Consider the following 57,671-nt stretch of genomic DNA (forward strand, 5'->3'; position numbering starts at 1 on the left):
GCCATCGCTTTATCCACCGCTTCGGCGATGCCCTCGCGCAGCCGTTGGTCGAGGACGAAATCGATCCGGCCCTGTAATTGCTGCAGCACGCGTTCGGTGAGACGGCGTTCCATGACGCTCCATTGTTCGCCGCTCCAGCGTTCGGCTGCCAGCCGTTCCAGGGCTTGCGCGCTGTCGGCAGCGTCGCCGCCTTCCCCAGGCGCCGCGGCGGCCGGCGCCACCGGCGCAACCGAAACAGCAGGCGCCACCGATGCAGCCGATACAGCAGGCGCCACCGATGCAGCCGACACAGCAGGCGCCACCGGTGCGCTCGGCGCCGCCGGCGCCGCCGAGCCGGCGACGACTTCGGTCAACACAGGAATGCTGGGATCGAAAGCGGGATCTTGGCTCATGACTGTCCTGCGACGAAGTGGGTCAATGGATAGGATTGCTTTTTATAGGCGACATAGCGTTTGCGTCCTTCTGCGGCATCGGCTTCGTCAAGCGAAATGATTTCGAACACGCGCGCGAATTGCGCGAAATTGTTCGGCGTGCGGCGCGTGAGGTTCACCAGCATATCGTGGTGCGGCAGCGTCGCGTCTTCATTATCGGTAATCACGATCGGCGTTTGCGGCGCCAGCGGATCGCTGGCCATCACGTGCGGAATAAAATCGGTATCGCCCACGTTCCACAGCGCCGCATTCAATGCCTCGGCCTGTTCAAGGCTTTCTGCGAGCACGACGATCTTGGCGCGCGCGCCATATGCCTTGCGCGCCAGTCGGCAGGCATAGGAAAGCTTATCGGGAATATTGGTATGGAAGTCGATCCGGGTCATGGCATTACTAAAAAAGAGGGAGGGCCGCGGCCCTCCCGATACATCGTCAGGCATTCATGCCGCTATGGCGCAGCAGGGCGTCGATCGACGGTTCGCGGCCGCGGAAGGCCTTGAACGATTCGAGCGCCGGACGCGAACCGCCCACGGCCAGGATCTCGCGCTGGAAACGGCGGCCGGTTTCGAACAGGTCGGCGCCACCTTCGACCGCTTCCTCGAATGCCGCATAAGCGTCGGCGGACAGCACCTCGGCCCATTTATAGCTGTAGTAGCCGGCCGCATAGCCGCCCGCGAAGATATGGCTGAACGAATGCTGGAAACGGTTGAACGACGGCGGCGTGATGACGGCGAAGTTGCGGCGGATGTCGTCGACCAGTTCCTGTACTTGCTGGCCATGCGGGTCGAAGTCGTAGTGCAGGTGCATGTCGATCAGCGAGAACTCGACCTGGCGCAGCGTCTGCATCCCCGACTGGAAGTTCTTCGCCGCCAGCATCTTGTCGTACAGCGCGCGCGGCAGCGGTTCGCCGGTCTTGTAGTGCGCCGTCATCTGCTGCAGCTTGTCCCACTCCCAGCAGAAGTTTTCCATGAACTGCGACGGCAACTCCACCGCATCCCATTCGACGCCCGAGATGCCGGCCACCGACAGTTCCTCGACTTCGGTCAGCATGTGGTGCAGGCCGTGGCCGAATTCATGGAACAGGGTGGTCACTTCGTCGTGCGTGAACAGCGAAGGCTGCAGCACGCCATCGACCATCGCCGGCGGCGTGAAATTGCAGACCAGGTAGGCGACCGGGGTCTGCACGGCGCCGTCGCTGAGCAGGCGGCGCCCGCGCGCATCGTTCATCCAGGCGCCTTGCGCCTTGCCGGCGCGCGCATACGGGTCGAGGTAGAACTGGCCGACCAGTTGGCCGTTGCGCTCGATGCGGTAGAAACGCACGTCCGGGTGCCACACGGGCGCTTCCTCGGGGATGACATCGGCCTCGAACAACTGGCGGATCACCCCGAACAGGCCTTCGATCACCTTATGTTCGGGGAAGTATTCCTTCACTTCCTGCGCCGAGAAGGCATAACGCTTCTCGCGCAGCTTTTCCGAGGCGTAGGTGACGTCCCAGGATTGCAGGTCGGTGATGCCCAGTTCCGTGTGCGCGAATTCGCGCAGCTCCTGGAGGTCTTTCTCGGCATAGGGGCGCGCGCGGCGCGCCAGGTCTTCGAGGAATTCGATGACGTGCTGCGGGCTCTGCGCCATCTTGGCCACCAGCGAGACGTCGGCGAAGCTGCCGTAGTCGAGCAGGCGCGCTTCTTCGTTGCGCAGCTTGAGCAGGTTGACGATGTTCGACGAGTTGTCCCACTTCTCGACCTCGGTGAACATGACGCCGGCGTCCGACGCCTTGGTGGCGCTGGCGCGGTAGATCTGTTCGCGCAGCGCGCGGTTGTCGGCGAATTGCAGCACCGGGAAGTAGGACGGGAAATGCAGCGTAAACAGCCAGCCGGTCTTGCCATCGCGCTCGGCGGCGGCCCTGGCGGCGGCCTTCACGTCGTCGGGCAGGCCGGCGAGTTCCGATTCGTCTTCGACCACCAGTTTATAGTCGTTGGTCGCGTCCAGCACGTTTTCAGAAAAGCGCGTCGACAGTTGCGACTGCTGCTCCTGGATTTCGGCGAAGCGCGGTTTTTTATCGTCAGGCAGTTCGGCGCCGCCGAGGCGGAAGTCGCGCAACGCGTTCTCGACGATGCGCTGGCGGACAGGATTGAGGCTGTCCCAGTGGGGGCCGTTGCGCAGCTGCTTGTACTTGGCGAACAGCGCTTCGTTCTGGCCGATGGCGGTGGAGAATTCCACGACTTTCGGCTGGTTCTCGTTATAGGTGGCGCGCAGTTCGGGCGTGTCCACCACGTGGTTCAGGTGGCCGACCACGCCCCACGCGCGGCCCAGGCGTTCGCTGGCGTCGTCGAGCGGGGCCAGCGTGTCCCAGGTCACGTCGTCGACCGGGGCTTCGAGTTGGGCCACCACGGCGTTCGCTTGCGCGATCAGTTGCTCGATGGCGGGCGTGACGTGCTCGGGCTTGATCGCGTCGAAGCGCGGCAGGCCCGAAAAGTCGAGGAGGGGATTGCTTGCATCTAGCGTCATCATAGTCCTTCCAGATTCGTTAATCGGTATTCGCCGAACGCCCGTTCCCCGACAGGGCAGGCATCAGCGCTGCTTCGCCAGTTCGCGCTCGGCCGACTCCACCGTGTTCTGCAACAGCATCGTAATCGTCATCGGACCCACGCCACCCGGCACCGGCGTGATGTGAGCGGCCACTTCGTTCACCCCCTCGAAGTCGACGTCGCCACACAGTTTGCCGGCGTCGTCGCGGTTCATGCCGACGTCGATCACGACCGCGCCCGGCTTGACCATGTCGGCGGTCAGGGTATTGCGGCGGCCGACGGCGGCCACGATCACGTCGGCCTGGCGGGTGTGGTAGCCCAGGTCCGCGGTTGCGCTATGGCATATGGTCACGGTGGCGTTGGCTTGCAAGAGCAACATGCCCATTGGTTTGCCGACGGTGTTGCTGCGGCCGATCACGACGGCGTGCTTGCCGCGCAGGTCGATGCCGGTGGTTTCGATCAGTTTCATGCAGCCATAGGGAGTGCAGGGACGGAAGCCTTCCAGGCCGGTCATCAGTTCGCCGGCCGACAGCACCGAGTAGCCGTCCACGTCCTTGGCGGTCGAGATGGCCTCGATCACCTTCGACGGGTCGATGTGCTTCGGCAGCGGCATCTGCACCAGGATGCCATGGATGGCCGGGTCGACGTTCAATGCCGCGATGCGATCGAGCAGGGCGGACTCTGGCAGGTCGGCGTCGTACTTCTCGAGCACCGAATGGAAGCCGACGTCACCGCAGGCCTTCACCTTGTTGCGCACGTAGACCTGGCTGGCCGGGTCTTCGCCGACCAGGATCACGGCCAGGCCGGGCTGCTTGCCGGCGGCGGTGAGTTTGGCGGCGCGCGCGGCGATGTCTTCGCGCAGTTGTTTGGAAAGGAGAACTCCGTCGATCAGTTGTGCAGGCATGGTGAAGGCTCGTCGCTGGGCAAAACACGAATTATACGGCGGGCCCGTCCAATCTCCTTCCTTCAGCATATAAATCCGCCGTTTTTCGCCGTCTGGCGGACGCTTCAGTATAGGATGATCGTTGATCGAAAGTTGATAGTTGCCCTATAAAAAATGTGCACTTGCAGCATGTCGTTTCATATTATGAAATAGCATACCGTAATTTGAAAATGCCAAAATCCACTGGTAGAATCCATTGGTTTATCTAAAAGATAGTCTGAAATTTCACCAAACGCCGCCAGCCTGCGCAGGGATCGGGACGGGGCGCACCACTCTAGGAGACGCATGACATGTCAGCTCAACTCGACCAGTTGACCGCGCAAGCCGCCAATGATCCGGACGCGATCGAGACCCGCGAATGGCTCGATGCGCTGGAAGCGGTGATCGAACATGAAGGGACCGAACGCGCCCATTACCTGATGGAGCGCCTGGTCGACCTGGCGCGCCGTCGCGGCGCCCATGTTCCGTTCTCGAGCAACACCGCCTACGTGAACACCATCCCGGCCCACCTGAACCAGAATTCGCCGGGCAACCTCGAATACGAAGAGCGCCTGCGCTCGTGGATGCGCTGGAACGCGATGGCGATGGTCGTCAAGGCCAATCGCGCCGACGGCGACCTGGGCGGCCACATCTCGTCCTTCGCCTCGCTGGCGAACATGCTGGGCACCGGCTTCAACCACTTCTGGCACGCCCCGACCGAAGACCATGGCGGCGACCTGCTGTACATCCAGGGCCACTCCTCGCCGGGCATCTACGCACGCGCCTTCCTCGAAGGCCGCCTTTCCGAAGACCAGCTGCTGAACTTCCGCCGCGAAGTCGACGGCAATGGCCTGTCGTCGTACCCGCACCCGAAACTGATGCCGGATTTCTGGCAGTTCCCGACCGTGTCGATGGGCCTGGGCCCGCTGATGGCGATCTACCAGGCGCGCTTCCTGAAGTACCTGCACGCGCGCGGCATCGCCAAGACCGACAACCGCAAGGTCTGGGTCTTCTGCGGCGACGGCGAGATGGACGAGCCGGAATCGATGGGCGCGATCGGCATGGCCGCGCGCGAGCGGCTCGACAACCTGGTCATGGTCGTCAACTGCAACCTGCAGCGCCTGGACGGTCCGGTGCGCGGCAACGGCAAGATCATCCAGGAACTTGAAGCCGATTTCCGCGGCGCCGGCTGGAATGTCGTCAAGGTCATCTGGGGCTCGCAGTGGGATCCGCTGCTGGCCCAGGACAAGGATGGCATCCTGCAGCGCGTCATGATGGAAACCGTCGACGGCGAATACCAGAACTACAAGGCCAAGGACGGCGCCTACGTGCGCAAGCACTTCTTCGGCAAGCATCCCAAGCTGCTCGAGATGGTCTCGAAGATGAGCGACGACGACATCTGGCGCCTGACCCGCGGCGGCCACGACCCGCACAAGATCTACGCTGCGTTCAAGAACGCGCAAGAAAACAAAGGCACCCCGACCGTGCTGCTGGTGAAGACCGTCAAGGGTTTCGGCATGGGCAAGTCGGGCGAGGCGCGCAACACCGCCCACCAGACCAAGAAGCTCGATGACCAGGCGATCCGCGACATGCGCGACCGCTTCAACATCGCCATCCCGGACGACAAGCTGGCCGACATCCCGTTCTTCAAGCCGGCCGACGACGCGCCCGAGATGGTGTACCTGCACGAGCGCCGCAAGGCACTGGGCGGCTACCTGCCGCAGCGTCGCGAGAAGGCTGACGAGCAGCTGGTGGTGCCGAAGCTGGAAACCTTCAAGGGCGTGCTGGATGCGACCCCGGAAGGCCGCGAGATCTCGACCACCCAGTCCTATGTGCGCGTGATCACCAGCCTGCTGAAGGACGAAAGCATCGGCCAGCGCATCGTGCCGATCCTGGTCGACGAATCGCGTACCTTCGGCATGGAAGGCCTGTTCCGCCAGATCGGCATCTTCAACCAGCAAGGCCAGTTGTACGAGCCGGTCGATCGCGACCAGGTGATGTACTACCGTGAAGACAAGGCAGGCCAGATCCTGCAGGAAGGCATCAATGAAGCGGGCGGCATGAGTTCGTGGATCGCCGCGGCGACCTCGTACTCGTCGAACAACCGCACGATGATCCCGTTCTACACCTTCTACTCGATGTTCGGCATGCAGCGCGTGGGCGACCTGGTCTGGCTGGCCGGCGACATCCGTGCGCGCGGCTTCCTGATGGGCGGCACCGCCGGCCGCACGACGCTGAACGGCGAAGGCCTGCAGCACGAGGATGGCCACAGCCACGTGATCGCCGCGACCGTGCCGAACTGCCTGCCGTATGACCCGACCTTCGGCCACGAAGTCGCCGTCATCATCCAGGACGGCCTGCGCCGGATGGTGGAAGAACAGGAAGACGTGTTCTACTACATCACCATCATGAACGAGAACTACTCCCATCCTGGCCTGAAGCCGGGCCAGGAAGAGGGCATCCTGAAGGGCATGTACCTGCTGCAGGAAGGTGCCGGCATCGACAGCGCCACGCCGGCGCCGCGCGTGCAGCTGATCGGCTGCGGCACCATCCTGCGCGAGTCGATCTTCGCCGCCGAACTGCTGAAGAACGACTGGGGCGTCGATGCCGACGTGTGGTCGGCGCCGTCGCTGACCCTGCTGGCGCGTGACGGCCAGGATGCCGAGCGCTGGAACATGGTCAACCCGGAACTGCCGCAGCGCGTGCCGTACGTGACTTCGCTGCTGCAGAACACCAGCGGTCCGATCGTCGCGACCACCGACTACATGCGCATGTTCGCCGAGCAGATCCGCGCCTTCATGCCGAAGGACCGCAGCTATAAAGTGCTGGGCACCGACGGCTTCGGCCGCTCGGATTCGCGCGTCAAGCTGCGCGAGTTCTTCGAGGTGAACCGCTACTACGTCACGGTCGCCGCGCTGCGCGCCCTGGCCGACGAAGGCAAGATCGACCGCGCCATCGTTTCGCAGGCGATCGCCAAGTACGGCATCGACCAGAACAAGCCGAATCCGGTGACCCAGTAATGCTCTGGTGACCCGTCGCCCCGGGCCGGCGGGGATCCAGGTTCTTGTGCGCTACCATTACAGAACATGTATCGGCTGCGCCGGCAACTCGGGTCCTCGCCTGCGCGGGGGGCGGCGGTTTCCAAGCCAACGAAAAATAACGGAGCTAACACTATGAGCGTTGTGGAAGTCAAAGTCCCCGATATCGGCGACTTCAAGGAAGTGGAAGTCATCGAGCTGATGGTCAAGCCGGGCGACACCATCAAGGTCGACCAGTCGCTGGTGACCGTCGAATCCGACAAGGCGAGCATGGAAATCCCATCGAGCCATGCCGGTGTCGTCAAGGAAATCAAGATCAAGGTCGGCGACAAGGTTGCCGAAGGTTCGCTGGTGCTGCTGCTCGAGGAAGCCGGCGGCGCCGCCGCTGCGCCCGCCGCTGCGCCTGCGGCCGCCCCGGCCGCCGCCGACAAGCCGGCCGAAAAACCGGCCGAGGCGCCAGCGGCTGCCGCGCCTGCAGCGTCGGGTGGCCCGGTCGACGTGACCGTGCCGGATATCGGCGACTTCAAGGAAGTCGAAGTCATCGAACTGATGGTCAAGGTCGGCGACACGATCAAGGTCGACCAGTCCCTGATCACGGTCGAATCGGACAAGGCCAGCATGGAGATCCCGTCGAGCCATGCCGGCGTGGTCAAGGAATTGAAAGTGAAGGTCGGCGACAAGGTCGCCAAGGGTTCGCTGGTGCTGGTCGTGGAAGCGGCTGCTGGCGCACCTGCCGCTGCTGCTGCGGCAACCGCTGCACCTGCACCTGCCGCAGCTGCTCCAGCACCTGCCGCCGCACCGGCGCAGGCATCGGCGCCGGCACCTGCCGCCGCTCCTGCGCCAGCCGCGGCGCCAGGCGTCACCGGCTCGAAAGCCCACGCCTCGCCATCGATCCGCAAGTTCGCACGCGAACTGGGCGTCGACCTGGGCCGCGTGCCCGGTTCGGGTCCGAAGGGCCGCATCACCCAGCAGGACGTGCAGAACTTCGTCAAGGGCGTGATGGCTGCGCCGGCCGCGGCGCCTGCAGCTGCGGGCGGCGCTGGCGCCGGCATCGGCGGCATCAACCTGCTGCCATGGCCGTCGCTCGATTTCTCGAAATTCGGTCCGACCGAAACCGTGCCGCTGTCGCGCATCAAGAAGATCTCGGGCCCGAACCTGCATCGCAACTGGGTCATGATCCCGCACGTGACGCACTTCGACGAAGCCGACGTGACCGACCTGGAACAGTTCCGCGTCGATTCGAACGCCGCGCTGGCCAAGCAGAAATCGACTGTCAAGCTGACCATGCTGGCCTTCGTGATCAAGGCGAGCGTCGCCGCACTGAAGAAGTTCCCGCAATTTAATGCGTCGCTGTCGGAAGACGGCGCGGCCCTGATCACCAAGCAGTACTACAACATCGGCTTCGCGGCCGACACCCCGAACGGCCTGGTGGTCCCGGTCGTGAAGGATGCCGACAAGAAGACCATCTCGCAGATCGCGACCGAAATGGGCGAATTGTCGGGCCTGGCGCGTGACGGCAAGCTGCCGCCGACCGCGATGCAGGGTGCGACCTTCACCATCTCGTCGCTGGGCGGCATCGGCGGCACCAACTTCACGCCGATCATCAATGCTCCCGAGCTGGCGATCCTGGGCCTGTCCAAGTCGGCGATGAAACCGGTGTGGGACGGTTCGGCTTTCCAGCCGCGCCTGATGCTGCCGATGTCGCTGTCGTACGACCACCGCGTGATCGATGGCGCCGGCGCCGCGCGCTTCGCCGCGTACCTGGGCGAAGTGCTGGCCGACCTGCGCAAGACCCTTCTGTGATTGGAGCGCACTGATGAGCACTGTTGAAGTGAAAGTCCCGAACATCGGCGACTTCAAGGACGTCGAAGTGATCGAGCTGATGGTCAAGGCCGGCGACACGATCAAGGTCGACCAGTCCCTGATCACCGTCGAATCGGACAAGGCCAGCATGGAAATCCCGTCGACCCACGCCGGCGTCGTCAAGGACATCGCGGTCAAGGTTGGCGACAAGATCAACGAAGGCACGCTGCTCTTGAACCTCGAGGAATCGGGCGCCGGCGCTGCCGCGCCGGCTGCCGAGAAGCCTGCCGACAAGCCAGCCGAGAAGCCAGCCGCCCAGATCGGCGCGCAGGCCGTGGCGCCGACCGCCGCCGCCGGCCCAACCGATTCGTACGCGCCGGCCCATCCGGCGCCGGCCGCGCAGAAGGACGCCGCGCCGGCGCCGAGCGCATCGAGCTACAGCGGCCAGGTCGATATCGAATGCGAGATGATGGTGCTGGGCGCCGGCCCCGGCGGCTATTCGGCCGCTTTCCGCGCCGCCGACCTGGGCATGAACACCGTGCTGGTCGAGAAGTACGCGGCCCTGGGCGGCGTGTGCCTGAACGTGGGTTGCATCCCATCGAAGGCGCTGCTGCATGTGGCGCATATCATGGATGAAACCGCGCACATGGCCGACCTGGGCGTGGCGTTCGAGAAGCCGCAAGTCGACATCGACAAGCTGCGCGCGCACAAGGACGGCGTGATCAAGAAGATGACCGGCGGCCTGGCCTTCATGGCCAAGGCGCGCAAGGTCAATGTGGTGCAGGGCGTGGGCCAGTTCCTGAGCCCGAACCACATCGAGGTCACCGGCCCCGACGGCGCCAGGAAGGTCGTCGCCTTCAAGAAGGCGATCATCGCCGCCGGTTCGTCGGTCGTCAAGTTGCCGTTCGTGCCGGAAGATCCACGCATCGTCGATTCGACCGGCGCGCTTGAGCTGCGCCAGGTGCCGAAGAAGATGCTGGTCATCGGCGGCGGCATCATCGGCCTGGAAATGGCGACCGTGTACTCGTCGCTGGGTGCGCGCATCGACGTGGTCGAGATGATGGATGGCCTGATGCAGGGCGCCGATCGCGAGGCGGTCAAGGTCTGGCAGAAGTTCAACGCCCACCGCTTCGACAACATCATGACCAAGACGAAGACCGTCGGCGTGGAAGCGCTGCCGGAAGGGATCAAGGTCACGTTCGAGGCGGCCGAAGCGGGCGCCGCTTCGCCGGAACCGCAGCTGTACGACCTGGTGCTGGTGGCCGTGGGCCGCAGCCCGAACGGCAAGAAGATCGCCGCCGACAAGGCCGGCGTGGCGGTGACCGATCGCGGTTTCATCGGCGTGGACAGCCAGATGCGCACCAATGTGCCGCACATCTTCGCCATCGGCGACCTGGTGGGCCAGCCGATGCTGGCGCACAAGGCGGTGCACGAAGCGCATGTCGCGGCCGAGGCGGCGCTGGACAAGAAGACCCACTTCGACGCCAAGGTGATCCCGTCGGTGGCGTACACCGATCCTGAAGTGGCATGGGTCGGCCTCACCGAGGAAGAAGCCAAGCAGAAAGGCATCAAGGTCGAGAAGGGCCACTTCCCGTGGAACGCCTCCGGTCGCGCGGTCGCCAACGGCCGCGACGAGGGCTTCACCAAGCTGCTGTTCGATGCCGAGACCCATCGCATTGTCGGCGGCACCATCGTCGGCACCAATGCCGGCGACATGATCGGCGAGATCGCGCTGGCGATCGAGATGGGCGCGGACGGCGTGGACATCGGCAAGACCATCCACCCGCACCCGACCCTGGGCGAGTCGATCGGCATGGCGGCGGAGGCCTACGAAGGCGTCTGCACCGACTTGCCACCGCCGCGCAAGCGTTGATCGGCAAGTATGGCTGGGCGCTGAGCGTCAGCCAATAGCTGTCGCACGTCGTCCCCGCGCAGGCGGGGACCCAAGTCTTGTGCAGACCACTGTCGAATGACCAAGTGGCCGGGCAAATCAACTTGGGTCCCTGCTTTCGCGGGGACGACGTTTTGGGGCTGCCGAGAGAACAGGCCGACGTGGTCGATCACGCGACCGGTCACATCTGCCTGAACACATCCATGAAGTTGCGGCTGACGACCAGCTGCTCCGCCCGCCCCTTGAGCTTCACATGCAGCCGCCCGCGGAAATCGGTGCGCGTGCCGGCCACGTGGCGCGCCGCCACGATCACCCCGCGGTGGATCTGCCAGAACTGCTGCGGATCGAGCTGCTCCTTCAACTGCCGCAGCGGCGTGCGGATCAGGCTCTCGCCATCCGGCAGGAACACGCTGGTGTACTTGTCGTTGCTCTGGAAGTAGATCACTTCTTCCACCGCGATCAGGCGCGTCTCCTGGCCCGCCGCCGCGCGGATCCATTGCAGCGGCGCCGGCGCGACTGGCGCCGCTGGAACGCCAGCCCCCAGCTGGCGCAGCAGCGCCTGCAGCGCATCGGCCGGCACCGCGGGCGCCGGGGAGGGCGCCTGCAGGGCCGCGCGTAATCGCTCCACCGTACGCGCCAGCCGTTCCTGGCGAACCGGCTTGAGCAGGTAATCGAACGCCTCGTGCTCGAAAGCCTGGGCCGCGTAGTGCTCGTGCGCGGTGGTGAACACGACGTGCGGCGCGTTGCCGCCGGCGCACAGCCGCGCCGCCAGGTCGATGCCGGTCAAGCCAGGCATCTGGATATCCAAAAACACCACCCGCGGCGCCAGCTCGTCGATCAGGCGCAGTGCTTCGATGCCGTTCGGTGCGCGGGCGATCTCGAGCCCGGGCCAGGCGTCGCGCAGCTGGGCCGCCAGGTAGTCGAGCAAATGGGGTTCGTCGTCGGCGATCAGGGCAAGGCAGCGGTCGATGATGTCACCTCGGTCTGTGAAAGGGGAAGCAGCAGGCGCGCGACCACGCCGCCGCCAGGGTTGTCGAGCAGTTCCAGGCGCGCGCCTGGCCCGTGCAGCTGGCGCACGCGCTCGCGCAGGTTGGACAGGCCGACGCCGCCGCCGGGCCGCGGCGGCGCGGCCACGAGCCCGCGCCCGCTGTCGCGCACTTCGATGCGCAGCATGCCGTCGTCGATATCGGCGCGCAGCACGATCCCGCCGCCGTCCACCTTCGGCTCCAGCCCATGCATCACGGCGTTTTCCAGGAGCGGCTGGATCAGCATCGGTGCAACGGGCAAGGCGCGGCAGGCGTTATCCGCCTCGATCTTCCAGCGCAGGCGTTGGCCCATGCGCACGCCCAGCACGTCGAGGTAGCTCGCCGCCAGGTCCAGCTCCGCGCCGAGCGTGGCGCTGCCGGCGCGGCTGGCGGCCAGGCTGGCGCGCAGGTAATCGATGAAACTTTCCAGCATGCGCCGTGCCTGGGCCGGCTGGGTATCGATCAGGCTGACCACGTTGGCCAGCGTGTTGTACAGGAAGTGCGGCTCGATCTGGGCCTGCAGCGCGCGCAGCCGGGCTTCGGCCAGCAGCCGTGCGGTGGTCGCCATCTGTTCCTGCCGGCGCGCCTCCAGGGTCTGGCGTTCGATGCGGCGCTCGCCGGCGACCAGCACCGCCAGGATGGCCACGCCGATCACCAGGCCGAAGGCCAGTTGTTCGCCGATCGCGCCGGTATCCAGGGTGGGCAAGGTGCCGCGCAGGATGGCGCCCGAGACGGCGATGCCGAAGGCGGCGCACAGCACGATCGCGGCCAGGTCTAGGAGGCGCGCATTGAGCCGGCTGGTGGACGGCGGCACCACTTGCTCCAGCACACGCAGCGCGCCATGGATCGGAAAGCCGACGCATTGCGACGCCAGCAGGCTGTAGCCGAACAGGGTGAGGAACGAGGCGCGCCAGTTGCCGAAGGTGCTCAAGGCCACCGAGATCCCCAGCGCGATCAGGGTATTCCACAGCGTGGTATACAGCAGGTCGCGCAGGGTCGAGCGCGGCCAGCGCCGGAAGACCGGGAACAGTTCCAGTGGATGGCCGCGCCTGCGCGCCAGGGGCGGGGTCGCGATCGTCATATCAGGTTACTCATGCTATTAAGAAATTACCATGAAAGCAGTGCGGCGCGCGATAGGCAAGTCGCGCGAGCGCCACCGGCCCGTCCTTGACGCCCGCGGCGTCGAACACCGTCATGACTGTCTGCCTGCGGCGCAGGTCCTGGGCCACGCCGACCAGGTAGCCATCGGTTTCCGAACGCGCGTTGCGGCGCGGGACCAGCACGTGTTCCTCGGCCTGCCAGCCGGCGCCGAAGGCGTAGCCATCGACCTTGCCGCTATCGGTATCGACCAGGTTCACGCTGTCGAGCCTGAGGTCGGGCGACGCGCCGCTGCTGCCCAGCAGGGCCAGGCGGCGGTGGCGCGCCATCGCCACCTGCGGCATCACGCGCGGGAATTCGCTGGTGCCGAACAGGCGATTCGCGCGCGCCTGGCCGCTGGCATAGTCGAGCGTGACCTGCACCGTGCTGCTGCGCGGCGGCGTGTGCCGGCCGGCCATCACCGTGCCCACTGCGGCCAGTGCATCGCCCTCGTGCAGCACCATGTCGAAGCGGGTACAGTCGCCGTCTTCCCAGGCGTTTCCGAAGTGGTACACCATCTGCGGCGGCAGTTCGAACACCTGGCGCAAGGCCAGCGTGTCCTTCGCCACCACGATCACCCGCGCCGGACGCGCGTCATTCCAGGCGTGGCGCTCGGCCAAGCTCAGGGAAAAATCCTGCTTCAGGTCGTAGGGCGGCACGACGAAGACCAGGTGTTTGCCGCTGACCACGAAGTCATGCACCATCGCCAGCCGCGGCACCGGCAGCAGGGCGGTGCGCAGCACCTGGCCCCGGGCGCCGATCTGGTACAGCGCCAGCCGGTTGGCGCCGGGCAGCGTGCCGAAGTTCCACATGCCGCCCTGCGGATCGAGCTTGGGATGCGCCGAGAACGGCATCGCGCGCAACTCGTCGCTCCAGGTTTTTACGCCACGCGTCGCCAGCGTGGCCGGGTCCAGTTCGGTGGCCGAACCGCCTTCCCACAGCGCATACAAGCGCCCGTCATGGGGCAGCAGATTCGTGTTGGCGGCGTTCATGGTGTCGTTGTCGCGCACGCCCCGGCGCGTGACGAGGGTGCCGAAGGCGGGATACAGGAACTGGCCGGCCGCGCTTTCGTCGCGGTAGCGCAGGGTCTCGACGAAGCGGCCCCGGTGGCGCACCTGGCCGTCGGCGACGGTCCAGGCCTGGGCGAAGCCGTCGCCGTCGAACCAGTGGTGATAGCGTTCGCCGCCAAGCTCGAAGCGGCCCGGACCATTGCGGTAGAAGGTGCCGCGCAGGTCGCGCGGCAGGCGGCCCTTGATCACGGCGTCGCCTTCCTGGCTGCCCGCCTGGTTGGCGTACACCGCCAGCGACGGGTCGCGCGCCATGGCGGCGTGGAAGCTGCGGTAGGTGGCCTCGTCGGCGCGCGCGGCGGGCGCGAGGGCGAGGGCGCCGAGGGCGGCGCCGGTTTTCAGGAAAGTGCGGCGCTCCATGGTGGGCCTCAGCGCAGCGTGACCTGGATGGCGCTGCCGCCAGCCGCCAGCGCGAAGCGGGCGGCCTCGAAGGATGGCGGCCCCATATTGCCCGGCGCATCGTTGCTGAAACCGGTCGCCTCGACCGGAATGCCCATCATGTTCTGGTCGAGCTTGCCGTTGTCGTTGGCGTCATGGTAGACGGCGATGGCGTAGTCGCCGGCCGCCAGGTCGCGCAGGGCGAGCGCGGTGGCGCCCTCGACGGCCGGCGCGCTGGCGGTCTGCAGCGGGCGCTTGAGGAAGCGGTCGGCGGCGTCGAACAGCGCGACGCGCACGGCGCCCCGGGCCGTGCGCACGCCGTCGACCTTGATCGACAGCTCGGCGGCGTGGCCCATGCCGGCGCTGGACAGGAGGGCAAGCAGGAGGGTGAGGGAAAGGCGCTTCATGAGGGTCTCCGGTCAGTGTATCGTGGAGCCATTCTGGAAGCGCGCAATCTGTCCGGCCGGGGTTTGCGACGAAGCGGCGCCTGGCGGCGCGACCTGCAGCGAGACGGCGCGAGTTGCAATGGACGGCAATGCGCGCGTACGCCGCTTGCCAGCGCCTGCCAATAGCCTATGATGAGACAATGCGGCGGCAAGCCGACTTGCGCGCCCGCGTTCAGCTCAGGAGGGCAAGATGGACGAACACAGCAACGAGTACATCGGGACCGTCTACGTGTTGCCGGAAACCCGCTGTTTCGAACTCCACACCACGGTCCACGGGGCGCCGGCGACCATTTGTGGCTCGGTCTCGCAACTACTGGCCTCGCAGTTGAGCCAGTACGTGCCGGGCGCCATCGGCACCGTCGACCCACAGCAGGTGGCGGTGCGGCCGCGCCGGGTCGAGGTGCTGACCCGCGAACTGCATGAACGCCACCGGGCGCCGCGCAAGGTGCACCTGCTCACGCGCGTGTACGACGTGGAAGAGCAGGCCAGGCCGGTGCCGGTGCCGGCCATCTAGTAAGCGGCCTCGGCATCGCTGGTCGACGGCGCGCCCGGCGCCGGCACCGGCCCCGGGCCAGGTGGCAAGCGCGGCGATCCAGGCGCGCAACCTCACCGCGTCGTTATGCAAGTGCAGGGAAGTCAGCCAAATATTCCTTCGGCGACCACGTCTTGCATCATTGCCACCTGATGAGTCCACTCGACAGTGGCCGCGACCGGCGCGGAAGGAAGAGTGCGCATAACCAGGGCGGACAGCGCCAATAAAAATGCCGCCAGGCTTGCGCTAGGCGGCATTGGTTTGGATGCGCAGTCTGTTTCAGCCGAAACTGACGAAACGCTCCGGGATATCGATCGTGCCGGCCTTGGCGGCTGCGGCATAGGTTCGCATTTCAGCGATGACTGCTTCCATCTGGTCATTGCCAGGGTTTTCGATGAAGTTTTTCATGCGTTCTTGCAGGGACGCCTGCTGGTCACGCCATTCATATCTGGACGACTTGCTCATGCTTTCTCCTCGCGGTCACACCGCTCTTATTGATATTCACGACATCCTATGTGAAGGCTTACAGCGTGCCACAAAAACGCCTGTTGTGTCCGTGCGATGCCGCACTTAATCCTGGCGATTTAACATTCTTTCAGTACGCTACGATAAAACAGTTCCAGCCGCGCTGCCAGTTCGCGCCGCGCTTCCTCACGCGTCGGCTCGGCGTCCGGAAACAGGAAGCGGCCGATCGGGTCGCCGCAGATGCAGCCGATCAAGTGCGTTGGCAACAAGTCCAGCGGCACGTCGTCGCGCAGCTGGCTGCGGATATCCGGCCGCGAAAAAAAACGGTGCAGGGTATCGCGCGTCAGGCGCGGGCCCCCGTCGTAGAAAGCTTCCGCCAGCTCTGGACTACTGCTGGCCTCGGCAATCACCACGCGCTGCATCGCCATCGCATCGGGCTCGACCAGCATATCGTAGAAGTCGCGCGCGAAGTCGTCGACGATCGCGCGCAGCGGGCGCAGGTCGGCGTCCATGCTGCATCCGGCAAACAGGCGCTCGCGCCGTGAGGCGAGCACGGCCCTGAGCAGGCCGGCCTTGCCGCCGAATTTCACATAAATGGTACGCACCGCCACACGCGCTTCGCGGGCGATCGTTTCCAGGCTCACCCTGGTATAGCCGTGATGCAGGATGAGGCGGCCGGCGGCCTCGATCAATTCCTGGGTACGGGCTTCGACCTCGGAAGCCTTCGGGCGCCCGGCTGACTTGGCGCCGGCTGGGGTGTCGCTGTGTTCTCTACTCATGCCGACGACTCTAGTGGAATTTAAAATGAAACGCAACCGTTTCATTTCTTGACTTCCGCGAATTGCTGGCAAATAATGCGATGAACCCATTTCATTTCATTTCATTTCGGAGCAGCACCATGGCAGAGATGCACAACACGGCAGGGCAGGTGCCCGCGGCGCAAGCACAGGCGGGCGGCGCCCCGGCCAGTGCGCCTGGCAAGAGCGCACCCAACAAGCGCGTGCTGGCCGTGGTCGGCCTGATCGCGCTGGTAGCGCTCGGCGCCGGCGGGCAGATGTGGTACCGCAGCCATCACTACGTCGAGACCGAGAACGCCTACGTCACCGGGCGCGTGCACCAGGTGTCGTCGCGCGTGGCCGGCGTGGTCACCAAAGTGCTGGTCGACGACAACCAGCTGGTCAAGGCGGGCGACACGATCGCCGAGCTGGACCCGGCCGACCACGCCGTGCGCATCGAGCAGATCGAGGCCCAGATCGCCAGCGTCCAGCAACAGGTCGGCCAGGCCGACGCCCAGATCCAGCAGGTGCGTGCGCAAGCCTCGGCCGCCGGCGCCCAGGTCAAGCAATCCGAAGCCCAGCTGCTGCGCGCGCGCCAGGACGCGGAGCGTTTCGGCCAGCTGTACAACGAGACCATGAAGGCGGTCTCCAAGGCCGAGGTGGACGCCTCGAGCGCGGCGCGCGCCGCCGCCGTGGCCGACCTGGCCGCGCGCCGCGACAACGCCGCCGCCGCGCAAGCCCAGATCGGCGCCGCCGAAGCAGGCCGCGACGTGCTCAAGGCGCAGGTCAAGGTGCTGCAGGCGCAGTTGAAGGACGCGCGGCAGCAGCTGGCCTATAACCGCATCGTGGCGCCCGTGGCCGGCCGCGTCGGCCGCCGCAGCGTCGAAGTCGGCGCCCGCGTGCAGCCGGGCCAGGCCCTGCTGGCCGTGGTCGAAGACAATGTATGGGTGGTGGCCAACTTCAAGGAAACCCAGCTCGCCGGCCTGGCGCCGGGGCAGCTGGTGAGCCTCGAAGTCGACGCGCTGCCCGACCACCACCTGGTGGGCCGCGTGGACAGCTTCGCGCCGGCCTCGGGCAACCAGTTCGCGCTGCTGCCGGCCGATAACGCGACCGGTAACTTCACCAAGATCGTGCAGCGCGTGCCGGTCAAGATCACGCTCGACCCGCAAGACGTCAGGAAGTATGCCGGGCGCCTGGTGCCGGGCATGTCGGTGGTGGCCGAGGTCAAGCTGGGCCAGGACGTCAAGCCGACCCAGACCGCGGCCATCCACTAAGCCGGCGTCATGACTACCCTGAGCAAACCTGACGCTGCCGGTCCGGCCCCGGGGACGGTGCCGGGCGCGCCGGCCAATGGCGCCACGGTCGACCTGCGCACCTGGATCGCCGTCGCCGCCGGCATGCTGGGCGCCTTCATGGCGGTGCTCGACATCCAGATCACGAATTCCTCGCTGCGCGACATCCTGGGCACCCTGTCGGCCACCCAGGAAGAAGGCTCGTGGATCTCGACCGCCTACCTGTGCGCCGAGATCGTCGTCATTCCGCTGACGGCGCTGTTCACCCGCGCCTTCGGCGTGCGCAACTACATGATCGGCACCACCGCGCTGTTCCTGGTGTTCTCGACCCTGTGCGGCGCGGCCTGGAGCCTGGACAGCATGATCGTGTTCCGCATGCTGCAGGGCTTCACCGGCGGCGCGCTGATCCCGATGGCGCTGACCCTGGTGATGACGCTGCTGCCGCCATCGAAACGCGCCGCCGGCATGGCCATCTTCGGCCTGACCGCGACCCTGGCGCCGGCCATGGGCCCGACCCTGGGCGGCTACCTGTCGGAGCTGTATGGCTGGCCCTCGATTTTCTACATCAACTGGGTGCCGGGCGTGCTGCTGATCGCGGGCATGGCCTGGGGCCTCAAGCCCGAGAAAGCCAATCTCAAGACGCTGGTGAAAGCCGACTGGCTCGGCATCGCGCTGATGGCGATGGGCCTGGCCTGCCTGACGATCTTCCTGGAGGAAGGCAATTCGAAGGACTGGTTCGATTCGAGCTTCATCGTGACCTTTGCCGCGCTCTCGCTCACGGGCCTGCTGGGCTGGGTGGCGCTGAGCTTCTCGAAGCCCGAGCCGTTCGTCAACCTGCGCCTCTACGGCCAGCGCAACTTCCTGGTGGCGACCACGCTGTCGGCGGTGATCGGCATGGGGCTGTACGGTTCCTCATACCTGCTGCCGCTGTACCTGGGGCAGATCGCCGGCTATACGCCGATGCAGATCGGCGAAGTGATCGCCTGGGTCGGCCTGCCGCAATTGCTGGTGATGCCGTTCGCGGCCAAGCTGTCGTCGAAAGTCGACAACCGCATCCTGTGCAGCTTCGGCCTGGCCATGTTCGGCATCTCGTGCATCATGAACTCGTTCATGGACGCCACCACCGGCTACGACCAGCTGATGTGGACCCAGGTCGTGCGCGCCATCGGCCAGCCTTTCGTGATGCTGACCCTGTCGAACTTCGCGATGTCGGGCCTGCCGCCGCAAGAGATGGGTTCGGCCTCGAGCCTGTTCAACATGACCCGCAACCTGGGCGGTTCGATCGGCATCGCGCTCCTGGCGACGTCGCTGACCAACCGCGAACACTTCCACTCGGCGCGTCTGGGCGAAGCCGTGTCGGCTTATGCGCCGGCGACCCAGGAACGCCTGGACACGCTGACGCAGGGCTTCATCGCCGGCGGCGTTGATCCGGCCCAGGCGGCCAGCCAGGCGCTGGCCGTGGTCGACCGCCTGGTACGGCGCGAAGCCTATGTAATGGCCTACAACGATGGCTTCTGGATCATCGGCATGATCCTGCTCGGCTGCATCGCGGCGATCTGGATGGCCGACAAGGTCAAGTCGCCGGGTGGCGCCTCCGGCGCCCATTGAGCCGCCACTGATACTGAATTCGAATGAAGAGACCAACCATGTTCAAACCTCTCGCCTGCGTCATCGCGATCAGTGCACTGGTCGCCGGCTGCACCACGCTCGGCCCGGATTTCAAGGCGCCGGACACGCCCGCACAAACGGCGTTCCGCCGTCTCGACGCGGGCAGCGACAGCGTGCGCCTGCCGGCCGCCTGGTGGTCCGTGTTCCACGACGCCACCCTCGACAGCCTCGAGACCCGCGCGCTGCGCGACAACCCGGGCGTGCAGGCCGCCGCCCAGCGCCTGTTGCAGGCGCAGGCGCAACTGGGCGTGGTGCGCGCCGGCCAGCTGCCGAGCGTCTCGGTCGGCGCCGGTGTGTCGAATGCCCGTACGTCAAGCGAAACATCGCAGGGCCTGGCCCTGGGCGGCCGCTCGATCGAGGGCAATAACTACACCGTCGGCGCCTCGCTGTCGTATGAGCTCGACCTGTGGGGCCGCGTGCGCAGGGTGGTCGAAGCGAGTGACGCGCAGGCGCTGGCGGCGCAGGATGACCGCGACGGCGTGATCCTGCTGCTCTCAAGCCAGGTTGCCTCGAACTACTGGCAGTTGCGCGGCCTGGATGCCGAGCTGGCGATCCTGCGCGACGCCCTGGCCACGCGCCGCGAATCGCAGGCGCTGGTCGAGGCCCGTTTCAATGGCGGCCTGTCGAACGAGCTGGACGTATCGCGCGCCCGCATCGAGCGCGCCAACGCCGAGGCCGACCTGCACGAGGTGCAGCGCCAGCGCAACCTGGTCGAGCACGCGCTGGCCACGCTGGTGGGCGGCACGCCGAGTGCGCCGCTGCTGCCTGAAGCGCCCACCGTGCAACTGCCGCAACCGCCGGCGATCCCCGTCGGCCTGCCGGCCAGCCTGGTGGGCCAGCGGCCCGACCTGGCCGCCAGCGTCGCCCAATTGAAGGCGGCCAATGCGCAGATCGGCGTGGCCGAAGGCGCCTTCTATCCGGCGTTGTCGCTGACCGGGAATTTCGGCTATGCCTCGCAAAGCCTGAACGACCTGACGAGCGGCGGCGCGCGCCAGTTCTCGGCCGGGCCGCTGGCGCTGTCGCTGCCGATCTTCGACGGCGGCCGCAACCGCGCCAACCTGGCGCTGGCCAAGGCGCGCTACGACGAAGCGGTCGCCAACCACCAGACGAAGCTCCTGACCGCGCTGCGCGAGGTGGAAGACGCCTTGTCCGACCTGCAGCAGCGCCAGAAGCAGGGCGAGGTGCAAGCGCAGTCGCAAGAGGCCGCGGCGCGCGCGCTGCTGGTGGCGCAGGCGCGCTATGAACGCGGCGTGTCGACCTATCTCGACGTGACCGATGCCCAGCGCAGCACGCTGGGCGCGGATCGCGCGGCGGCGCAGATTCGTACCCAGCGCCTGCTGGCGACGGTGGCGGTGGCGCGTGCCCTGGGTGGCGGCTGGGAGCAGGGCGAGGCGCTGGCGACCGTGCGCTGAACGCGTGGAAGGCGGAGCCTTCCACCCCACGTATCGCGTAATGCATGGTGCGATAATGGTCTGGTTGTCATCCACGACCCGAGAGACCATGAAAAACATCCTCGCACCACTCGTCCTGTGCGCCGCGATCGGCGCTGCTTTCGCCCCGGCCGCGCACGCGCAAACGGCGCCAACGGTCGCCAGCGCCGGCCAGCTCCAGGCCATGGCGAAACGCTTCGAGCCGGTCGAGCTGCGCGCCGACGTGTCGCACTTGTCGAAGGGCGACCGCGCCGCCATCGTCAAGCTGATCGAAGCGGCGCAGATCATCGACACGCTGCAGATGCGCCAGCGCTGGGCCCACAACGAAGCCCTCTGGAACGCGCTCAAGAAAGACGCCACGCCGCTGGGTCGCGCGCGCCTCGATGCCTTCTGGCTCAACAAGGGGCCGTGGTCGAACCTCGACAACAACGCCTCGTTCATGCCGGCCGAGTATGCCGGCATCAAGATCCCGCCAAAGAAGCCCGAAGGCGCCAACTTTTATCCGGAAGGCGCCGCCAAAGCCTCGCTGGAGAGCTGGATGAACGGCCTGGCGCCCGAACAGAAGAAGGACGCGCAATGGTTCTTCACCGTGATCCGCACCGGACCGGACGGCAAGCTGCGCAGCGTCGAGTATGCGGACGAATACCGCCCCGAACTGGAGCAACTGGCCAGGCTGCTGCGCGAGGCCGCGGCCTCCACCGACAATGCCTCGCTCAAGAAATTCCTGGGCCTGCGCGCCGACGCTTTCCTGAGTAGCGACTATCTGGCCTCGGACTTCGCCTGGATGGATCTCGACTCGCCGGTCGACGTGACAATCGGGCCGTATGAGACGTATAACGACGAACTGTTCGGCTACAAGGCGGCCTTCGAGGCCTATGTGAGCATCCTCGATCCGCAAGAGACGGCCAAGCTGGACTTCTTCGGCAAGCACCTGCAGGAGCTCGAAGACAATCTGCCGCTCGAGAAGCAGTACCGCAACCCGAAAGTCGGCGCAATCGCGCCGATGGTGGTGGTCAACGAAGTCTACGGCGCCGGCGACGGCAATATGGGCGTGCAGACCGCGGCCTACAACCTGCCGAACGACGAGCGCGTGATCCGCGAGCGCGGCTCCAAGCGCGTGATGCTCAAGAACGTACAGCAGGCCAAGTTCGCGTCTACGCTGACCCCGATCAGCAAGCAGGTGCTCAGGCCGGCCGACCAGAAGGACCTGGACTTCGATTCCTTCTTCACCCACATCCTGGCGCACGAGATCATGCACGGCCTCGGACCGCACCACACGAAAAAGGACGGCAAGGATTCGACCCCGCGCCAGGACCTTAAAGAAGCCTATTCGACCATCGAAGAAGCGAAGGCCGACATCACCGGCCTGTGGGCGCTGCAGTACATGATGGACAAGGGCCTGCTGAAAGACACGCTGGGGCAGGGCGCCGCGGCCGAGCGCAAGCTGTACAATACCTTCCTGGCCTCGAGCTTTCGCACCCTGCATTTCGGCCTGAGTTCCTCGCATGCGCGAGGCATGGCGATCCAGGTCAACTACCTGCTCGACAAGGGCGGCTTCGTCGTCCACGACGACGGGACGTTCTCGGTTGACTTCAAGAAGATCAAGGGCGCCGTGATCGATCTGGACCGCGAATTCCTGACCATCGAAGCAACCGGCGACCATGCGCGCGCCAAGGCGATGATGGACAGATACGTGGTCATTCGCCCTCAGGTGCGCAAGGCGCTCGACAAGCTCAAGGCGGTGCCGAACGATATCCGACCGTCCTTCGTCACGGCGGACAAGCTGCTCAAATAGGATGCATGGGCGCGTCGGCGACGGCCCTTGTTTTTTGAACATACAGAAATATTTTCCTGAAAGTGGTGCTTGATTCGGGGCTAGAATTTCCAACAGGAATTTCGTTACCCGGAGCAGCACCATGTCCAAGCCCCTCTTGTTCGCGGCAATCTGCGCCGCGGCATCCTTCGCCCTTCCACTCCAGGCCGCCCAACTGACGGCGCAGGAATCGCGCTGGCTGCGCGCCGCCGCGCCGGTACTGGATTACTCGACATCGATCGACCTGCCGGTGGACGTCATCGTCCAGCCGAAGGCGCCGGCCGGCGCGGTGCCGCTGGCGATGGGTTTCGCCGAAGGACGCTGCAAGCTGGTGCTGTCGATGCGCGGCAATCCCGAGGCCGAGAAGGTGCTGGCGAACGTACCCGCCGCCGACCACGCGCTGCTGATCGAGGCGATGGCCGCGCACGAGCTGGCCCATTGCTGGCGCTACGTCCAGGGCGAGTGGCATCTGCTGCCGTCCGGCTTCGAAGAAACAGGCCAGCAGACGTCGCACGATCCGGCATTGCTGGCGGCGGCCAAGGCGATGCGCGACACCCGGCGCGAGGAAGGCTTTGCCGACCTCGTGGCATTGGCCTGGATCCAGCGCACCCAGCCTGGCGAATATGCACGGGTGCACGATTGGCTGAGCGGCGTGCGCGCGGCCGTGGCGGTACCGCACAGCGGCCACGATACGCGCACCTGGGTAAAGCTGGCCGGCGATGGTGCGGGGTTCGACAGCCGCCTGACGCCTTTCGAGGCGGCCGAAGCGCTGTGGCGCAAAGGTCTGTTGAGCAGTGACTGAAGGTTGATGTAGATCGATACGTGCCGCTATCGCTCTTATAAGCTTAATTGGTTTTTTAATAAGCGTTCGGTGCCGCACAGAGCGCTCTACGGTATGGGCGTTTAATGAGCTCACCAATAACCAATAGAGGGACTCAACATGAAATCGTTCATCGCCACCCTGATCGCTACCGCCGCCGTCGCCGCCATCGGCATCGCTCCAGCAGCCGCCCAGACCAATAAGGACGCCCACAAAACGGCAATGGACAAGGCCAAGGCCGACTATCGTGTTGCCAAGGACAAGTGTGACGCCATGAGCGGCAGCGCCGAAGACATGTGCGAAGACGAAGCCAAGCTGATGCGTGCGAAAGCCGAACTGGATGCCACCACGAAGCACGACAACACCGGCAACAATGTGCGCAAGGCACGCGACAAGGTGATCGATGCCGAGTATGAACTGGCCGATGAAAAATGCGATGCGCTGAAAGGCGATGCCGAGGACAAGTGCGAAGACCAGGCCAAAGCGACCCGCGACGCTGCACGCGATGCCAACAAGGGCAAGTAATCGTTGATCTGGCTGCTGCGCACCTCGCTGCGGCGGCAATGCAATGATCGTATGAACGTCGTTTCTGCGAAGGCAGGAGCGACGTTTTGCGTTGATCATGTCTCGTTGCAGGGTTGATATCCTGTAGCCTTGTTTGTCCGGTCAAGGTACGTTGTCGCACAGATGTTGGAGGGGAGCGGGGCGTTTAATGGATGTCATCCTAACAACCGCATGCAAGGGAATCCACTCATGAAAACCCTCATCGCTACCCTCATCGCGACGGCCGTGTCGGCCGTCGCCATGGCTCCCGCCAGCGCCGCCCCCGTCGACAAGGACGCCCACCGCGCCGCGATGGACAAGGCCGCCGCCGACTACCGCAGCGCCAAGACCAAGTGCGACGCCAAGAGCGGCAACGCCGAGGAAGTGTGTGAAGACGAGGCCAGGCTGGCCCAGGCGCGCGCCGAACTCGAGGCCTACACCAAACACGACACCACCGGTGGCAACCTGCGCGACGCCCGCGCCAAGGTCATCCGTGCCGAGCACGAGCTGGCCGAGACCCAGTGCGACGCCACCGCGTCCGGCGACAAGGACCGCTGCAAGGCCACGGCAGGCGCGATCCGCGATGCCGCGCTGGCCCGTCTGGACGACCGCGATGGTTCCACCGCCGTCGGCGGCAGCGGCAGCGCCGGCCTGGTCGCCAGCACCGACACGCTGGATCCCAAGAAGGCGGCTGCCGTGCAGAAGTGCGAGCAGGCCAGCGGCGACTCGCGTACCGCCTGCGTGATCGACGACCGCGGTAATGTGACCACGGCCGCCGGCGTGGCTGCCACCACCGGCGCCGCCGTCGCCGCCAACACCCGCGAAGCCGCCGCGAACGCGGCCGGGAACACCCGCGAGGCGGCGCGCAACGCGGCCGACAAGACCCGCGAAGTGGCGTCGAACGTGGCCGAGAAGACCGGCATGGCCGGCGCCGGCGAACGTGCCCGCGAGGCAGTCGCCACGGTGAAGGAAAAGACCGCCGCCGCCGTCGACCGCACCAGGGAAATGGCCTCGAACGCCGCCCGTAAAGCCGACAACGCGACCGAGCGTGCCGGCGAACGTAGCGCCCGCGCGGCATCCGACGGCACCATCACCGCCAAGGTCAAGGCCGGCCTGGTAACCGATCCCGCCCTGAAAGGCATGGAAATCAACGTCGATACCGAAGGCGGCGTCGTGATGCTGAGCGGCTTCGTCGAATCGAAGGCCGAAGTCGACAAGGCCATGCAGGTGGCCAAGGGCGTCGAGGGCGTCGCCGACGTCAAGAGCGCGATCAAGGTCAAGTAAGCGCGCTTCATTCCAGGAGCAGCCCGCGTGCCGCCCGGCGCGCGGGCTGTTTCGTGTCCGGCTACTCCACGATGCAATGTGGATCGAGCGCGACAGTTTGGCAGGGCCGGCCGCGGGGTGGAGGCCCGGCAACCGATCCGCCATGCGGCCGGGGCTATAATGACGCCCGTGAACAAACTCGAAGCTTTCGGATACATCGCGGCGCAGGCCGTGCGCGGTGAAATCACTTTCCCTACCAGCGTCAACGCCGTGCTGCGCCTGCAGCTTGCCCTCGACGACCCGGATTGCCACATCGACGAGGTGATCCGCCTGGTGCTGGCCGAACCACAACTGGCCGCGCGCACGGTTGCCGTGGCCAATACCCCGGCCTTTGGCGGCAGCGGCGCCATGCCGGTGACCAATGTCCGTGCAGCCGTGACGCGTATCGGTTACCGCCGCCTGCAAGCCCTGGTGGCCAGCCTGGTGGTGCGCCAGTTCGGCAACCGCATCAACGATCCCGGCCTGCGCGCCAAGGCGGAGCAGTTATGGGCGCACACGACCCAGATGGCCGCGATCGCCCATTCGCTGGCGCGCCGCGTCACCGGCGTCAATCCCGATACCGCGCTGTTTGCCGGCATCGTGCATGAGGTCGGCGCCTTCTACCTGCTGGCGCGGGCCGACGAATTCCCAGGCTTGCTCGACGACGACACGGAAAACTGGGGCGCCCTGTGCGAAGACGTGGTCAGCGCCGAGGTGATGAAGAAGCTGTCGATCCCGCCGGCGGTGTCGGACGCGATCGCGGACATGCGCGGCGGCTGGCTCAATATGCCGCCGGGCACCTTGCTCGATACGCTCTTGCTGGCGAATCAATACGCGCCGGTACCATCGCCCCTAGACAGCCGCCGCGCGACCATGCCGGAACATGCCGAGCGCGCGCTCGATTTCGTGTTCGACGAATTGACCCTGCAAGATATCCTGGATGAAGCGGCCGAGACGTCGAAGGCGATGAGCGACGTTGTCCTGGTGTGAGCATTCGATAGGATTACCCAGTAAGCGTATCTTTCCTGCAACCAAGTTGCGATGGGATGGCGATACTCTCGATCATTATTAATTTCCATGTGGAATTTTTATGGTCAAGCTTGGGGTGTTGCTGGGAATGGCGGTGGCCAGCATCGGCGTGCAGGCAGGTGTCATCGACCTGGGTTCCATCATGGGCGGCGCGAACGTGTACACGGCGCGTGATTTTAAGGCGAGTTCGAGCGACGTCGAGGGCGCAGTCGTTTCAGGTGGCAATGTTACGATTAGCAATTACTCGGTCAACGAAAAAAACAGGGCGGCCTACGCCGCTTACTCGATCGTTTCCGGCGGCGACATCTCGCTGACCAGCGGAACCATCCATGGCCAGGTCTACGCCGGCCGCGATCTCGCGCTGCAGAGCGCCGGCACCCCGCCACGCTCGATGGTGAACCCGGTGGATTTCGCCGCAGCGACGCAACAGTTCAGGGATATCGCCGCTGGATTGACACTGGTCGAGAAAACCGGCCGTGTCGAGCGTGAGCATAGTGCCAACAAGGTCATCGGCAGCGGCAAGGGCGGCGTCGACATCTTCCAGGTCTCGGCCGATTTCCTCAGCGGCGGCAATAACTGGGTGCTCAACGGCCTGACCGAGGGCCAGACGCTGATCTTCAACGTCAGCGGCAAGCATGGCCGCTTCGATGGCGGCATGGAGCCGCTATGGGGCTACAACGTCCTGTTCAATTTTTTTGAAGCGGAAACGGTCGACGTGAAAGGCATCCTCGGCAGCGTCCTGGCGCCGTACGCGAGCGTCATCGCCGGCCATGGTGTCATCAAGGGCCAGGTCATTGCCGACAGCTGGAATTCAAGTGTGCAGGTGGATGCCGTGAATTATTTCAAGACGGTCGATGTCCCGGGCTTCGAGCCGGTCACGGACAGGCCGCCGGCCGAGGTGCCGGAGCCAGGGACCCTGGCGCTGATGATGGCGGGCCTGGCTGGTGCAATCGCCATTCGCAGGCGCCGTCGCGCCTGATTGAGTGTCGACGACGACAAGCCGGCGGCCAATGGCCGCCGTTGTTATTGGCGCTGTGCGCGTTAATTCGTTTCTTTCCGACGGCACGTTGCGCACTGGATGATTGCGGCCAGCAATTGCGCTGGCGTACGCAAAGCGCCGTCATCCAGGAAGCGCTGCCAGCCTGAATAGTTCACCAGGTAGCGACTGGCGACGCCATTGAAACGCTTGATCCAGGTCTTGAAGCGGGCATGCCAGCCATTGACGTTATTGAGGTGGATCGCGCCGCGCGCCTTGACCCCGGCGCGCAGATTGACGGCCTCGTGTGCGATACCGGCGTTGGCGGCAAAAGACCCGGTAAGCGGCCGCCGAATCGCTGATCAACACCGCGTCCGGCGCCAGCACCGGCCGCAGGCAGGCCGCGAGCTTCACGGCGCTGACCGGCCCGCGGCCAGTGTGAAAGTCCAGTGTCCGCCGGCCCCGGTCGCGTGCGACGAGCAGGCACTCGTGTTCGCGGCTGATGCCGCGCCGCCTGGCTGCGCCGCCGCGCCGCCGCGCGGGACGCGTCAGGTGGCGCGAGCCCTTCTGCGATTCGAGCAGATAGGTTTCGTCCGCCTCGACCATGCCCTCAAGACGATCTGGACGCTTGCGCGCTGCGCCCGGCACGAAACGGTGGCGCCAGCGAAAGCTCGTGCTGCGGTGCACGCCAACGAGCTCGGCTGCTGCGCGGACCGTGCGCGAATCGAGCACGCATTGCAGGTACGGTAGCCAGGCGGCCTTCTTGCGCAGGCGCGCCAGCGGCGTGTTCGTCAGGGCATTGAAGCTGCGCCGGCAAGCCAGGCAGCGCCAGCGCTGCAGGCCGCTGGCCGCGCCGCAACGATGGACGCGGGGACACTGGCAATGCGGGCAGCATGGCGTGCCCGCCGCCTGGGCGATGAGGTGCAGACACGCGCCAGGATGGACAATCGCCGCGATCCAGGCGCGCAACCTGGCTACCTCGTCGGTATGCAGGTGCAGGGAGGTCAGCGCGGCAAATACTTCTTCGAAGACCAAGCCTTGCATCATTGCCACCTGATGAGTTAACTCGACAGTGGCTGAGACCGGTGCGAACGGGAAAGGTTCGCATAACTAACGCGAACAGCGCCTTGTTATTGCTCGATCAGGTACAGCCGGCCAGCACGCGTGTCTGCATGCGATGGCGCGCCAGCATGAGCGCCGACAAGCCCACGCCGCACAGCGCCAGCGCCGCCGCCACCCACTGCGGCGCGGTATAGGCATAGCCCAGCGTCAGCGGCACGCCGCCGAGGAAGGCGCCCAGTGCATTGCCGATATTGAAACCGGACTGGCCCAGCGACGAGCCCAGCATCTCCGCTTCACGCGAATGTTGCATCAGCAGCAGCTGGATCGGCGGTCCGATCGCCAGCGCATTGGCGCCCGTCAGGAACGCCAGCACCACCATCGCCAACTTCGATTCCGCAAGCAAGCCATTGCACAGCAGCAGCGCGGCCATCGACATCATGAGGATCAGCAGGGCCGGCAGCGGGTGCACGCGGTCCGCCAGGCGGCCGCCGAACTGCACGCCGACCGTCATGCCGACGCCGACCGCGGTCATGATCAGGGGAATCGTGGTCGAGTCGAAGCGCGTGACATCGGTCAGCAGCGGCGCGATATAGCTGAACCAGGCGAAGAAGCCGCCGGTGCCGATGGAGACAATGCCCAGGGCCAGCCACAGGTCGAGGTGGCGGAAGATGCGCAGGTCTTGCATGATCCCGGTGCGCTTGCCCGGTTCGATATGCGGCACCCACTGGCGCAGGCTCCATATGGTCAGCAGGCCGATCACGGCCACGATCAGGAACACCAGGCGCCAGTCGATCACATGGCCGATCCAGGTGCCGAGCGGCACGCCCAGCACATTGGCCAGGGTCAGGCCGGTAAACATCGTGGCGACCGCAGCGGCCGTGCGGCCGTCGTCGGCCAGGCGGCTGGCCACGACCGCGCCGACGCCGAAGAAGGCGCCGTGCGGCAGCCCGGCCAGGAAGCGCGACACCATCATGATCTCGAAATTGGGTGCGAAGGCCGACATCGCGTTAAAGATGGCGAACATCAGCATGAACCAGACCAGCACGCTGCGCGGAGGCCGGCCGGCGACCAGGCTGACCAGGGTCGGCGCACCGACCACGACGCCCAGCGCATAGGCGGTGATCAGGTAGCCGGCTTGCGGGATGGTGATGTGCAGGCCGTTGGCGATGTCGGGCAGGATGCCCATCATGACGAATTCGGTCATGCCGATGCCGAAGCCGCCAAAGGCGAGGGGAAGTAGACTTTTCTTGATCACGGGGATTGTTGTTGTTTGGGGGGAGAGGAAAGCCGGCCGAAGCGATTGCGCGGCCGGGTCTGCCACTATACCGGGCACAGAAGGGCGCGTCCGCTTTCGTGTCGTGATGACGGGTATAGGGCGCGGGAATGGCGTCAGGCCTGCCCGTGCCGGCGCCCGTGCTTGTGCTTGTTCTCGTGCTAGTGCTAGCGCTAGTCGCCGTTGTCGTCGGCCGGCCAGCCGATGCGGCCGTGGCCGGCGTCGTCGAGGCGGGCGCGCAGCGCTTCGGCGCTGCTCGCCGGCAGGCTGAAGGTGAAACGCACGTCGTCGCCGTGCTCGACCGCATCGAGGCTGGCGCCCGCGGCGTCCAGTTCGCGCCGCAGCATGCCTTCCATGGCATACGGGACCGTGCAGTGCAGCTGGCGCAGCTTGATGATCGGCACCTTGGTCGAGGTCAACAATGCCTGGGCCACGCTGTCGGTATAGGCGCGCACCAGTCCGCCCGCTCCGAGCTTGATCCCGCCAAAGTAGCGCACCACGGTGGCCAGCACGCCTTCCAGGTCCTGGTGGCGCAATACGTCGAGCATGGGACGGCCCGCGGTGCCGCTCGGTTCGCCGTCATCGACGGCCGCCGACTGCCCCCCGGCCAGCAGGGCCCAGCACACATGGGCCGCGCCCGGATGCTGGGCGCGCAACTCGGCGACGATTTTTTGCGCCCCTGCGCGGTCCGGCATCGGCTGCACGCAGGCGATGAAGCGGCTTTTCTTGATGACCAGTTCGTGGTGAACGGTGCTGGCGATCGTCTGGGGCATGGCGTTCGGACAGTGAAAACAACAACGCCAACCCGAAGGCTGGCGTTGTTGTCTGAATCTTTGGTAGGCCGTGCGTGGCTCGAACACGCGACCAACGGATTAAAAGTCCGCTGCTCTACCAACTGAGCTAACGACCCGAAGAAGACGAGATTATAGCGGCACCTGGCAGGTCTTGCCAAGTACTTCATGCCCTGATGAAAGGAGATAAGTGGCCGACGGCTAGCCAGATCATGCACAAAATGCAAGGTAATGCATCTGAGGGGCCGAGGCTGTCGTATGTTCCCGAAGCAGGGCGAATCAACCGGGAGGGACAGGACGCCGATGACTTTGCGCAACGGTATACGCACAAGAAATCGATGCGCCGGGCCGTATGCGTCAAAAGATCTCAAGTAGCAACGCGCGGTCGACATGAAGCCAGCGAAAGCGGGTTCCTACAGTGTGTACAAGAGATGGAGGAAGGCTGATGTCGGTGAGGCGTTCCAAATCCCGGCACAGCATGTCAAGGCAATGTTGATTGATGTAGCCAGACAACCATACTAATTTTTGGAGAAATATGACCGATCGATTTTCTGCCCTCATGGGGCACGCAAAAAAGAGAATGGGCTACCAACAGAAGGTGGAACTGAATAACTTGGCCCATGCTGACCAGCGACGTCCCGCGCCAGACCGCCAGTTCACTGAGCACGAACACAGGAAATTGGCAGAGGGGATGTGTGCCGGTTTGACGTTGAAGTGGCTGCAGGAAAAACTCGGAGGGTCGAACAGGCTATTCCATCGCAGCCACAAGGAATTCGTCAAGAATTCCAGCGTGGAGAAGAAAGAAGCGCTGGCCTTGTCTGCCGGAAGGGCGCAGCTTGACTATATAGAGAGCGGCAGCCAGATCGAAAAAACATACGCAAAAAATTACATGGTCGCCAGCGAGTTGGCCGGGTCCTTGAAGAAAATAAAAGGCCCGCACCCAGACTATGCCTCGATAACCGATATGGCGAGCAGCTTCGAGCAGGTATGTTCGCAGATAAAACCAGGCACAGGTGTCGTTATGCGCACGACATTGACCACGTCAACCGGCAAAAAAGAATACCACGCGACTGGTTTGTACAAGAGTCGGGGTAAGCATCTGCATTTTTTCGATCCGAATGTCGGTATTTATGAAGTGAAAAATCCGGCTGAGTTCGTCAGCGCCTGGGTAAGCTCCTACGCCAGTCATGATCGCGTTGTTTCGATGGATCGCGAAAAAGACGGCTTCTTTCAATGTGCGCCGACTGATACGCTGATCCAGAAATTCAGGGAAGGGGAATCGTGTGTTTCAATCAGCCCGCCACGACCTCGCGCCTCTATCGACAGCAATGTGGCTGATCACGGCCATGAGCCAGTCGAGTGAGCCGGCACCATGGATGACAGAAGAATATTTGCAGGGCTGAAGAATTCGGCTACCAAGGTGTTCAAGCTCAACCAGACACGGCAGATGCGTGCACTGGATCCTGAAAACAGGGGATTGCCCGCATCCAAACATCCGGTAAGCCAAGAAGATTTCAGGTTGCTCGAAAAGGGCATGTGTGCTGGGCTGACCACCATGTGGTTGAAAGAGAAGTTGCGCGGGACGCATCCGGTATTCCGGCGGGCCTTCAAGGATTTTGCCGGCAAACCACGCCCTGGCAAGATCGAACGAATATTGCATGGCGCCGCCGCCATACAACTCACGCACCGAAAGGATTATTTTGCCTTGAAAGATGTCATGCAGGATGCCGGCATCGCTTCGGCGCGTTGGGAGCCCGCGGTCCCCGTTGATGATCGTGTGATGAGCGACGCGCATCCCAGGGATATACCGTCCGGATTCGTCCGCCTGTGCAAGGACATGGCGCCGGGAGGCGGTGCGTTCATTCGTATAAGTAATGTATTCGACAAGCCTCCAATAGCGCCTCGGCAAACGCCGGAAGATCCTGCGACGTCCGCCATTGAAGAACCACGGGAAACGCATTGGGCGGAAGCCCAATTGGCGACCGACATGGTGTCTCCGCTCGACATCGACACTTTCCCGCAAGCCGGATTCGAGCCGAACTTCCAGGTCGAGTTGAATCCGGAATTCAATGAAGAGCCACGCGCAGTCAGCAGCGGGCATGTCGTCGGCTTGTACAAGAGCCGCGACAACAGTCTCTATTTTTTCGATCCGAATGTCGGCGTCTACCAAGTCGACGATCCTGCCAGCTTCATCAAGACCTGGGTCGATGTCTACGACAAGAAGCTCGACCGCGTCGTGATGGGAGGTCCGGAAGGCAATATTACCGACGGCTTCTATACATGCAGCCTGATCGACAGGGCCAACACGGCAGGGAAGACTGCGACCTAGGACAGTCCCCGTGGCACCTTGGCTTTCTCGACAGCGTGCCGGTCCGCACCGGCTGCTCCAAACAAACAATCCTTCGATGTGCATCCGATATCCCGGCGCGGCCGTAAGTCTCCCCTGACTACGGACGCAACGCCGCCGACAGGTGCTTGCGCGCCCGGACAAGGAGAAATCATGGAGCGAGATAATCGTTTTGCAGCACTAAAAAACTCGGCCACCCGCGTGGCCAGGTTCCAGCAAGCCAGGCATATCGAAGCGCTCAATCCCGCTGTGCAAGCGCCGGGCGCCAAGGGCGCACTCACCGGACCGCAATTCGAGCACGTGAAAGATGGCCTCTGCGCATCGCTGACTACCAAATGGCTGCGGGAAAAGCTCGGCAGTGTCAGGTCTCCCGTGCTGAAAAAACGGGATTTCGTTCGCAAGCCATCCCCGGACCAGGCTGAGCGGGCAGTGCGTTCCGCTGCGCACATGCAACTCCTTCATCATCCCGCGGGACGCACCGATCTTCGCATCATGCTCAAGCAAAGCGGTATTCAGACCGATCGAATTCTCGACGTACGCAACGAGATGACGCCGCCCACGAAAGAGGAGCTGAGGGATCATCCGGACAGTGCGAAGGCGTCCGCTTACCTGGCCCATCCGAGCATCGAGCTCACGTTTGCGCAGGTATGTAACAACCTGAAAAGGGGCCAGGGTGTTGTCATGCGCATGAGTGTCAGGGATACGGGCGCCCGGGATGACAGCGCGACGCCTGGAGTCGATGCGGCATCGACCAGTTCGGCGCATGTCACCGGCCTGTACAGGAGCAGGCTCGGCAAGGTGGTTTTTTTCGACCCCAATGCCGGCGCCTACAAGCTCAACAATCCCGCCGAATTCATCAAATCATGGAAAGACGCCTACGCACAACGGGGCCTGGCGGTATCGATGCGAAACGTCCAAGACGGTTTCTTTACCTGCACAACCATGAAGAGCGATTGATGCCGCTGTCCGCATCCTTCGTCGCGCGCAACCCGAACGAGACATGAAGACCACGCCAAGCCGCAAGGTGGCATGGGGGATCGGCACGCTGCTGGCCTTGCCCCTATTGCTCGCCTGCGCCAACTACCTGGCCGGCGCCATCCTGTTCATCAGCTATGGCGAAAACCCGGCGCAGGCACAGTTCCTGACCATCGAGCACGCCTACCAGTCGGCGCCCAATGCCCGCGCCCTGGCGAAGGTGCGCGGCAGCGCGGTGCTGTCCCTGGTGCTGTGCCTGGCGCTGCCATTCGGCCTGGCGATGCTCATGCGGCGCAAGGACGACGACAGCGAACTCTTTGGCACCGCGCGCTTCGCCAACCAGGCCGATATCGCCGGTGAAAAACTCGACGCTTCCAAGGGCCTGGTGCTGGGCAAGTTCAAGGGCAGGCTGCTGCGCCTGCCGGGCTACGAGTTCGTGCTGCTGGCGGCGCCGACGCGTACCGGCAAGGGCGTGGGTTTTTGCGTGCCCAACCTGCTGCAGTTCGAGCAATCGGCGGTGGTGCTCGACATCAAGGGCGAGAACTACAACCTGACCTCGGAATTCAGGCGCCGCTATATGGGCAACGAGATTTTTTACTTCAATCCGTTCTCGGACAGCACGCACCGCTGGAACCCGCTGTCCTATATTTCCGCAGACCCCAACTTCCGCGCCAACGACCTGCTCGCGCTGGCGACGATCATCTACCCGCCCAACGAGAAGGAACCGTTCTGGCCGGATTCGGCGCGCAACCTGTTCGTCGGGCTGGGCCTGCTGGTGCTCGAGACGCCGGAGCTGTCGTCGACGATCGGCGAAATCCTGCGCCAGGCGTCGGGCTTCGGCCGCCCGATCGAGGAGTACCTGGGCCACGTGGTCGCCGTGCGCGCCGCCGGTCCCATGCCCCTGTCGGTGACCTGCCGCGACAGCCTGAACCGCTTCCTCGGCAGCGGGGAAACGGCGCTCAAGGGTATCGTCGCCACCTTCACGGCCGCGCTCACGCCGTTTGCCAATCCGGTGATCGACAAGGCCACCTCGGGCAACGACTTCGACCTGCGCGACGTGCGCAAGAAGAAGATGACGATCTACCTGAATATCCCGGCCGGCGACATCCTGCAGGCGGGATTCATCGTCAATATGTTCTTCTCGCAGCTGATCAACGAGAACGTCAAGGAGCTGCCCGAGCAGAATCCGGACCTGCGCTACCAGTGTGTGCTGCTGCTCGACGAGTTCACCGCCATGGGCAAGGTCGCCATCATCGCCAAGGGTGTCGGTTACATGGCCGGCTACAACATGCGCCTGGCCATCATCATCCAGGACAAGGCACAGCTCGACGCCGTGTATGGCAAGGAAGATGCGCACAACATCATCAGCAATATGGGCGCCGTGATCTACTTCACGCCAAGCCAGGTCAATGAGGCGGAAGAGTATTCGAAGATGATCGGCAATAACACGGTCAGCTCGTTCAGCAAGCAGCACGGGAAGAGCTCGCTGTTCGGGCTCAAGGGCGAGGGCGGCGGCGACAGCAAGACCGAATCCTACCAGTCGCGCGCGCTCATGCTGCCGCAGGAACTGCTGGCCATGAGCAAGGATGCCGAGCTGGTCGTCCGTTCAGGCATTCCCGTCATCAAGGCCGACAAGATCCGTTATTTCAGCGACCCGTACTTCAAGGAGCGCTTCGAAGCGGTGCCGATGCAGAGCGTGTCGATCGGCGGCGAGCAGCGCAAGGTGCCGGTGCCGGTCCCGCGCCCGATCGGCGAATGGGCCGCCTACACAGCGGAGCTGGCCAATAGCGACTTCTATGCGCGCCAGCCGGCGCCGGCCACCGAAGCCGAGGCTGCCCCGCCCGCTCCGGAAGCGCCTGCCGGCCCGCTGGAACTGCCTGGCGCGACCTGGGTCGAGGCGGTCGCGCCGCCGCTCGAGGAAAGCGGCGCCACTCCCGCCGCAACTAATTACGCGCTGGCCTCGGCCGGGGCGCTGGTCGCCTATGCGCAATCGCTGGCGGCGCTGGCGGAGGGCGCGCAGGCGCCGCTGGACATCATCGACCTGCAGCCTGGCGACGGCCGTTTCGCCTGGCAGGTGCTGGGCTTCCTGCAACAGCTGGCGGCCGAAGCCGGCGAGTCGCTGCCGGCACTGCGCTACATTGCCTGCGCCGGCGACGAGCGGCAGCGCGCCCGCCTGCTCGGCCATGCCTATTTCGCCGGGCTGGCCGATGCCGGGCTGTTCGACGTCGTGCTGCGCGACGAGTTGCTGGCGCGCCGGCAGGGCGCCGGGGGGCAGCGCGCGCTGGCGGGCCTGGCGCACTGCGCAGCCGGCGCCGGCGCCCAGGACTGGGCGGCCCAGCTGGCGCTGCTCGAGGGCGGGCCCTATCTGTTGCTGGCCTCCGAAGAAGCCGACCCGGCCGACCCGCCGCCCGCGCTGGCGCGCCTCGGCGCCGAACTGGAGAGCCGTGGCGCCCTGGTATGGCAGCAACGCGGACCACGCCTGCAACTGGCCGTGCTGGACACTGCGGCGGCCGCGCAGGGCCAGGCGATGGACGCGATCCGCGCCGCGCTCGGCAAGTCCATGCCGCCCGCCGCACGCGCTCCCGGCCTGGCGCCGGCGCTGGCGTGGCTGGCGCAGGCAAATGACGATCCTTTGTGCCTGGAAGCGCTGCTTCCCGAATTGCTGGACACCGACTGGCGCGGCATGCCCGCCGCGGCGCAGGACTGGCGCCAGGCGCTGCTGCGCGTGTGGAACCTGATCCTGCCGCAACCGCAGCAGCGGGCCTTCCTGCTCGGCCTGGCGCGCCTGGCCCTCGCGCTGCACCACCCGGGCCTGGCGCGCGAAGCCGCGCTGCACGCCCACGATGCCGGCGCCGACGAGGCCTTTGCGCTGCTGGTGCTGGCCGAGGCCGGCGAACGCAGCGGACGCATCGAGGACGCGGTCGACGCGCTCGAACAGGCGCTGGTCGCCGCACCCGGCAACGCCCCCGCCATCGACTACCTGCTGCGCATGGAGCGGCGCCAGCGCGCATGGCAGGCGCTGGCCTGGTACGAGCGCGAGAGCGCGCAGGAGCCGGCGCTGTGGATCGAACCCCTGGGCGAACACCATGCTGGCGCGCTGCTGGCGCGGTTCGGCGCCGGGATCGAGGGCGCGGACGCCATGCGCCCCGGCTTGCGGACCGAGGCAGAGGCGGCGGACTGGATCGCGGCCTGGCTGGCCGCGCCGGCGCAGTCATGCTGCGCCTTCATGGACGAGGACCAGGGACTGGTCGCCGTCGCCACGATGACGCAGGTGGGCGCGCTGAGCCGCATCGATGTGCTGGACGCCGTGGAGGACGGGGCGCTGGCCGAGGCGCTGGTCCTGTTCATCGACATGACCGGGCAGGCCGAACCCGTCGAGGCGGTGTTCAGCGTCGTCGATGCGGGCGGCGCGTCCGGAGCCATGCTGGAAGCGGCCGGCTTCACTCCCTTCGATGCCGGGCACGCGTTCGCGCAGCTCGGGCTGGCCGCCTACTATCTTGGCGCGCTGGAGCCCGCGGCGGCGCGTGAACGCTTCGACGCCGGCGCGTCCGGGCTCGGTCTCGGCATCGACCACTTCAGGCATTGACGATGCATTCGCCACGACACACCTTGTCCGGCCTGGCAGGCGACGGCCCCGCGCGGCCCACGAGGCAGAGCTGATGGACGCGATTCCCTACACCTGCGCGGCCGGCGTCGCGCCGGCGCTGGTGCGCCGCCTGGTCCAGGTCGAGTCAAGCGGCAACCGGTTCGCCATTGGCGTGGTCGGCGGCCGCCTGGCGCGCCAGCCGCGCAACCTGCCTGACGCCGTCGCCACGGTGCGCAGCCTGGAAGCGCAGGGCGCCAACTACTCGGTCGGCATCAGCCAGGTCAACCGCTTCCATTTCGCCCGGCTGGGCTGGCACCGCGCGCCGCACATCGCCTTCGACGCCTGCGCCAACCTGCGCGCCGGCGCGGGCATCCTGCAGGACTGCTTCGTGCGCGCCGGCGGGGCGGGCTTCCGCGGCGCCGCGCTCGACGGCCGCAACCCCGCCAGCCGCGCCGCGCTGTCCTGCTACTACGCGGGCGACTTCGCGCGTGGCGAGCGGCTCGGCTATGTCGCCAAATATGCCGGCGCGACCGGCGTTGCCGGTACCAGCGCCATCACCAAGGCCAGCGCGCCGCCCGCGCGGCGGCCAACCATTCTTCCCCTGTTTGACTAACCCTGTGAGAAAACCATGAAGTCCGCACTGAAACTGAATAAAACCGCCCTCATGCTGCTTGCCACCGCCAGCGGCCACGCCGCCGCCGGTGGCCTGGAAAAGGGCAGGACCTTGCTGACCACCGTGTCGACCTGGATGACGACGATCGGCGTGACGATCGTGACGATCGCGCTGATGGTCGTGGGCTTTCGCATGGTGTTCCAGGCCGCCGAATGGAAGGACGTGGCGCCGGTGTTCTGGGGCGGCGTGATCATCGGCAGCGCCAGCGCGATCGCGGCCATGTTCATCGGCTGAATGATGGACTACAGCGATATCGTCTTCAAGGGCGCCACCCGGCCGGCCATGATGGCCGGGGTGCCGATCGTGCCCTTCATCCTGGTGGTGGGCATCCACCTGCTGCTGGCCGTGTGGGCCCTGGTGCTGGTCAGTCCCTTCGTCTGCTTCGTGCTGCTGATGGCGGGCGCGCTCAACGTCATGTTCATGCGCTACATCAGCGCCGACGACGCCCAGCGCCTGAACCAGTACATGCTGCGCCTGCGCAGCATCGCCGGCCGCCGCAACAAGCGCTACTGGGGCGCGCACAGCATCTCGCCGTGCGACTACGCCCGGCGCCACCAGGGAAAGGCGGACTGACGTGGAGCGCAGTATCTCATCGAGCCGCGCCCTGGCGGCAAGGGAAGACCTGGCCAGTGCCCACCTGCCGTTCTCGGCCCGGATCACGCCCCAGGTGGTGTCGACCCGCGGCGGCGACTACATGTCGACCTGGTCGATCGCCGGCCTGTCGTTCGAAGGCCTGAGCGACGCCGAGGCGTACGCCAAGATGGAGGCGCTCAACCTGCTGGTACGCTCGCTATCGAACGGCAAGTATGCGTTCTGGGTGCACCGGATCCGGCGCCTGACGAGCGATGCGCTGGAGGTGCCGGATGCCGGGTTCCCGCACGTCCTGCTCAAGAAGTACTACGAGAAGCTGGCTGGCGGCGGCCTGATGTCGACCGAGATCTACCTGACCGTGGTCCACCGGCCCTTGCCCCAGCGCGCCACGGGGGTGCTGGGCAAGATCGGCCGGACGCTGGCCGACCTGGCCCAGGAACAGGGCGCGGTGCTCGACCTGATGGAAAACCTGCACCAGCAGGTATGCCGCACGCTCGAGGCATATGGTCCGGTGCGCCTCGGCGACTACCAGCACGAGGGGCGCGCCTTCAGCCGGCAGCTGGAATTCTATGCCTACCTGGTCAACGGCCACTGGTGCCGCATCCCGGTCAAGGACCTGCCCCTGTACAAATACCTGCCGATGGCGCGCATCCTGTTCGGCAACGAGATCATGGAGACGCGCTCGCGCCAGGGCGCCAGCTTCTCGGCTTTCATCGACATCAAGGACTACGCCGACTTCTCGCAGCCCGGCATTCTCAACACGATGCTCGGCCTGCCGTACGAGTACGTCGAGACGCATTCGTTCTCGCCGATGAACGCGCTGGAAGCGAAGGCGACGCTGACGCTGCAGCGCAACCGCATGATCAGCTCGAACGACAACTCGGTGAGCCAGCTGACCCAGCTGAACGACGCCCTCGATGGTGTCGCCAGCGGCAACTTCACGCTGGGCGAGTACCACTACACCATGCAGGTCAGGGCGGCCACCCCGGACGGCATCAAGGCGGCGCGCTCGGCCGCGATCGAGGCGCTGCAGAGCGCCGGCTTCCTGGCGGTCGCCATCGACCTCGTGATCGACCATGCCTTCTTTGCGCAACTGCCGGGGAACTGGCGTGCGCGGCCCCGTTCGGCACACCTGAGTTCGCGCAATTTCGCCGGACTGTGCTCGATGCACAACTTCACCCTCGGCAAGCGCGGCGGCAATCCCTGGGGCGAGGCGGTGACGATCCTGCGCTCGCCCGCGGCGCAGCCGGTGTACTTCAACTTCCACCACTCGGCGCCCGGGGAGAATTCATTCGGCTATTCGGCGTTGGGCAATTGCCAGATCATCGGCCAGTCGGGCGGCGGCAAGACCGTGCTGGCGCTGTTCCTGATGATGAACCTGTACAAGTACGGCGCCCAGACCGTGTTCTTCGACAAGGACCGCGGCGCCGAGATCGCGATCCGCGCCGCCGGCGGCCAGTACCTTTCGCTCGAGCGCGGCAAGCCGACCGGCTTCAATCCGTTCAAGATGGCGCCGACCGAGCAGAACATGCTGTTCTGGGACGACCTGGTGAAGTTCTGCACCCTGATCCCGAGCGCGCCGCACTCGCCGCGCGAAGAGGCCGAGATCTCGCATGCGGTGCGCTCCGTGGCCTTGTTGCCGGCCGCGCTGCGCGGCGTCGCGGCGGTGATGCAGAACCTGCCCAACGTCGACGCCAACAGCGTGGCCGAACGCCTGCGTAAATGGTGCCAGGACGGCCCGCTGGGCTGGGCGCTGGACTGCGAGGACGACGCGCTCGAATTCGGCGCCGCGCGCACCTATGGCTTCGACTACACCGAGCTGCTCGACGATATGCAGACCTGCCCGGCGATCATGATGTACCTGATGTTCCGGGTCGAATCGCTGATCGACGGCCGCCGCTTCGCGTTCTTCATGGACGAGTACTGGAAGGCGCTGTCGGTGCCGTATTTCGAGGATTTCGCCCGCAACAAGCAAAAGACCATCCGCAAGCAGAACGGGTTCGGCGTCTACATGACGCAAAGCCCGTCCGACACCTTGCGCAGCCCGATCGCGCGCGCCCTGATCGAGCAGACCGCCACCTTCATTTTCCTGCCCAATCCCACGGCCGACCGCGGCGACTATGTCGACGGCTTCAAGCTCAGCGATACCGAGTTCGAGCTGGTCAGGAGCCTGGGCGAGGGCTCGCGCATGTTTCTCATCAAGCAGGGCGCCAGCGTCAGCATCGCCATGCTCGACCTGAAGGGCTTCGGCGACGAACTCAAGATCCTTTCAGGGACCACCGCCAATGTCGCCACCCTCGAGCGCCTGCGGGCGCAGCACGGCGAACATCCCGACCAATGGATTTCTCATTTTCTGAAGGAAGCATCATGATCATACGATTTTCTCCCACCCTGATCGCGGGCCTGGTCGGCATGGCGCTGGCGGGCCCGGCCCTGGCCTTCCAGGCCGACAAGCCGGCCAATGAGGTGCAGGCCGTGCACGACAAGGAAATCTTCCAGCAAAACAAGACCATCCTGCGCCAGTCGACCGAGAACACCACCGCCATCAAGGAGCTGGCGGGCACGGTCCAGGGCGCACTGACGCGCACCCGTCCCGTGGGGCGGCTCGCCAACAGCGCCGCGCTGCGCGCCGTGGTGGCCGACGACGGCGAGACCGACGCGGCCATCGCCGACATCTACAAACGGGTCCAGGAGCTCGGCTGCGCCAAGCCCGACAAGGATGGCGCGGTGCTGCCGGCCGAGTACATGGACGTGTGCAAGAAGATGGAGAAATCGGCTTTCAATATGGTGACCATGCTGCGCGCCAACCTGGGGCGCAGCCGCCAGCGCGCGACGCTGATCGATACGCTGCTGACCGAGCTGGACAACACGGGCCCCGGCAACCTGAAGGACACGGCCGACCTGACCGCCCGCATCCAGGTCGAGACCGCCCTGCTGCAGAACGAAAAGACGATGATCGACGTCGCCATCGCCAACAACGAACAGCAGATGCGCCTGTATAGCCAGCTGATCAGCGCACTGACCGAGAACGGACCCGGCGACCCGGCCGGCAATACCTTCAGCCTGAAGCGCAACTGACCGTAGCCAGGACATCAGGACCACCATGCCGTTTACCGTCTACCAGGACCTCAGCTCCCAGATTCTTTCGTTTGGGGGAAATATCACCGACGTCAGCAGCCGCTTCGTGACGATGGTCACGCCCGTCATCCAGGCCGGGCTGGCCATGCAGATCGTGCTGCATGGCTACCAGATCCTCCGCGGCGAGGGTGGACAGAACCACTTCCTCGACGTGTTCTGGAAGTGCCTGCGGGCCTTCCTCGTGTTCACGCTGGTGCTGGCTGGCGGCATGTACGAGGAAAACGTCCACCAGTTCGTCATCGGCCTGGGCGACGACGTGCTGGTCGGTTTCGGTGGCGACCCGTCACTGAACAAGTACCAGCAGATCGATGCGGCCATGGACGCGGGCTTCGCGGCATTCGACGAAGTGGTCGAGTGGGGCAAGCGACACATCGTCTTCAGCCTGTTCAAGATCGACATCAGCGGCGTCTGGGCAATCCTGGCCGGTGCGCTGATGATCCTCCTGATCCTGATATTGGGCGTGATCGCCTGCGCCGAAATGCTGGTGATCGACTTCGGCCTGTACATCATCTTCGGCGTAGGCCCGCTGTTCGTGGCCTGCTACGCGTTCGAGTCGACCGCGCGGTTCTTCGATACCTGGCTGTCTGGCGTGTTCAAATGGACGTTCACCGCAGTCGTCATCACCATCACGGTGCTGATGTCGGTGCAATTGCTGAGGGCCTTCACCATCCAGCTCTCCGCAGCCGGCAACCTGTCCCAGATCATCACGGTCATCCTGTCCGCCTGCGCCGCCACAGTGGTGCTGATGGTGGTCGTGGGCCGTGCGCAGACCATCGCCGGCGACATAGTGGGGGGCATAGGCCTGAACAGCATGTCCAAGAGAGCGGGTGCTCAGCTCGCCGGGGGCATGTCCGGCATCAAGGGCGCCCTGGTCAGGACGCTGGGCGGCGCGGCGAAGGGTGGGCCGCCCGGCGCCGCCGCGACAGCGGCCAGCCGCGGCGGCGCCAGGGGCGGCGCCAGGGGCGGCGCGATGTCCCGCGGCGCGGCGGCGCAAACCGCCGGCAGCGGGCCCGGAGTGCGCATGATGCAAGCCGCCCGACGCTAGTCTTTATCACCTATCAAGGAAATCCTATGCGAATTCGACCATCTTTTTCGCTCGCCCTGCTGGCCCTGGTGCTGGCGGGATGCGCCAGCAAGGCGCCCGACTTGCTTTACGCCGACGGCAGCAACCGCATTCCGGTACGCGCCGACACGGTTCCACCATCCGGTCAATAACAGGAATACCATGTTTCGAAGAAAAGCAGTGCCCGAGGGCGCAGCCAGGGAAATCTCTGCCCTGAGCTGGGAAGCCGACATCGTGCTCAATGAAAGGCGGTCGCGCCTGGTCGCCTGGCGCGTCGCCAGCGTCGCGCTGGGACTGGTCGTGCTGATGATGATCAGCCTGATGCTGCTGCTGCCGCTCAAGCAGGTCGTGCCGTACGTGGTGACGGTCGACCGCCTCACCGGCGAGAGCAGCATCACCAGTACCGCCAAGGACTTTGTCAGCAGCAGCACACTGAACGACAAGCACTGGATCAAGAGCTTCGTCATCGCGCGCGAACGCTACCAGTTCCAGCTGCTGCAGCACGATTACGACCAGGTCAAGGTGCTGGCCGGCGATGGCCCCTGGAGCGCCTATGCCAAGCTGTACGAAGGAGCGAATTCGCGCGACACGGTGCTGGGCGAATCGACCGAGATCATTCCGACCGTGCTGAGCATCGCCCTGGGCGGCAACGGCACCGCGACCGTGCGCTACGAGCTGCGTACCCGCAGGATGCAGGGCACCGCCGAGCCGGCGCTCACCCGCCATGTTGCCACGCTGCGCTACAGCTACAAGCCGCAGGCGTCACGGCGTGAATTCGAGCTGATCGACAATCCGCTCGGCTTCAGCGTCGACGGCTACCAGACCGACCCCGAGTTCATCGGCGGCGGCGGCGCCAGTGGGGTGGCGCGATGACGCCGCGCGCGATGATGGGCGTGCTGGCGCTGCTGGCCGGTCCCTGCATGGGCGAGACGATGTTCGCGCAGGGCGCGAGCGCCAACCGGGTCGAGCGTGTCGAGTACGCGGACGACAAGGTGATCCAGATCGGCGCGATCAAAGACCAGCCGTTCCTGATCGAATTCGGCGCCGACGAGCAGGTCGAGGATGTGGCGGGCGGCACGATCGCGGGCTGGGAAGTGCACAAGAAGGGCACGCGGGTGTTCGTGCTGGCGCGCGAGGACGCGAAGCTGACGACCTTGCTCGTCACGACCAGCAAGCATTCGTATGTGTTCGACCTGTCGCCGCGGCCGGGCACGCCCGGCAACCTGGCCCAGCGCCGCTCGAAGATCGTGTTCGACTACCCGGCGCCACCGCCGGCGCCGGTGGCGCCGGCGGTGGCGCCGTACCGCAACGAGGCCTATACGATGCAGCTGGTGGCCACCGAGGCCGACATCCGGCCGAGCGAGGTGTATGACGACGGTTTGTTCACCTGGTTCCGCTTCCCGCACAACGTCGAGGTGCCCGCGATCTACAAGAGCGTGCCGGGCACGCGCGACGAAATGCTGGTCAACCGCCACGTGGAAGGCGACTATGTGGTGATGCACGCGACGTCGCCCTTGTGGAACCTGCGCCTGGGCGGCTCGATGATCGGGGTGTTCAACGAGCGCCATGACCGCTACGGCGGCACGCCACGCAACGGCACCACCGTGCCGGGACTGGTGCGGGAGGCCAAGCCATGAGCGAGGTCGACAAGCCGGCGGACAACTTCGATCCGCACCGCTTCAGCGCCGAGCCGCGCCGCCGCCCGAACCGGACCGTGGTGTGGATCGTGATCCTGTTCATCGTGCTGATGGTGCTGATCGGGGCCTCGGTGTTCATCACCAAGGGCTATGTGTCGGATTTCATGGCCGAGCGCGCCGAGCAGCGCAAGGAAGAAAAGGAAATCAAGAAGGTGGACGAGGAGGTCGGCCGCAAGGGCAAGGTGTTCGCCGAGGCGCCGGTCGGCCTGCCGGCCGGCTTCGGCGGCGCCGGTGACGCCGAAGCCGCCGACGCGCTGGCGGGCGCGATTCCCGTGCTGCGCGGCGCTGGCGGGGCGTCGGCCGCCGCCGAACCGGCCGAGCCACCACCACCGCCGCCGCCGCGGCCGTCGCTGATGGCCCCGTCCACACCCGCGGCATCCGCCGGCGACGGCGCGGCGCCGCCGGCCACGGTGGAGCAGCTGGCCGCGGTCCAGGCCAACGGCGCGGCGCTGACCGCGACGGCCCAGGCCAGCGCCGCCAGGCTGGGCGAGCGCTCGATGCTGCTGGCGCGCGGCGCCTTCATCCCCTGCGTGCTCGAGACCCAGCTGGTGTCGAACCTGGGCGGCCAGGCAAGCTGCATCCTGCCCCAGCACGTGTATTCGGACGACGGCAAGGTGGTGCTGATGGAAAAGGGCAGCAGCATCGTCGGCACTTACCAGAGCAGTGTCCGTTCGGGCGATACGCGCATCGCCATCCTGTGGCAGCGCATCAAGACCGCCAACGGCGTGGTGGTCGACGTCGACTCGCCGGCCGCCGACCAGGTGGGCGTGGCCGGCGCGCCGGGCGTGCTCGACAACCACTGGCCGGAACGCATCGGGGCGGCCTTCCTGCTGTCGCTGGTCGAGGACGCGGTGGCCATCGAGATCGCCAAGAGCAGCCGCGGCGGCAACACCGACGGCAATGTCGGCAACAATGCCGTGTCGTCCACCGCCAACCTGTCCGAGAAGGTGCTGGAGTCGACCATCAACATCCCCCCGACGCTGTACAAGAACCGGGGCGACCGCCTGATGGTGTTCGTCAACCGCGACCTGTGGTTCAACCGCGTGTATGCGCTGCGCCGGCAATGAGCACCGTCACCGAACCCCAGGCCATGCTGCGCCACGACGCATCGGTCCAGATCTTCCTGGATCCGCTGGCGCCGTGGCTGGGCGACCCCGATGTGACCGAGATCGCGATCAACCGGCCGGGCACGGTGTGGATCGAAAAGCACTCGCTGTGGAGCGAGCACCCGTGCGAGCCGGCGACCACGCGGCACCTGAAAGCGCTCGGCACGGCGATCGCGACCTATTCGAACCAGAAGTGGGACGCCAGCACGCCGATCCTGTCGGCCTCGATGCCCGACGGTGCGCGGGTGCAGCTGGTGATGCCGCCGGCGGTGGGCGAGAACTGCTATTCGCTCACCTTGCGCAAGCCGGCGATCATCACGCGCCGCATCGACGACTTTTCGGCGGCCGGGCTGTTCTCCCGCATCCGCCCGATGCAGTCGGCGCTGAGCGAGAACGAGGCGCGCCTCCTGGCGCTGCTCGAGGCGCGCGACTACGAGCAGTTCCTGCGGCTGGCGGTGGTGTCGCGCATGAACATCGTGGTGTCGGGCGCGACCGGCTCTGGCAAGACCACCTTCATGAAGGGCCTGGTGCAGGAAATCCCGCGCCAGGAGCGGATCATCACCATCGAGGACGTGCGCGAGCTGTTCCTGCCGCACGAGAACTGCGTGCACCTGTTGTACAGCAAGGGCGGGCAGGGCAAGTCGAACGTGCGGCCCAAGGACTTGCTGGAGAGCTGCCTGCGCATGAAGCCGGACCGCATCCTGCTGGCCGAGCTGCGCGGGGACGAATGCCTGTACTACGTGCGCAACGCGGCGTCGGGCCATCCGGGCAGCATCACCAGCTGCCATGCCGGCACGCCGGCGCTGGCCTTCGAGCAGCTCGCCATCATGATCCAGGATTCGCCGGGCGGCGCCAACCTCGGCTTCGATGTCATCAAGCGCCTCTTGGTGCTGACGATCGACATCGTGGTGCAATTCCAGAACCATCTCGGCGAGCGCTTCATCAGTGAAATCTACTTCGATCCCCTCAGGAAGCTCGAGGCGATGCGCTGACCCGGCGGCGCCGCTCGTCGCCCCCGGCACGCTGGAGGCGCTCAAGTGGCTGGCGCTGGTGGCGATGACGCTCGATCACGCCAGCACGTACCTGTGGCAGCAGGCCGGTCCCGGCCTGCATGCGCTGGGACGCCTGGCGATGCCGCTGTTCGCCTTCGTGCTGGCCTGCCGGCTGGCCCGGCCCGGCGCGCAGGCGCGTGGCGTCCATGCGCGCGTCATGCTGAGGCTTAGCCTTGCCGGCGCCTGCGCGGCGCCGGTGCTGGCGCTGCTCGGCGCGCTCGAACAGGGATGGTGGCCGCTGAACATCATGTTTACGCTGATGGTGGGTACGAGCCTGGCCTGGCTGCTCGAGTCGGCGTGGCGTTGGCGCGGGTGCGCGGCGCTGGTGCTGGCGTTCGGCGCCGGCGCGCTGGTCGAGTACTGGTGGTTCGGCCTGGCGTTCTTCATGGCCGCGTGGTGGTATTGCAGGCGGCCGCAGCGGGGCAGGGTGCTGGTACTGGTGGCGGCCTGCGCCGGCCTGGGCGCCGTCAACGGCAGCCAATGGGCGTTGCTGGCGCTGCCGTTGGTGGGCGGCGCGCGGTGGTATGCGGTGCGGCTCGTGCGGCTGCCGTATGTGTTTTATGTTTATTATCCCTTGCATTTGGCCGTGCTATTGGCCCTGCGCTGACGGCTGGGAGCCGGTCACGATCGTGCGGTGGCATACGCACCTGCCGGTTCACGCAGCGGTATGGACGGGTTGCTGCGCCATAAGTGCGGCACAGTAGGAGAAGAGGGGACTGCCACGGACGAAGGAAGGCATCGCGATCACGCGCAATGCCTTGCTTGATACCGGCTAATTCGTGGCAGGCCGTGCTGGGCTCAAACCACTGATCAGGGATTGACAGTCTGCGCTCCATCGACTGAACCAACGACTTGGAGGGCGCGCATTGTCAGGACGCGTCCGGTGCGTCCCAATTTGCCTTGTAGCTTGCTGACTTATTTCTTGTGCACGCCGGTAGTATCGGCATCGCCATCCTGTGCATTGTCCTGGGCATCGGGAGCGCGCTCGTGCCCAGGCGGCAGCTCGTTCTGTTGGACGGGGGCATATTTGGTTTCGGGGTCGCCCTCGATGTCGCGCTCGATCTCGTCGTCTTCTGCCTTCACTTCGCGCATGGCTTCCGGCTCGAGTTTTTCGGCGTCGGTATTCATGCGGATGAACAAGCCCCAGGTCGCCAGGATCGCGGCGGCGGCAATGCCGACCGATGCGGCGTGCGGCAGGAACTGCGGCTGGCCGTTGACGAATTTGAAGACGCCGATCAGGGCCTCGACCGACAGGGCGACCACGACCACGATCAGGAAGCGCGACAGGAAGCGGCGCACGCGGGTCGGTGCGCTGATATTGGCCGAACGCTGGACTTCTTCTTCCAGCACGGTCTGGCCCAGTTCCAGTGACGCGACGGCGATGGTCAGCAAACCGACGCATTCGAGCAGCACGTCGAAGCGGTCGTGCGCGGGCGTTGGGTTGAACGGATTGAGGGCGTGCCAGGTTTCGATCCCGGCAAGCACGATCAGCCCCATTCCGCAAGTGAAGAACAGGGCGACGATCATCAGGTAACCGAGCAGGAAAATTCTTTCGATGAGTTGCATGTGATGGCCTTAAGAGTTGTAATTACTCTAACACCAAACGTGTTCCGGCCCATGCACGCATGAATGTACGCCGAAGGATGATCGCGCGCATCAGCCATGCCCCAGGCAACCGCACCGTGCGCCTGCAGGCCGATGTCGGAATGTTGGTTTTCCGGTCGGCTTCCATGACAATTCGACCAAGATGGATTCAGCTGGATCCTATTGTCTGTGGTCTCGACCAGAGAGCGACCAGAACCTGGCCTGTCGATGGATCAACGTGTGGAAATCAGCTTCGCACAACGCAACACTTTGCGCTGCTGCGTCGTTTAGCCCAATAGCCCGACGGTGTCACCAGCATCATCCTGGAGATCGTCTCGACGCCGCAGGCGCGGTGGTACGGGTCGATACACTCCCCCAAAGAGCGCATATTCAAGGCACGGCGATACCGGATGGCGTTTTCGCAGTGTTCACGCTTGATCGCCTTGGGGCCGTCAATTTCGTTCCTGTTTCATTGCCGGTATTGGTCGAAGGGTGCGCGGCCGATTTCTTGAGGACTGCTTCAAAACGGGCGTGTATCGATTGCGGCGGCGCGCTGCGCAGATGGATAATGCATCCCTTTTCTCATGCCCTCACGCCCATTGACATGCGCACTTCCCGCCAGAGCCCAACCCCATCGACGCTGCGTCGCTTCCTTCCCGACCTCATACTCCTGCCCACCATCGCCCTCGTACTGAGTGCCATCATGGCGTGGGCGAGCGTCGGCTTCGGCGACGCTTTCCCATCGCGCTGGATGCGCGGTTTCGTGACCAGCCTGGTGCTGCTTCCCGTTATCCTTGCTTGCCTGGGCGTGGTCGAACGTGGCGTTGTCGCTGTTGCAGGCGGCTTGCCGCGCCTGGCGCAGAAATTGTCGGTTGCCATCATGACGGCCGTGTTCATCGAAAGCATCCTTGCGTTCGCGGTTACGCTGAGCACGTGGCCGGATCCCGCCGTATTTGGCGTCCAATGGTGGGTCGCCTTCAGCAGATCCTATCCGGCAGGCCTGGCGATTTCGGCCTTCTTCGTGTTCTACATGAAGCCGAAAATGCAGCGCATGCGCGGCTAGCTGGCCGGCGTGCCGAGCAGGAGGGCGAGCCGCCGGAACTCGATGATCGCGCGGTCCGCATTCCAGCGTGCCGGTTGTCCAGGTGCGCCGCGCGGAGCAGCGTGGATTCGAGATCGTTCCCTCGTTCATTCCACCAAGCGTCATGATCGGCGCCGAACCCGGCCTGCGGCGCATGCTCGATGGTCTGGTCAGCGTCATGACCGCGAAGATCGAAGCGCTCCAGCGCATGCACCGCAAGGCAAACAATGACGTTTACGAAGTCGGGGCAGGTGATATTTCGTCGTGGTGGATGCTCAACATTGTGAGCACCGCGAACGCGCTGCTGATGCACTGCGCCCGGTCTCCGGACTGCATTCCGAAGTCATGTTCCAGCAAATGCTCGCGGCGGCTGGCGGGCTGATGACTTTCTCCGATCGCTACAAGACGGCCGACTTGCCGGCTTATCGGCATGAAGCCTTGGGCGAGGTGTTCGCGCAACTGGATGCCTTGCTGCGCGACCTGGTCGATACGGTCATCGGATCGAAGTATCTTATCATCCCGCTGGTTGCCGACCGCAGCCGGCGCGCGTATTCGCAAGCGGTACCCGACCCGGCAAAAGTAACGAAACAGACACAGCTCTATCTGGCGGTCACCGCCGACATGCCAGGGCTCGAGCTGGTCGCGACGGTGCCGATGCGGCTCAAGGTCGCCGCGCCCGAAAACCTGGAGAGCATCGTCGGCTCGGCCCTGCCGGGCGTGCCCTTGGCGCACATGCCGCAGGTTCCCCCGGCAATCCCGGTGCGGCCCAACACCTATTACTTCTCGATATCCACGAAAAGCCCACTGTACGAGAAGGTGCTGGACGTGGGTGCGTTGGTGGTGTATGCCCCGGACGGAATGCCTGGGCTGAAGATCGAGTTGAGCGCTGTTACCTGAGCAGCACGGTACTTGAAGCGGCCGCCGCCGATCCAGCCCGGCTTGTCGAGCAGGAAGTCGAGCCGTGCGTCGAGCGTCCTGTGAATTTGCCGGTTGATATTGTCGACCGGTCAGCGCCGGGACTTTCCTCCTGGCGCGGTCTTTTTGGCGGCCTAGCCGATGGGAGCCGTGTCGCATACATCGCTGGCGGTAACAAGCCGTCCGGCCAGCGGAACGACTTGCGGTCTAGCCCAGCGGGCACGTACCACTTCCTGACCAGCGGCTCCCAGAGCGCCCCAGTCGAAATGCAATCTCAATAAACTTTCTCGTCGGATGCCGTCTTAACGCGTGCCCGATTCCGAGTTCAGCTCCTGCCAACGGACGATGAGCGACAGTGATCGCCTTTTCTTTAGGCTCTTCACGGATTTCCGGGCAACGCGGCTTTCATTTTTTGGAAGAAGAAGTCGCTGCGCGGGAAGTGGCAACGCAAGCCACCTTCTGGTGCAGCGACAATTCGGTCCCTCGATCGAAACTTGCCGCGGCCGTGAACGCAGTTACCGGCTCGCGCCCTTACGCGCTCCGTACGAGATCAGCCTGCGCGCCGTCTTGCCCATGAAGTCTGCGGGGCAGTTCAGACCCGACCACGGTTCCCTTGTTGTCGCTTCCAGTGCGACGTCGAGCCCTTCCCTGGTCAGCGCGTCGAGCTTGCGCGGCGGCTTTGCCAGCATCAGGTCCAGCACCTCGCCCCTGCAGCGGTCAATAACCGAGATCAGCGCGCTGCGTTCCTGGCCGGGATACCAACGGTAAGGATCCGCGCCCAGTGCCAGCAACAGCGATGCCAGGCTGTCGTCTTCGGGACCATTGCAACTGCTGCCGTCGTACGACCAGGCTGGGCATCGCTTCGCGTCGACGTTGAAGTCGTAACTCTTGGCCTTGAGCTTTTCGAGGAATACCTTGCGCCAGTGGTCGCGGTCCGCAAGCGCGTCAGTGTCGGATTCCAGCGAGTGATTCTTGTCGCAGTGATCGACGATCGTCGACATCAGCGCGCCTGGGTCATCATAGCCGGCGCGATGCATAACCGCCCCGTTGTCGAGCAGCCAGCTGGCGAATTCGAGGTTGCAGATGGCGGCCGCCCGCTTCATGCTGCGGTACCCCTGTTCGCCCCTGATCGACTGCTCCACGCTCGGGTAGCGCTGGACCAGGCCGGCGGCGATCGCTAGGTACTGCTGCCGCACCGCCAAGGTGGCTGGATACGAACCAGCTTGCGCTATCTCGGAGAGTAGGTCATCTGCCTGCTCGGGCTTGATCCCGTAGGCGAGCAGGCGCGCCAGCACCTTCGGATGGCGCACCGAGCGTTCCAGGTACTCGCCCGCCAGCTCCGAGAGTGGGTCCAGCTTTTTGGTCGACAGGAGGAACTCGAGGAGCTCGGGTTGGCTGCCGGACTCATAGGCGTCGAACGAATCGCTGAACGGAGTGGTGACGATTGTTTCGTGCACCGCCGTCCGCTTGAATGGCTCGGCTCCCGCCTTCACCAGCATTTCAACGACCTGCAGGTCCGCCGGCTTCGCGTTGACCGCGCGGTTCAGCACCTCGTCTTGGTCGTAGCGCCCGGCGTGCTTGTTGACCGCGCCGTTTCCGGCCACGTCGGCGCCGCGCTTGATTAGTGTCTTGACGATGCGCGCGTCCTGCACCTTGCCGAGGAATGCCATATCCAGCGGCGTCTGATCGCGGCTGCTCCTGGCGTTGACGTCGGTGCCCGGCGCCGCCAGCAGCTTGTCCACCTGCGCGGCGTCACCGTCACGCACCGCCCGGTGCAATGGCGATAAGCTGGCCTCGTACTCGCGCTCGTAGCGGGCTTCGCGCGCCTTTTCCGCTTCGCCGGTAAACACGCGTGCATAGGCGGGTGAAGAGCCGAGCGAGCAGGCGATCATCCGTTCTCCAAGCCGGACCTCATCCGGGTCATCGCTTTTCTTGAGGTGCTGGCCGACCTCGTACTGGGCCTGGTAGCTGTGGCGCAGCGCCGCGAATTCACCCATGGCGGTGGGTCCATTTCCCGACAGGCCGTTGGTGATGCCCGACGCCATTATCATGTCGCCTACGAAGGCATACAGCGCGCCAAGCCTGCGCTCGTGCATCCATTCCATCAGCTGGATCATCCGGAACTCCACTACAAGGTCCGGCTGGCGCCGCTGGCTCATCAGGAAGAACAGGTTGGCGCGCGCGATCCAGTTGCCGGCACGCGCAGCCTGGTTCAGCCCGTGTAGCAGCGCATCGTCGTCGCGGCTGTCCGGCAGCCCGTCGATATAGCGTTCCACCGCGTCCATCATTGGTACCGGGCCGACTTCGGCCGGCGTCTTGCAGGTGAAGGCCTTCAGATCATGGCCGGCGGCCATGTCCTTCATGACTATATCGAAGACGGCAGTGCTGCGTTCGCGGACCTGCTCCCGTGTCAGGCCGTCCGGCGCCGGGCCCAGCCAGACCAGAAAGTCCGGGTTGTCCAGTCCGCCCTGCAGCACCGGCGTTGCATGCTGGGGCGGTGCGGCCGCCGCCGCCCATTCTGCGGTGCAGGCCATGCAACTGGCACAGGCGAGGACGATGGCAAACATTTTTTTGGTTATGGCTTGTTGCATGCGCAGCATTATTGCCCTCCTGGCGGTTGATCGGCGGATCGGTCGAGCCTATCGGATTACTGCAAAGCAGTGTTGCTGGGTGGCAAAGGTTTTGGAGGTCATGGGGCGACGCCTAGCATGCGCTCGGCCAGCATCTTCTTGAGTTGTCCGGCCAGGCCGGACTCGCCAAGGATCGACTCGGCGTCCTTGTTCTCAACCTGGGCAAGCAACTAGTCGATCAGTTCGACTGGGACCGGGTATGCTGCTTTCTGTTTTTGGGCTTCTTGGTGGTCATCACTTCGGTCATGGAACAGTCCTTTCGGCATTATTTCATGACCCCGTTCCACACAGAAAATCTGACAGGCTCGACTGCTGCGGAAAACAAAAAAGGCGTCACGATCACTCGTAACGCCTTCATTGCTACAACTAATTCTGGTAGGCCGTGCGTGGCTCGAACACGCGACCAACGGATTAAAAGTCCGCTGCTCTACCAACTGAGCTAACGACCCGAAAGAGGCAGCATTATAGCCGGCGATTTCAGATTTCGCTAGGGCTGTCCGAAAATTCCAACACGAACCCGTTCACGACAGCGCCGACGTCACCTTCAATACCTCATCCGCCGTCGTCACGCCCTCGACCACCTTCATCGCCCCGGCAATGCGCAGCGGCTTCATTCCATCCTTCACGCTCTGCTCGCGCAAGGCGCGCATCTCGCCCGACTCACGGATCAGCCGCCCGAACCCTTCGCTCACCGTGAGCAATTCGTAGATTCCGGTGCGCCCCCGGTACCCCGTCTGCCGGCATTCCGCGCAGCCCACCGGCCGATACACGACCTCCGGTTTGCCGATCTTCCACGCCCCGCCAATGCTGTCCCACACCTCGTCGCTCAATTCGCCACCCGGCGCCTTGCAGGCGGGGCAGAGCGTACGCACGAGCCGCTGCGCCATCACGCCGATCAGGGTCGCCTCGAGCAGATAATCGGGCACCCCCAATTCCAGCAAGCGCACCACGGCGGACGGCGCATCGTTGGTATGCAGGGTCGAAAACACCACATGCCCGGTCAACGCCGCCTGGATCGCCATCTCGGCCGTTTCCAGGTCGCGGATCTCGCCCACCATGATGATGTCCGGGTCCTGCCGCATCAGCGAGCGCACGCCATCGGCGAACGATAGGTCGATCCCCGGCTGCACCTGCATCTGGTTGAATGCCGGCTCGACCATCTCGATCGGATCCTCGACCGTGCACACATTCACTTCGCTGGTCGCCAGCGCCTTCAGGGTCGTGTACAGCGTGGTCGTCTTGCCCGACCCGGTCGGCCCGGTCACGAGAATGATGCCGTGCGGCCGGCGCGTCAGGCCATCCCAGCGCTGCGCATCGTCGTGCGGGAATCCCAGTTGCGGCAGGGTTTTGACCACCACTTCCGGATCGAAGATGCGCATCACCAGTTTTTCGCCGAACGCGGTCGGCATCGTCGACAGGCGCAGTTCGACTTCCTGGCCGCCCGCGGTGCGCGTCTTGATGCGGCCATCCTGCGGCCGGCGCTTTTCGATCACGTCCATCCGCCCCAGCAGCTTGATGCGCGCGGTCATTGCGATCATCACTACCGCCGGCACCTGGTACACCTGATGCAGCACGCCATCGATCCGGAAACGCACGGTCGCCGATTCGCGCTTGGGTTCCAGATGAATATCCGAGGCGCGCTGTTCGAAGGCATAGCCCCACAGCCAGTCGACGATATTGACGATGTGCTGGTCGTTGGCGTCGAACTGCCTGTTCGATTTCCCCAGTTCGACCAGCTGCTCGAAATTATTACGCATCGCGACGTCTTGCCCGCTGCTGCGGTTGGCGTCGCGGATCGACTTGGCCAGGGCGAAGAACTGCGAAATATACTGGGCGATGTCGAGGGGATTGGCCAGCACCAGTTCGATGCGTCGGCGCGAGACCTTGGCGATCTCGGCTTCCCAGTCATTCAGCGCCGGATCGGCCGTCGCCACCACCAGGGTCGTGGGCGTCATCTCGACCGGCAGGATATTGAAGCGCGCCGCATAGCTGGCCGACATCACGTCGGCCACCTTCGTGAAATCGATCTTGAGCGGATCGATGCGAATGAAAGGCAGGCCGACCTTGGCCGCGCACCATTCGGTCAGCACATCGAGCGTCAGCAGCCGGTGCGGCGGCTGGCTGGAGATCAGTTTGCATTGCGCCACCGCCGTCAGCGGATGCACGATGCCGGGCGCGTTCTTGAGTATGCCCTGGGCCTGGGCGAAATCGGCTTTGACCTTATCCTTGGTGACGATCCCGTCGGCCAGCAGCCACGAGAATATCGATTGCAGGTCGAGCTTGCGCAGGCTGGCTGGCTTGTGCGGGATGGCGTTCACGGTGGCCCTGATAAATGGTCAATCGACGGCGAACAATCCCTTGACCCAGGATTTCGCAGGCAGCCTGGTCTGCGCCACGATCTGGGCGGCGCGCGCGTTCAGGGCGGCCTGGTCGAGGGTCGGGCGCGTCTTGAAGCACAGCGCCACGACATTCCCCTCGTGCACCTCGGGCAGGCAGATCACGTGGGCGAAGGCGAACTTCATCGCCTTCAGGTTCTTGGAAAAACTCGGGTGGTCGCCGAACAGGTTGACGGTCATGATGCCGTCGGGCGCGAGGCAATCGGCGCAGGCGCGGTAGAACTCGGGCGTGTCGAGCACCGGGCCGCGCGCGGTGGCGTCGTACAGGTCGCACTGCAGGACGTCATAGGTCTCGTGGTTGGCCGGGTCCTCGACGAAGTCGAGCGCGTCCATCTCGAGCACGCGCAGGCGCTCGTCCTCCGGCGGCAGCTTGAACATCGAATTGCAGATCGCGATCACCGACGCGTTGAGTTCGACGGCGGTCACGCTCGCCTCAGGGAACTGGCGATAGCAGAACTTGGTCAAGGTGGCCGTACCCAGGCCCAGTTGGGCGATGGCGTGCGGCGACTCGATGAACAGCATCCAGGCCATCATCTGCTGCGCATATTCCAGCTCGGGCCAGTCGGGCTTGCGGATACGCATGGCGCCCTGGACCCATTCGGTGCCGAAGTGGAGGTAACGCACCCCGTCCTGTTCCGACAGCGTGACGGGTGCGAATTTGGGTTTGCGCGCGGGGCGGCGCGAGGATTCGACTTGTTCGATGGATTTGCGTTTGATGAGCATAAAAGAGCCTGATGGAATCGCCCTATTATCGGGGGATGGGTTCTTCCAGCGCAAGCTCGGGCCGAAATGCAACAACGCGGCCTCGGTGGGCCGCGTTGCGCAATGTCAAACTTGGTGAAACGATCAGTACTGGCTATACGCCTGGCCCTGGCCCTGGGCGTTATAGCTGTCCAGCGGCTCGACCGAGACGCGCAGGCGGACGCGGTTGCCCGGATCGCGGCTCATCAGCGACGTATAGTTCTGGCCGCGGTATTCATAGGTCACGTTGTAGCCGGCGGTGCGCGATTCGATCGCTTCCACGGTGCGGCATTGCTGCACGGCTTGCTCTTGCACCGAGCTGCCTTGTGGACGGCCGTTGTTCTGCACACGGTCACCTACCATGGCGCCGGCGATCGCGCCTGCCGCCGAGGCGGCGACCTTGCCGTTGCCGCTGCCGACCTGGCTACCCAGCAGGGCACCGGCGATACCGCCGATGATCGTGCCGCCGGCGCCGCGTTCCTGTTGCACCGGCACTTGCACATATTCGGTACGGCATTCCTGGCGCGGGGTGCGCACCTGCTCGACGCGCGGTTCGACCCGCACCACACGGCCGAAGTCTTCGAAATCGGCAGCCTGAGCCAACGGCAGGGTGGCGATGCCGAGGGCCGAGATGATCAGTTTGGCTTGCAAGTTCATGGTAGTACCTCGTTCAAGGGGGCGACGTTCGGCGATGATTCGTTACAGCCCTCATGGTACGCCTATTCCAAAAAAACCATCGGATCCGCCTGGCAACAAAATGTAACAGCGAATAAAGTGCGGAACAACTCGCTTCAGAATGAAGACGAGCCGTGAAGCGGTGTTTTCATGTCACATCGACGCCTACCGATTCTTACAAATAGGCATCTGAAACTCACATTTGGGTTGCTTCCAATACCACAAAACGTTACCCTTACACAAATCATGGACTTATTTGCGTATAGCAACGACAGCGAGGTAAGAAGTAGCAGCGCTACCCAGCGCCGCGAGGGGTGGCGCCATGGCGCGTTATTGACAGGGCAACTTGAGGAAAAAATGAGTTTGTTGATGAGAGTGGCGCCAAATCTTGTTCAAGCGATCCGCGCGTTTCGCGTTGGCGATTTGCAACAGGAGGCCGGTCGACTCGGTCATCATTTTTTATACGCCCACTGCGCCAATACGCTCACCAAGCAGCAGGTCTGCGCCCGTATCGGCGAGAACTTCTACTTTCCCAAACCGTGCAGCAAGAATTTCGACGCGCTGCGCACCTGCCTGACCGAGACCATCCACGAAGCCGGCCCGCAGCCAGGCTTCATCGTCGTGCTCGAGCAATTGCCGAGCGCGCAGAAATTCGACAAGGAAGCGCGCGAAAACCTGCTCGACGTGTTTCGCGACGCAGCCGAATTCTGGGCCGAGAAAAAGGTGCCGTTCCGCGTGTTTTACTCGTTCGCGACGGTCCCGCCGACCGCCTGACGTCCCGGATAGCCCCCTCGGAGGGCTGCGGCTGGCAGCCGGTGTTACGGTACAATGCCGGCTATGAAAAACATCGTGATCCTCATTTCCGGCCGCGGAAGCAATATGGAAGCGGTCGTGCGCGCGGCCCAGGCCGAAGGTTGGCCTGCTCGTATCGCAGCGGTGATCAGTAACAAGCCCGATGCCGGCGGCCTGGCGTTTGCCCAGTCGCGTGG

Annotated in this window: 49 protein-coding genes, 2 tRNA genes and 3 pseudogenes (2 of these 54 running past the window's edge); 33 read left to right on the plus strand and 21 right to left on the minus strand. The window is 64.8% G+C overall.

All coding sequences use genetic code 11. From position 1 onward, the window contains the following. The 4 genes in view from AC56KW_RS17700 to folD are tightly spaced (at most 60 nt apart) and all read right to left on the minus strand, a layout consistent with a single transcriptional unit that may run on beyond the window. Window positions 1-392: the 5' portion of a DUF2486 family protein gene (locus AC56KW_RS17700; protein WP_497171988.1), read on the minus strand. It extends 106 nt beyond the left edge of the window; only the first 392 of its 498 coding nucleotides appear in the window; it begins with the start codon at window positions 390-392; its stop codon lies beyond the left edge, outside the window. After that, window positions 389-814, minus strand: a complete 426-nt coding sequence (locus tag AC56KW_RS17705; protein WP_497171989.1) for a DNA polymerase III subunit chi — start codon at window positions 812-814, stop codon at window positions 389-391. Before AC56KW_RS17705 ends, AC56KW_RS17700 begins: the two co-directional genes overlap by 4 nt. A gap of 46 nt (window positions 815-860) precedes the next feature. After that, entirely contained in the window at window positions 861-2,936 is a 2,076-nt protein-coding gene (locus AC56KW_RS17710; RefSeq protein WP_497171990.1) for a M3 family metallopeptidase, read from the minus strand. Between the two features lie 60 nt (window positions 2,937-2,996). Then, complete coding sequence (folD, locus tag AC56KW_RS17715; RefSeq protein ID WP_497171991.1) at window positions 2,997-3,857, minus strand: bifunctional methylenetetrahydrofolate dehydrogenase/methenyltetrahydrofolate cyclohydrolase FolD; 861 nt, start codon at window positions 3,855-3,857, stop codon at window positions 2,997-2,999. A 329-nt stretch (window positions 3,858-4,186) separates the two neighbouring features. Between folD and aceE the strand changes: the two genes are divergently transcribed. The 3 genes from aceE (at window position 4,187) to lpdA (ending at window position 10,589) form a co-directional block, all read left to right on the plus strand. Further along, the gene (gene aceE / locus AC56KW_RS17720) at window positions 4,187-6,895 is read left to right on the plus strand and encodes a pyruvate dehydrogenase (acetyl-transferring), homodimeric type (RefSeq protein WP_497171992.1); all 2,709 of its coding nucleotides are present in this window, start codon (window positions 4,187-4,189) and stop codon (window positions 6,893-6,895) included. Window positions 6,896-7,048: 153 nt separating this feature from the next. Beyond that, window positions 7,049-8,716 (plus strand): dihydrolipoyllysine-residue acetyltransferase, encoded by a 1,668-nt coding sequence (gene aceF, locus AC56KW_RS17725; protein WP_497171993.1) that lies wholly within the window; start codon window positions 7,049-7,051, stop codon window positions 8,714-8,716. A gap of 13 nt (window positions 8,717-8,729) precedes the next feature. Further along, window positions 8,730-10,589 (plus strand): dihydrolipoyl dehydrogenase, encoded by a 1,860-nt coding sequence (lpdA, locus tag AC56KW_RS17730; RefSeq protein ID WP_497171994.1) that lies wholly within the window; start codon window positions 8,730-8,732, stop codon window positions 10,587-10,589. A 199-nt stretch (window positions 10,590-10,788) separates the two neighbouring features. Here the strand turns inward: lpdA and AC56KW_RS17735 are convergent, their stop codons facing one another. From AC56KW_RS17735 to AC56KW_RS17750, 4 genes are read right to left on the minus strand one after another with little or no spacing between them, the layout of a single operon-like run. After that, entirely contained in the window at window positions 10,789-11,535 is a 747-nt protein-coding gene (locus tag AC56KW_RS17735) for a LytR/AlgR family response regulator transcription factor (protein WP_497171995.1), read from the minus strand. Window positions 11,536-11,555: 20 nt separating this feature from the next. Next, on the minus strand, window positions 11,556-12,713 hold the full coding sequence (locus AC56KW_RS17740; protein ID WP_497171996.1) for a sensor histidine kinase: 1,158 nt from the start codon (window positions 12,711-12,713) through the stop codon (window positions 11,556-11,558). A gap of 10 nt (window positions 12,714-12,723) precedes the next feature. Continuing rightward, the gene (locus tag AC56KW_RS17745) at window positions 12,724-14,196 is read right to left on the minus strand and encodes a carotenoid oxygenase family protein (protein WP_497171997.1); all 1,473 of its coding nucleotides are present in this window, start codon (window positions 14,194-14,196) and stop codon (window positions 12,724-12,726) included. 8 nt (window positions 14,197-14,204) lie between these two features. Then, window positions 14,205-14,621, minus strand: coding sequence for a DUF2141 domain-containing protein (locus tag AC56KW_RS17750; protein ID WP_497171998.1), 417 nt, complete (start codon window positions 14,619-14,621; stop codon window positions 14,205-14,207). 229 nt (window positions 14,622-14,850) lie between these two features. Here AC56KW_RS17750 and AC56KW_RS17755 point away from each other — a divergent pair, with 229 nt between their 5' ends. Beyond that, window positions 14,851-15,174 carry a hypothetical protein gene (locus AC56KW_RS17755; RefSeq protein ID WP_497171999.1) on the plus strand — a complete coding sequence of 108 codons (324 nt, stop codon included), beginning with the start codon at window positions 14,851-14,853 and terminating at the stop codon, window positions 15,172-15,174. 297 nt (window positions 15,175-15,471) lie between these two features. Here the strand turns inward: AC56KW_RS17755 and AC56KW_RS17760 are convergent, their stop codons facing one another. Both AC56KW_RS17760 and AC56KW_RS17765 read right to left on the minus strand, forming a co-directional pair. Further along, complete coding sequence (locus AC56KW_RS17760; protein WP_137171746.1) at window positions 15,472-15,657, minus strand: hypothetical protein; 186 nt, start codon at window positions 15,655-15,657, stop codon at window positions 15,472-15,474. Window positions 15,658-15,776: 119 nt separating this feature from the next. Then, the gene (locus AC56KW_RS17765; protein WP_497172000.1) at window positions 15,777-16,526 is read right to left on the minus strand and encodes a TetR/AcrR family transcriptional regulator; all 750 of its coding nucleotides are present in this window, start codon (window positions 16,524-16,526) and stop codon (window positions 15,777-15,779) included. 29 nt (window positions 16,527-16,555) lie between these two features. Between AC56KW_RS17765 and AC56KW_RS17770 the strand changes: the two genes are divergently transcribed. From AC56KW_RS17770 to AC56KW_RS17810, 9 genes are all read left to right on the plus strand, one after another. Further along, the gene (locus AC56KW_RS17770; RefSeq protein WP_497172001.1) at window positions 16,556-17,707 is read left to right on the plus strand and encodes an HlyD family secretion protein; all 1,152 of its coding nucleotides are present in this window, start codon (window positions 16,556-16,558) and stop codon (window positions 17,705-17,707) included. A 9-nt stretch (window positions 17,708-17,716) separates the two neighbouring features. Further along, a complete protein-coding gene (locus AC56KW_RS17775) occupies window positions 17,717-19,333 on the plus strand; it encodes a DHA2 family efflux MFS transporter permease subunit (protein ID WP_497172002.1) in 1,617 nt (538 codons plus the stop codon). A 38-nt stretch (window positions 19,334-19,371) separates the two neighbouring features. After that, window positions 19,372-20,805: an efflux transporter outer membrane subunit gene (locus AC56KW_RS17780; protein ID WP_497172003.1), complete on the plus strand. Its 1,434-nt coding sequence runs from the start codon at window positions 19,372-19,374 to the stop codon at window positions 20,803-20,805. Between the two features lie 88 nt (window positions 20,806-20,893). Continuing rightward, complete coding sequence (locus AC56KW_RS17785) at window positions 20,894-22,618, plus strand: DUF8614 domain-containing protein (protein ID WP_497172004.1); 1,725 nt, start codon at window positions 20,894-20,896, stop codon at window positions 22,616-22,618. Between the two features lie 121 nt (window positions 22,619-22,739). After that, window positions 22,740-23,438 carry a hypothetical protein gene (locus AC56KW_RS17790; RefSeq protein ID WP_497172005.1) on the plus strand — a complete coding sequence of 233 codons (699 nt, stop codon included), beginning with the start codon at window positions 22,740-22,742 and terminating at the stop codon, window positions 23,436-23,438. A gap of 138 nt (window positions 23,439-23,576) precedes the next feature. Next, window positions 23,577-23,981 (plus strand): cell envelope biogenesis protein TolA, encoded by a 405-nt coding sequence (locus AC56KW_RS17795; protein WP_497172006.1) that lies wholly within the window; start codon window positions 23,577-23,579, stop codon window positions 23,979-23,981. A 228-nt stretch (window positions 23,982-24,209) separates the two neighbouring features. Next, window positions 24,210-25,283 carry a BON domain-containing protein gene (locus AC56KW_RS17800; RefSeq protein WP_497172007.1) on the plus strand — a complete coding sequence of 358 codons (1,074 nt, stop codon included), beginning with the start codon at window positions 24,210-24,212 and terminating at the stop codon, window positions 25,281-25,283. Window positions 25,284-25,451: 168 nt separating this feature from the next. Continuing rightward, window positions 25,452-26,291, plus strand: coding sequence for an HDOD domain-containing protein (locus tag AC56KW_RS17805; protein ID WP_497172008.1), 840 nt, complete (start codon window positions 25,452-25,454; stop codon window positions 26,289-26,291). 100 nt (window positions 26,292-26,391) lie between these two features. After that, window positions 26,392-27,309 (plus strand): choice-of-anchor A family protein, encoded by a 918-nt coding sequence (locus tag AC56KW_RS17810; RefSeq protein ID WP_497172009.1) that lies wholly within the window; start codon window positions 26,392-26,394, stop codon window positions 27,307-27,309. A gap of 62 nt (window positions 27,310-27,371) precedes the next feature. Here AC56KW_RS17810 and AC56KW_RS17815 read toward each other — a convergent pair. From AC56KW_RS17815 to AC56KW_RS17830, 4 genes and pseudogenes are all read right to left on the minus strand, one after another. Continuing rightward, window positions 27,372-28,350: pseudogene (locus tag AC56KW_RS17815) on the minus strand (IS1595 family transposase). A 97-nt stretch (window positions 28,351-28,447) separates the two neighbouring features. After that, on the minus strand, window positions 28,448-29,623 hold the full coding sequence (locus AC56KW_RS17820) for an MFS transporter (RefSeq protein WP_497172010.1): 1,176 nt from the start codon (window positions 29,621-29,623) through the stop codon (window positions 28,448-28,450). Between the two features lie 191 nt (window positions 29,624-29,814). Continuing rightward, complete coding sequence (locus AC56KW_RS17825; protein WP_497172011.1) at window positions 29,815-30,414, minus strand: IMPACT family protein; 600 nt, start codon at window positions 30,412-30,414, stop codon at window positions 29,815-29,817. Between the two features lie 61 nt (window positions 30,415-30,475). Then, window positions 30,476-30,551: transfer RNA gene (locus tag AC56KW_RS17830), tRNA-Lys, on the minus strand. 416 nt (window positions 30,552-30,967) lie between these two features. Between AC56KW_RS17830 and AC56KW_RS17835 the strand changes: the two genes are divergently transcribed. From AC56KW_RS17835 to AC56KW_RS17910, 16 genes are all read left to right on the plus strand, one after another. Beyond that, window positions 30,968-31,795 carry a YopT-type cysteine protease domain-containing protein gene (locus AC56KW_RS17835; protein ID WP_497172012.1) on the plus strand — a complete coding sequence of 276 codons (828 nt, stop codon included), beginning with the start codon at window positions 30,968-30,970 and terminating at the stop codon, window positions 31,793-31,795. 9 nt (window positions 31,796-31,804) lie between these two features. Continuing rightward, window positions 31,805-32,761, plus strand: coding sequence for a hypothetical protein (locus AC56KW_RS17840; protein ID WP_497172013.1), 957 nt, complete (start codon window positions 31,805-31,807; stop codon window positions 32,759-32,761). Window positions 32,762-32,932: 171 nt separating this feature from the next. After that, window positions 32,933-33,736 (plus strand): hypothetical protein, encoded by an 804-nt coding sequence (locus AC56KW_RS17845; protein WP_497172014.1) that lies wholly within the window; start codon window positions 32,933-32,935, stop codon window positions 33,734-33,736. Between the two features lie 43 nt (window positions 33,737-33,779). Continuing rightward, on the plus strand, window positions 33,780-37,340 hold the full coding sequence (locus AC56KW_RS17850; RefSeq protein ID WP_497172015.1) for a type IV secretory system conjugative DNA transfer family protein: 3,561 nt from the start codon (window positions 33,780-33,782) through the stop codon (window positions 37,338-37,340). Window positions 37,341-37,413: 73 nt separating this feature from the next. Then, the gene (locus AC56KW_RS17855; RefSeq protein WP_497172016.1) at window positions 37,414-37,953 is read left to right on the plus strand and encodes a lytic transglycosylase domain-containing protein; all 540 of its coding nucleotides are present in this window, start codon (window positions 37,414-37,416) and stop codon (window positions 37,951-37,953) included. Window positions 37,954-37,968: 15 nt separating this feature from the next. After that, window positions 37,969-38,247 carry a TrbC/VirB2 family protein gene (locus AC56KW_RS17860; protein WP_497172017.1) on the plus strand — a complete coding sequence of 93 codons (279 nt, stop codon included), beginning with the start codon at window positions 37,969-37,971 and terminating at the stop codon, window positions 38,245-38,247. After that, complete coding sequence (locus AC56KW_RS17865; RefSeq protein ID WP_497172018.1) at window positions 38,248-38,586, plus strand: VirB3 family type IV secretion system protein; 339 nt, start codon at window positions 38,248-38,250, stop codon at window positions 38,584-38,586. 1 nt (window position 38,587) lies between these two features. Then, complete coding sequence (locus tag AC56KW_RS17870; protein ID WP_497172019.1) at window positions 38,588-40,975, plus strand: VirB4 family type IV secretion/conjugal transfer ATPase; 2,388 nt, start codon at window positions 38,588-38,590, stop codon at window positions 40,973-40,975. Beyond that, entirely contained in the window at window positions 40,972-41,682 is a 711-nt protein-coding gene (locus AC56KW_RS17875) for a type IV secretion system protein (RefSeq protein ID WP_497172020.1), read from the plus strand. Before AC56KW_RS17870 ends, AC56KW_RS17875 begins: the two co-directional genes overlap by 4 nt. A gap of 25 nt (window positions 41,683-41,707) precedes the next feature. Next, the gene (locus AC56KW_RS17880; protein ID WP_497172021.1) at window positions 41,708-42,787 is read left to right on the plus strand and encodes a TrbL/VirB6 family protein; all 1,080 of its coding nucleotides are present in this window, start codon (window positions 41,708-41,710) and stop codon (window positions 42,785-42,787) included. 26 nt (window positions 42,788-42,813) lie between these two features. After that, on the plus strand, window positions 42,814-42,957 hold the full coding sequence (locus AC56KW_RS17885) for a hypothetical protein (protein WP_497172022.1): 144 nt from the start codon (window positions 42,814-42,816) through the stop codon (window positions 42,955-42,957). Window positions 42,958-42,967: 10 nt separating this feature from the next. Beyond that, on the plus strand, window positions 42,968-43,678 hold the full coding sequence (locus tag AC56KW_RS17890) for a VirB8 family type IV secretion system protein (protein ID WP_497172023.1): 711 nt from the start codon (window positions 42,968-42,970) through the stop codon (window positions 43,676-43,678). After that, complete coding sequence (locus AC56KW_RS17895) at window positions 43,675-44,442, plus strand: TrbG/VirB9 family P-type conjugative transfer protein (protein WP_497172024.1); 768 nt, start codon at window positions 43,675-43,677, stop codon at window positions 44,440-44,442. The genes AC56KW_RS17890 and AC56KW_RS17895 overlap by 4 nt, the downstream gene beginning before the upstream one ends. Continuing rightward, window positions 44,439-45,569 (plus strand): type IV secretion system protein VirB10, encoded by a 1,131-nt coding sequence (gene virB10, locus AC56KW_RS17900; protein WP_497172025.1) that lies wholly within the window; start codon window positions 44,439-44,441, stop codon window positions 45,567-45,569. Before AC56KW_RS17895 ends, virB10 begins: the two co-directional genes overlap by 4 nt. After that, window positions 45,566-46,600 (plus strand): P-type DNA transfer ATPase VirB11, encoded by a 1,035-nt coding sequence (virB11, locus tag AC56KW_RS17905; RefSeq protein ID WP_497172026.1) that lies wholly within the window; start codon window positions 45,566-45,568, stop codon window positions 46,598-46,600. Before virB10 ends, virB11 begins: the two co-directional genes overlap by 4 nt. After that, window positions 46,554-47,267 (plus strand): TraX family protein, encoded by a 714-nt coding sequence (locus AC56KW_RS17910; RefSeq protein WP_497172027.1) that lies wholly within the window; start codon window positions 46,554-46,556, stop codon window positions 47,265-47,267. The genes virB11 and AC56KW_RS17910 overlap by 47 nt, the downstream gene beginning before the upstream one ends. 308 nt (window positions 47,268-47,575) lie before the next feature. On the opposite strand, the gene AC56KW_RS17915 is transcribed toward AC56KW_RS17910, so the two are convergent. Further along, window positions 47,576-48,226: a hypothetical protein gene (locus tag AC56KW_RS17915; RefSeq protein WP_497172028.1), complete on the minus strand. Its 651-nt coding sequence runs from the start codon at window positions 48,224-48,226 to the stop codon at window positions 47,576-47,578. Window positions 48,227-48,668: 442 nt separating this feature from the next. On the opposite strand from AC56KW_RS17915, the gene AC56KW_RS17920 reads away from it, so the two are divergent. Both AC56KW_RS17920 and tssK read left to right on the plus strand, forming a co-directional pair. Beyond that, window positions 48,669-49,307, plus strand: coding sequence for a hypothetical protein (locus AC56KW_RS17920; RefSeq protein ID WP_497172029.1), 639 nt, complete (start codon window positions 48,669-48,671; stop codon window positions 49,305-49,307). Window positions 49,308-49,389: 82 nt separating this feature from the next. Then, window positions 49,390-50,222 (plus strand): annotated as a pseudogene (gene tssK / locus AC56KW_RS17925) (type VI secretion system baseplate subunit TssK). Window positions 50,223-50,755: 533 nt separating this feature from the next. Here the strand turns inward: tssK and AC56KW_RS17930 are convergent. The 6 genes and pseudogenes from AC56KW_RS17930 to AC56KW_RS17955 form a co-directional block, all read right to left on the minus strand. Continuing rightward, complete coding sequence (locus AC56KW_RS17930; RefSeq protein ID WP_497172030.1) at window positions 50,756-52,840, minus strand: ankyrin repeat domain-containing protein; 2,085 nt, start codon at window positions 52,838-52,840, stop codon at window positions 50,756-50,758. Between the two features lie 104 nt (window positions 52,841-52,944). Next, window positions 52,945-53,117, minus strand: a pseudogene (locus AC56KW_RS17935) (IS256 family transposase); the annotation flags it as partial. Between the two features lie 126 nt (window positions 53,118-53,243). Next, a tRNA-Lys gene (locus AC56KW_RS17940) sits at window positions 53,244-53,319 on the minus strand. A 72-nt stretch (window positions 53,320-53,391) separates the two neighbouring features. Beyond that, window positions 53,392-55,188: a type IV pilus assembly ATPase TfpB gene (gene tfpB / locus AC56KW_RS17945; RefSeq protein WP_497172031.1), complete on the minus strand. Its 1,797-nt coding sequence runs from the start codon at window positions 55,186-55,188 to the stop codon at window positions 53,392-53,394. An 18-nt stretch (window positions 55,189-55,206) separates the two neighbouring features. Continuing rightward, window positions 55,207-55,989 carry a spermine/spermidine synthase domain-containing protein gene (locus AC56KW_RS17950; RefSeq protein ID WP_497172032.1) on the minus strand — a complete coding sequence of 261 codons (783 nt, stop codon included), beginning with the start codon at window positions 55,987-55,989 and terminating at the stop codon, window positions 55,207-55,209. Window positions 55,990-56,112: 123 nt separating this feature from the next. Next, window positions 56,113-56,664, minus strand: a complete 552-nt coding sequence (locus tag AC56KW_RS17955; RefSeq protein WP_497172033.1) for a glycine zipper 2TM domain-containing protein — start codon at window positions 56,662-56,664, stop codon at window positions 56,113-56,115. A 264-nt stretch (window positions 56,665-56,928) separates the two neighbouring features. Between AC56KW_RS17955 and AC56KW_RS17960 the strand changes: the two genes are divergently transcribed. Together AC56KW_RS17960 and purN are read left to right on the plus strand one after the other, a co-directional pair. Then, window positions 56,929-57,456 (plus strand): barstar family protein, encoded by a 528-nt coding sequence (locus AC56KW_RS17960; RefSeq protein ID WP_497172034.1) that lies wholly within the window; start codon window positions 56,929-56,931, stop codon window positions 57,454-57,456. 63 nt (window positions 57,457-57,519) lie between these two features. Beyond that, a protein-coding gene (purN, locus tag AC56KW_RS17965; protein WP_497172035.1) for a phosphoribosylglycinamide formyltransferase crosses the window boundary here: on the plus strand, window positions 57,520-57,671 show its 5' portion. The gene runs 490 nt beyond the window's last position; only the first 152 of its 642 coding nucleotides appear in the window; it begins with the start codon at window positions 57,520-57,522; the stop codon falls past the right edge of the window.

This window comes from Telluria sp. RT2P19, assembly GCF_059685725.1.

Coding starts and splice junctions, on each gene's coding strand:
- AC56KW_RS17705 (WP_497171989.1), bottom strand. CDS start 814: ATGACCCGGATCGACTTCCATACCAATATTCCCGATAAGCTTTCCTAT.
- AC56KW_RS17710 (WP_497171990.1), bottom strand. CDS start 2,936: ATGATGACGCTAGATGCAAGCAATCCCCTCCTCGACTTTTCGGGCCTG.
- folD (WP_497171991.1), bottom strand. CDS start 3,857: ATGCCTGCACAACTGATCGACGGAGTTCTCCTTTCCAAACAACTGCGC.
- aceE (WP_497171992.1), top strand. CDS start 4,187: ATGTCAGCTCAACTCGACCAGTTGACCGCGCAAGCCGCCAATGATCCG.
- aceF (WP_497171993.1), top strand. CDS start 7,049: ATGAGCGTTGTGGAAGTCAAAGTCCCCGATATCGGCGACTTCAAGGAA.
- lpdA (WP_497171994.1), top strand. CDS start 8,730: ATGAGCACTGTTGAAGTGAAAGTCCCGAACATCGGCGACTTCAAGGAC.
- AC56KW_RS17740 (WP_497171996.1), bottom strand. CDS start 12,713: ATGACGATCGCGACCCCGCCCCTGGCGCGCAGGCGCGGCCATCCACTG.
- AC56KW_RS17745 (WP_497171997.1), bottom strand. CDS start 14,196: ATGGAGCGCCGCACTTTCCTGAAAACCGGCGCCGCCCTCGGCGCCCTC.
- AC56KW_RS17750 (WP_497171998.1), bottom strand. CDS start 14,621: ATGAAGCGCCTTTCCCTCACCCTCCTGCTTGCCCTCCTGTCCAGCGCC.
- AC56KW_RS17755 (WP_497171999.1), top strand. CDS start 14,851: ATGGACGAACACAGCAACGAGTACATCGGGACCGTCTACGTGTTGCCG.
- AC56KW_RS17760 (WP_137171746.1), bottom strand. CDS start 15,657: ATGAGCAAGTCGTCCAGATATGAATGGCGTGACCAGCAGGCGTCCCTG.
- AC56KW_RS17765 (WP_497172000.1), bottom strand. CDS start 16,526: ATGGGTTCATCGCATTATTTGCCAGCAATTCGCGGAAGTCAAGAAATG.
- AC56KW_RS17770 (WP_497172001.1), top strand. CDS start 16,556: ATGGCAGAGATGCACAACACGGCAGGGCAGGTGCCCGCGGCGCAAGCA.
- AC56KW_RS17775 (WP_497172002.1), top strand. CDS start 17,717: ATGACTACCCTGAGCAAACCTGACGCTGCCGGTCCGGCCCCGGGGACG.
- AC56KW_RS17780 (WP_497172003.1), top strand. CDS start 19,372: ATGTTCAAACCTCTCGCCTGCGTCATCGCGATCAGTGCACTGGTCGCC.
- AC56KW_RS17785 (WP_497172004.1), top strand. CDS start 20,894: ATGAAAAACATCCTCGCACCACTCGTCCTGTGCGCCGCGATCGGCGCT.
- AC56KW_RS17790 (WP_497172005.1), top strand. CDS start 22,740: ATGTCCAAGCCCCTCTTGTTCGCGGCAATCTGCGCCGCGGCATCCTTC.
- AC56KW_RS17795 (WP_497172006.1), top strand. CDS start 23,577: ATGAAATCGTTCATCGCCACCCTGATCGCTACCGCCGCCGTCGCCGCC.
- AC56KW_RS17800 (WP_497172007.1), top strand. CDS start 24,210: ATGAAAACCCTCATCGCTACCCTCATCGCGACGGCCGTGTCGGCCGTC.
- AC56KW_RS17810 (WP_497172009.1), top strand. CDS start 26,392: ATGGTCAAGCTTGGGGTGTTGCTGGGAATGGCGGTGGCCAGCATCGGC.
- AC56KW_RS17825 (WP_497172011.1), bottom strand. CDS start 30,414: ATGCCCCAGACGATCGCCAGCACCGTTCACCACGAACTGGTCATCAAG.
- AC56KW_RS17835 (WP_497172012.1), top strand. CDS start 30,968: ATGACCGATCGATTTTCTGCCCTCATGGGGCACGCAAAAAAGAGAATG.
- AC56KW_RS17840 (WP_497172013.1), top strand. CDS start 31,805: ATGGATGACAGAAGAATATTTGCAGGGCTGAAGAATTCGGCTACCAAG.
- AC56KW_RS17845 (WP_497172014.1), top strand. CDS start 32,933: ATGGAGCGAGATAATCGTTTTGCAGCACTAAAAAACTCGGCCACCCGC.
- AC56KW_RS17850 (WP_497172015.1), top strand. CDS start 33,780: ATGAAGACCACGCCAAGCCGCAAGGTGGCATGGGGGATCGGCACGCTG.
- AC56KW_RS17855 (WP_497172016.1), top strand. CDS start 37,414: ATGGACGCGATTCCCTACACCTGCGCGGCCGGCGTCGCGCCGGCGCTG.
- AC56KW_RS17860 (WP_497172017.1), top strand. CDS start 37,969: ATGAAGTCCGCACTGAAACTGAATAAAACCGCCCTCATGCTGCTTGCC.
- AC56KW_RS17865 (WP_497172018.1), top strand. CDS start 38,248: ATGATGGACTACAGCGATATCGTCTTCAAGGGCGCCACCCGGCCGGCC.
- AC56KW_RS17875 (WP_497172020.1), top strand. CDS start 40,972: ATGATCATACGATTTTCTCCCACCCTGATCGCGGGCCTGGTCGGCATG.
- AC56KW_RS17880 (WP_497172021.1), top strand. CDS start 41,708: ATGCCGTTTACCGTCTACCAGGACCTCAGCTCCCAGATTCTTTCGTTT.
- AC56KW_RS17885 (WP_497172022.1), top strand. CDS start 42,814: ATGCGAATTCGACCATCTTTTTCGCTCGCCCTGCTGGCCCTGGTGCTG.
- AC56KW_RS17890 (WP_497172023.1), top strand. CDS start 42,968: ATGTTTCGAAGAAAAGCAGTGCCCGAGGGCGCAGCCAGGGAAATCTCT.
- AC56KW_RS17895 (WP_497172024.1), top strand. CDS start 43,675: ATGACGCCGCGCGCGATGATGGGCGTGCTGGCGCTGCTGGCCGGTCCC.
- virB10 (WP_497172025.1), top strand. CDS start 44,439: ATGAGCGAGGTCGACAAGCCGGCGGACAACTTCGATCCGCACCGCTTC.
- virB11 (WP_497172026.1), top strand. CDS start 45,566: ATGAGCACCGTCACCGAACCCCAGGCCATGCTGCGCCACGACGCATCG.
- AC56KW_RS17915 (WP_497172028.1), bottom strand. CDS start 48,226: ATGCAACTCATCGAAAGAATTTTCCTGCTCGGTTACCTGATGATCGTC.
- AC56KW_RS17930 (WP_497172030.1), bottom strand. CDS start 52,840: ATGCTGCGCATGCAACAAGCCATAACCAAAAAAATGTTTGCCATCGTC.
- AC56KW_RS17950 (WP_497172032.1), bottom strand. CDS start 55,989: ATGCTCATCAAACGCAAATCCATCGAACAAGTCGAATCCTCGCGCCGC.
- AC56KW_RS17955 (WP_497172033.1), bottom strand. CDS start 56,664: ATGAACTTGCAAGCCAAACTGATCATCTCGGCCCTCGGCATCGCCACC.
- AC56KW_RS17960 (WP_497172034.1), top strand. CDS start 56,929: ATGGACTTATTTGCGTATAGCAACGACAGCGAGGTAAGAAGTAGCAGC.